This is a genomic window from Corynebacterium sp. UBA4397 (assembly GCF_002390965.1).
GTDB lineage: Bacteria > Actinomycetota > Actinomycetes > Mycobacteriales > Mycobacteriaceae > Corynebacterium > Corynebacterium flavescens.
This window is the reverse complement of record NZ_DGRD01000001.1, coordinates 57461-115007: the sequence shown is the minus strand read 5'-3', so window position 1 is coordinate 115007 and position 57547 is coordinate 57461. Positions and strand designations below refer to the sequence as shown.

General features: G+C 59.3%; 55 protein-coding genes and 1 tRNA gene (2 of these 56 cut by a window edge). 43 read left to right on the top strand and 13 right to left on the bottom strand.

What is annotated here, in order from left to right:
* From B2696_RS00540 to B2696_RS00520, 5 genes are all read left to right on the top strand, one after another.
* A protein-coding gene (locus tag B2696_RS00540) for a metallophosphoesterase family protein (RefSeq protein ID WP_286953236.1) crosses the window boundary here: on the top strand, nt 1–34 show its 3' end. The gene continues 1100 nt to the left of window position 1, outside the view; the window shows 34 of its 1134 coding nt (coding positions 1101–1134); its start codon lies off the left edge, out of view; it ends in the stop codon at nt 32–34.
* A complete protein-coding gene (locus B2696_RS00535) occupies nt 31–2607 on the top strand; it encodes an AAA family ATPase (RefSeq protein ID WP_286953233.1) in 2577 nt (858 codons plus the stop codon). Before B2696_RS00540 ends, B2696_RS00535 begins: the two co-directional genes overlap by 4 nt.
* A gap of 53 nt (nt 2608–2660) precedes the next feature.
* Nucleotides 2661–3167 (top strand): MarR family winged helix-turn-helix transcriptional regulator, encoded by a 507-nt coding sequence (locus B2696_RS00530; RefSeq protein ID WP_075729601.1) that lies wholly within the window; start codon nt 2661–2663, stop codon nt 3165–3167.
* Between the two features lie 35 nt (nt 3168–3202).
* Complete coding sequence (locus B2696_RS00525; protein ID WP_286953230.1) at nt 3203–3478, top strand: molecular chaperone GrpE; 276 nt, start codon at nt 3203–3205, stop codon at nt 3476–3478.
* A 118-nt stretch (nt 3479–3596) separates the two neighbouring features.
* Entirely contained in the window at nt 3597–3809 is a 213-nt protein-coding gene (locus tag B2696_RS00520) for a hypothetical protein (protein WP_286953227.1), read from the top strand.
* Nucleotides 3810–3978: 169 nt separating this feature from the next.
* Here B2696_RS00520 and B2696_RS00515 read toward each other — a convergent pair.
* From B2696_RS00515 to B2696_RS00495, 5 genes are all read right to left on the bottom strand, one after another.
* Nucleotides 3979–4052 (bottom strand) — tRNA-Arg (locus B2696_RS00515).
* A gap of 35 nt (nt 4053–4087) precedes the next feature.
* A complete protein-coding gene (locus B2696_RS00510) occupies nt 4088–5695 on the bottom strand; it encodes an alpha/beta fold hydrolase (protein ID WP_286953224.1) in 1608 nt (535 codons plus the stop codon).
* A gap of 56 nt (nt 5696–5751) precedes the next feature.
* On the bottom strand, nt 5752–6378 hold the full coding sequence (locus B2696_RS00505; RefSeq protein ID WP_075729604.1) for a LutC/YkgG family protein: 627 nt from the start codon (nt 6376–6378) through the stop codon (nt 5752–5754).
* On the bottom strand, nt 6375–7880 hold the full coding sequence (locus B2696_RS00500) for a lactate utilization protein B (protein ID WP_075729605.1): 1506 nt from the start codon (nt 7878–7880) through the stop codon (nt 6375–6377). Before B2696_RS00500 ends, B2696_RS00505 begins: the two co-directional genes overlap by 4 nt.
* A complete protein-coding gene (locus B2696_RS00495) occupies nt 7880–8665 on the bottom strand; it encodes a (Fe-S)-binding protein (RefSeq protein WP_276623467.1) in 786 nt (261 codons plus the stop codon). The genes B2696_RS00500 and B2696_RS00495 overlap by 1 nt, the downstream gene beginning before the upstream one ends.
* Nucleotides 8666–8900: 235 nt before the next feature.
* Between B2696_RS00495 and argS the strand changes: the two genes are divergently transcribed.
* The 5 genes from argS to B2696_RS00470 all read left to right on the top strand — a co-directional run bounded on the left by argS (nt 8901) and on the right by B2696_RS00470 (nt 14713).
* On the top strand, nt 8901–10553 hold the full coding sequence (argS, locus tag B2696_RS00490) for an arginine--tRNA ligase (protein ID WP_286953217.1): 1653 nt from the start codon (nt 8901–8903) through the stop codon (nt 10551–10553).
* Nucleotides 10554–11894, top strand: coding sequence for a diaminopimelate decarboxylase (gene lysA, locus B2696_RS00485; RefSeq protein WP_286953215.1), 1341 nt, complete (start codon nt 10554–10556; stop codon nt 11892–11894).
* A 137-nt stretch (nt 11895–12031) separates the two neighbouring features.
* A complete protein-coding gene (locus tag B2696_RS00480) occupies nt 12032–13366 on the top strand; it encodes a homoserine dehydrogenase (RefSeq protein WP_286953213.1) in 1335 nt (444 codons plus the stop codon).
* 23 nt (nt 13367–13389) lie between these two features.
* Entirely contained in the window at nt 13390–14319 is a 930-nt protein-coding gene (gene thrB, locus B2696_RS00475) for a homoserine kinase (RefSeq protein ID WP_276623463.1), read from the top strand.
* A 43-nt stretch (nt 14320–14362) separates the two neighbouring features.
* Nucleotides 14363–14713: a cupredoxin domain-containing protein gene (locus B2696_RS00470; protein ID WP_276623462.1), complete on the top strand. Its 351-nt coding sequence runs from the start codon at nt 14363–14365 to the stop codon at nt 14711–14713.
* Here B2696_RS00470 and B2696_RS00465 read toward each other — a convergent pair whose 3' ends face one another.
* Complete coding sequence (locus tag B2696_RS00465) at nt 14714–16489, bottom strand: long-chain fatty-acid--CoA ligase (protein WP_286953211.1); 1776 nt, start codon at nt 16487–16489, stop codon at nt 14714–14716.
* A 355-nt stretch (nt 16490–16844) separates the two neighbouring features.
* Between B2696_RS00465 and rho the strand changes: the two genes are divergently transcribed.
* From rho to B2696_RS00360, 21 genes are all read left to right on the top strand, one after another.
* The gene (rho, locus tag B2696_RS00460; protein WP_373862507.1) at nt 16845–18701 is read left to right on the top strand and encodes a transcription termination factor Rho; all 1857 of its coding nucleotides are present in this window, start codon (nt 16845–16847) and stop codon (nt 18699–18701) included.
* Nucleotides 18702–19778 (top strand): peptide chain release factor 1, encoded by a 1077-nt coding sequence (prfA, locus tag B2696_RS00455; protein ID WP_286953208.1) that lies wholly within the window; start codon nt 18702–18704, stop codon nt 19776–19778.
* A 12-nt stretch (nt 19779–19790) separates the two neighbouring features.
* Entirely contained in the window at nt 19791–20633 is an 843-nt protein-coding gene (gene prmC / locus B2696_RS00450; protein ID WP_286953206.1) for a peptide chain release factor N(5)-glutamine methyltransferase, read from the top strand.
* A 57-nt stretch (nt 20634–20690) separates the two neighbouring features.
* Nucleotides 20691–21359 carry an L-threonylcarbamoyladenylate synthase gene (locus tag B2696_RS00445; RefSeq protein ID WP_075729616.1) on the top strand — a complete coding sequence of 223 codons (669 nt, stop codon included), beginning with the start codon at nt 20691–20693 and terminating at the stop codon, nt 21357–21359.
* A 31-nt stretch (nt 21360–21390) separates the two neighbouring features.
* Nucleotides 21391–22566, top strand: a complete 1176-nt coding sequence (locus B2696_RS00440) for a glycosyltransferase family 4 protein (protein ID WP_075729617.1) — start codon at nt 21391–21393, stop codon at nt 22564–22566.
* A gap of 16 nt (nt 22567–22582) precedes the next feature.
* Entirely contained in the window at nt 22583–23029 is a 447-nt protein-coding gene (locus tag B2696_RS00435) for a hypothetical protein (RefSeq protein ID WP_075729618.1), read from the top strand.
* A 446-nt stretch (nt 23030–23475) separates the two neighbouring features.
* Nucleotides 23476–24276, top strand: a complete 801-nt coding sequence (gene atpB, locus B2696_RS00430) for a F0F1 ATP synthase subunit A (protein WP_286953201.1) — start codon at nt 23476–23478, stop codon at nt 24274–24276.
* Between the two features lie 102 nt (nt 24277–24378).
* On the top strand, nt 24379–24618 hold the full coding sequence (locus tag B2696_RS00425; RefSeq protein ID WP_276623458.1) for an ATP synthase F0 subunit C: 240 nt from the start codon (nt 24379–24381) through the stop codon (nt 24616–24618).
* A 45-nt stretch (nt 24619–24663) separates the two neighbouring features.
* Nucleotides 24664–25233 carry a F0F1 ATP synthase subunit B gene (locus tag B2696_RS00420; RefSeq protein ID WP_286953199.1) on the top strand — a complete coding sequence of 190 codons (570 nt, stop codon included), beginning with the start codon at nt 24664–24666 and terminating at the stop codon, nt 25231–25233.
* Between the two features lie 6 nt (nt 25234–25239).
* Nucleotides 25240–26055 (top strand): F0F1 ATP synthase subunit delta, encoded by an 816-nt coding sequence (locus B2696_RS00415; protein ID WP_286953197.1) that lies wholly within the window; start codon nt 25240–25242, stop codon nt 26053–26055.
* A gap of 62 nt (nt 26056–26117) precedes the next feature.
* On the top strand, nt 26118–27758 hold the full coding sequence (gene atpA, locus B2696_RS00410) for a F0F1 ATP synthase subunit alpha (RefSeq protein ID WP_075729623.1): 1641 nt from the start codon (nt 26118–26120) through the stop codon (nt 27756–27758).
* A gap of 59 nt (nt 27759–27817) precedes the next feature.
* A complete protein-coding gene (locus B2696_RS00405) occupies nt 27818–28819 on the top strand; it encodes a F0F1 ATP synthase subunit gamma (RefSeq protein ID WP_286953194.1) in 1002 nt (333 codons plus the stop codon).
* 3 nt (nt 28820–28822) lie between these two features.
* Nucleotides 28823–30268: a F0F1 ATP synthase subunit beta gene (gene atpD, locus B2696_RS00400; RefSeq protein WP_075729625.1), complete on the top strand. Its 1446-nt coding sequence runs from the start codon at nt 28823–28825 to the stop codon at nt 30266–30268.
* Between the two features lie 10 nt (nt 30269–30278).
* Entirely contained in the window at nt 30279–30647 is a 369-nt protein-coding gene (locus B2696_RS00395; RefSeq protein ID WP_075729626.1) for a F0F1 ATP synthase subunit epsilon, read from the top strand.
* A gap of 243 nt (nt 30648–30890) precedes the next feature.
* On the top strand, nt 30891–31364 hold the full coding sequence (locus B2696_RS00390) for a DUF2550 domain-containing protein (RefSeq protein ID WP_075729627.1): 474 nt from the start codon (nt 30891–30893) through the stop codon (nt 31362–31364).
* A gap of 24 nt (nt 31365–31388) precedes the next feature.
* Complete coding sequence (gene nucS, locus B2696_RS00385; RefSeq protein WP_286953189.1) at nt 31389–32081, top strand: endonuclease NucS; 693 nt, start codon at nt 31389–31391, stop codon at nt 32079–32081.
* Nucleotides 32081–32365, top strand: coding sequence for a hypothetical protein (locus B2696_RS00380; RefSeq protein WP_075729629.1), 285 nt, complete (start codon nt 32081–32083; stop codon nt 32363–32365). The genes nucS and B2696_RS00380 overlap by 1 nt, the downstream gene beginning before the upstream one ends.
* 10 nt (nt 32366–32375) lie before the next feature.
* Complete coding sequence (locus B2696_RS00375) at nt 32376–32684, top strand: thiamine-binding protein (RefSeq protein WP_286953188.1); 309 nt, start codon at nt 32376–32378, stop codon at nt 32682–32684.
* Complete coding sequence (locus tag B2696_RS00370; protein ID WP_286953186.1) at nt 32685–33587, top strand: tetratricopeptide repeat protein; 903 nt, start codon at nt 32685–32687, stop codon at nt 33585–33587. It begins immediately after the preceding gene.
* Between the two features lie 264 nt (nt 33588–33851).
* On the top strand, nt 33852–35273 hold the full coding sequence (locus B2696_RS00365; RefSeq protein WP_286953183.1) for a cation:dicarboxylate symporter family transporter: 1422 nt from the start codon (nt 33852–33854) through the stop codon (nt 35271–35273).
* A 35-nt stretch (nt 35274–35308) separates the two neighbouring features.
* Nucleotides 35309–36442, top strand: coding sequence for a peptide ABC transporter substrate-binding protein (locus B2696_RS00360; RefSeq protein ID WP_286953377.1), 1134 nt, complete (start codon nt 35309–35311; stop codon nt 36440–36442).
* A 23-nt stretch (nt 36443–36465) separates the two neighbouring features.
* Here B2696_RS00360 and glgB read toward each other — a convergent pair whose 3' ends face one another.
* Nucleotides 36466–38586 (bottom strand): 1,4-alpha-glucan branching protein GlgB, encoded by a 2121-nt coding sequence (glgB, locus tag B2696_RS00355; protein WP_286953180.1) that lies wholly within the window; start codon nt 38584–38586, stop codon nt 36466–36468.
* A gap of 75 nt (nt 38587–38661) precedes the next feature.
* Complete coding sequence (locus tag B2696_RS00350) at nt 38662–40671, bottom strand: maltotransferase domain-containing protein (protein ID WP_286953178.1); 2010 nt, start codon at nt 40669–40671, stop codon at nt 38662–38664.
* 58 nt (nt 40672–40729) lie between these two features.
* Here B2696_RS00350 and B2696_RS00345 point away from each other — a divergent pair, with 58 nt between their 5' ends.
* From B2696_RS00345 to B2696_RS00310, 8 genes are read left to right on the top strand one after another with little or no spacing between them, the layout of a single operon-like run.
* A complete protein-coding gene (locus tag B2696_RS00345; RefSeq protein ID WP_075729636.1) occupies nt 40730–41548 on the top strand; it encodes an ABC transporter ATP-binding protein in 819 nt (272 codons plus the stop codon).
* 24 nt (nt 41549–41572) lie between these two features.
* Nucleotides 41573–42400 carry an NUDIX hydrolase gene (locus B2696_RS00340; RefSeq protein WP_075729637.1) on the top strand — a complete coding sequence of 276 codons (828 nt, stop codon included), beginning with the start codon at nt 41573–41575 and terminating at the stop codon, nt 42398–42400.
* A gap of 8 nt (nt 42401–42408) precedes the next feature.
* On the top strand, nt 42409–43560 hold the full coding sequence (locus B2696_RS00335; RefSeq protein WP_286953175.1) for a THUMP-like domain-containing protein: 1152 nt from the start codon (nt 42409–42411) through the stop codon (nt 43558–43560).
* 24 nt (nt 43561–43584) lie between these two features.
* Complete coding sequence (locus B2696_RS00330; protein WP_286953172.1) at nt 43585–44367, top strand: electron transfer flavoprotein subunit beta/FixA family protein; 783 nt, start codon at nt 43585–43587, stop codon at nt 44365–44367.
* Nucleotides 44368–44375: 8 nt separating this feature from the next.
* Nucleotides 44376–45317, top strand: a complete 942-nt coding sequence (locus tag B2696_RS00325; RefSeq protein ID WP_075729640.1) for an electron transfer flavoprotein subunit alpha/FixB family protein — start codon at nt 44376–44378, stop codon at nt 45315–45317.
* The gene (locus B2696_RS00320) at nt 45317–46444 is read left to right on the top strand and encodes a cysteine desulfurase family protein (RefSeq protein ID WP_075729641.1); all 1128 of its coding nucleotides are present in this window, start codon (nt 45317–45319) and stop codon (nt 46442–46444) included. Before B2696_RS00325 ends, B2696_RS00320 begins: the two co-directional genes overlap by 1 nt.
* Nucleotides 46445–46492: 48 nt before the next feature.
* Nucleotides 46493–47704: an alpha/beta hydrolase gene (locus tag B2696_RS00315; protein WP_286953168.1), complete on the top strand. Its 1212-nt coding sequence runs from the start codon at nt 46493–46495 to the stop codon at nt 47702–47704.
* A complete protein-coding gene (locus B2696_RS00310; RefSeq protein WP_286953166.1) occupies nt 47691–50009 on the top strand; it encodes a bifunctional lysylphosphatidylglycerol flippase/synthetase MprF in 2319 nt (772 codons plus the stop codon). Before B2696_RS00315 ends, B2696_RS00310 begins: the two co-directional genes overlap by 14 nt.
* On the opposite strand, the gene B2696_RS00305 is transcribed toward B2696_RS00310, so the two are convergent.
* Nucleotides 50006–50446, bottom strand: a complete 441-nt coding sequence (locus tag B2696_RS00305) for an HNH endonuclease signature motif containing protein (protein ID WP_286953165.1) — start codon at nt 50444–50446, stop codon at nt 50006–50008. The genes B2696_RS00310 and B2696_RS00305 overlap by 4 nt on opposite strands.
* 12 nt (nt 50447–50458) lie before the next feature.
* Nucleotides 50459–50935 (bottom strand): hypothetical protein, encoded by a 477-nt coding sequence (locus B2696_RS00300; protein WP_286953163.1) that lies wholly within the window; start codon nt 50933–50935, stop codon nt 50459–50461.
* 235 nt (nt 50936–51170) lie between these two features.
* On the opposite strand from B2696_RS00300, the gene B2696_RS00295 reads away from it, so the two are divergent.
* Nucleotides 51171–52325, top strand: a complete 1155-nt coding sequence (locus tag B2696_RS00295; RefSeq protein WP_286953161.1) for a glycoside hydrolase family 25 protein — start codon at nt 51171–51173, stop codon at nt 52323–52325.
* On the opposite strand, the gene B2696_RS00290 is transcribed toward B2696_RS00295, so the two are convergent.
* Entirely contained in the window at nt 52297–53133 is an 837-nt protein-coding gene (locus B2696_RS00290) for a spermidine synthase (RefSeq protein ID WP_286953158.1), read from the bottom strand. The genes B2696_RS00295 and B2696_RS00290 overlap by 29 nt on opposite strands.
* A gap of 111 nt (nt 53134–53244) precedes the next feature.
* On the opposite strand from B2696_RS00290, the gene mnmA reads away from it, so the two are divergent.
* Complete coding sequence (mnmA, locus tag B2696_RS00285; protein ID WP_286953156.1) at nt 53245–54330, top strand: tRNA 2-thiouridine(34) synthase MnmA; 1086 nt, start codon at nt 53245–53247, stop codon at nt 54328–54330.
* 36 nt (nt 54331–54366) lie between these two features.
* Here mnmA and B2696_RS00280 read toward each other — a convergent pair whose 3' ends face one another.
* Nucleotides 54367–54735: a PH domain-containing protein gene (locus B2696_RS00280; RefSeq protein WP_286953154.1), complete on the bottom strand. Its 369-nt coding sequence runs from the start codon at nt 54733–54735 to the stop codon at nt 54367–54369.
* Between the two features lie 68 nt (nt 54736–54803).
* Here B2696_RS00280 and B2696_RS00275 point away from each other — a divergent pair, with 68 nt between their 5' ends.
* Complete coding sequence (locus B2696_RS00275) at nt 54804–55724, top strand: methionine synthase (RefSeq protein WP_286953152.1); 921 nt, start codon at nt 54804–54806, stop codon at nt 55722–55724.
* Here the strand turns inward: B2696_RS00275 and B2696_RS00270 are convergent.
* The gene (locus B2696_RS00270; RefSeq protein WP_286953150.1) at nt 55721–56392 is read right to left on the bottom strand and encodes a 3'-5' exonuclease; all 672 of its coding nucleotides are present in this window, start codon (nt 56390–56392) and stop codon (nt 55721–55723) included. The genes B2696_RS00275 and B2696_RS00270 overlap by 4 nt on opposite strands.
* A gap of 74 nt (nt 56393–56466) precedes the next feature.
* Between B2696_RS00270 and ligA the strand changes: the two genes are divergently transcribed.
* Nucleotides 56467–57547, top strand: the 5' portion of a protein-coding gene (ligA, locus tag B2696_RS00265) for an NAD-dependent DNA ligase LigA (protein WP_286953148.1). The gene runs 941 nt beyond the window's last position; only the first 1081 of its 2022 coding nucleotides appear in the window; it begins with the start codon at nt 56467–56469; its stop codon lies beyond the right edge, outside the window.

Sequence of the window (57547 nt, the reverse complement as noted above, 5' to 3'; positions counted from 1 at the left end):
CCGTCTGACGGCTACGGAGGAGAAGTCACGATGATGCGCATTCACTCCCTGGTCATTGATAACGTCCGTGGAATTGACCACCTCGAATTAAGCGGCCTGCCGGAGACCGGCGTGGTGGTTATTCACGGCGACAACGAGGTGGGAAAGTCCACCCTCGCTGAGGCCATAGATGTGGTGTTGAACGAAAAGCATGGGGGCCGTTCCCGCAAGATCCAGGCTTTGCAGCCCGTGGGCAAGGATGTTGCGCCACAGATTACGCTCGAGGCCACGGTTGGTCCTGTGCACTTTCGCATCACTAAACGCTGGTTGCGTAAGAAAGCCTCCGAATTGCAGGTGCTTGGGACGCACCCGGCGCAGTTCACGGGAGGACAGGCAGATGACGAACTCGAGCGCATCCTAGGTGCACACCTAGACAGGGCGCTGCTGCAGGCGCTCTTTCTCCGTCAAGACGATCTGGGTGAGGGAATCTCCGCGGTGGGTATTCCCTCCGTTACCACTGCGCTAGAGAAGTCGAGCGGCGTGGCCGAGGAAGTTGTAAACGCCGAGGACTCCGAGCTGATGACGAAGGTCGAAGCGGAGTTTCTCAAGTACTTTAGCGCCAGGCAAGCGCGTCCAGCTCATGCCTATAAAGAGGCGATTGATACCCTCGCGCGCGCCGAGGAGAAGGCCGAAGCTGCGCAGGAGAAACTCGCTTCACTCGAGGGGGTAGTAGAGAGCTATGAAAAGATCCTCGAGGACAAGAAGGCTGCAGAAGGCAGCCTGCCTTTGGCAAAGCAAGAACGCGCTGAGGCGGGCGTAGCCCTAGAAAAGGCACAGCAGGCTGCAGAGAAAGCCGCCGCGCAGCAGGAACGTGTTCATCTCGCCGCGGCCGAGGTCGAGCGCCTAAAGCTCCTGGAAGTGCAACGCGGCGAGCTTAAAGCTGGTGTAGAAGCGGCAGTAAAAGACCTTCAAAGAACGGCTAAAGAGCTCGACGCCGCGCGAGAAAAAGCTTCCTCAGAAGCCGTGGCAAAGGCAGAACTAGAGGAGCAACTAGAGTCGGCGCAGGCGGCGTGGAGTGCTGCTCGCGAACAACTCAAGCTGGCGCGCCGGCTCCAGGCCAAGCAGGAGTGCAGTGACCTCGAAGCACGTATCGCCAAACTCGAGGAACTTGATACATCTCTAAAGCGAGCGCGCGAGGCGCTCCGCGCGGCACGGGACATCAAGGAAGCAGACATCAAAGAGCTGCGCTCAGCGGCGCAGGAAGTGGCGGTGGCGCAGCGCGTGCATACGGCTACCGCACCGAAGTTGCTTTTGAGCGCTGCGCCCGTGACCGAAGTGCGCGTGGATGAGGATACGCTGGCGGTGGGGGAAGAGACCGTCGTCAAGCTTGCGGAGGGAACCCGCCTCGAGATTGGAGCGGTGACCGCCATCTTTGAGGCGGGGGCCGGATCGCAAGAGGATTCGGGCGCAGCCGTTGCGCGCGCCGGGCTGCGGTTGAAAGAAGCCCAAGACTTAATCGGCTGCGACACCGTGGAAGAAGCAGAGGCTCTGCGCGAGGACTACCGCGCACTGCGCGAGGAACTTGGTCGCGCGGAACGTGAGTGGCAATTGGAGCTGGGGGAAGACGAGCTAGCGGAGCTTAAAGAGCGCCACCGCCAGCTTGCGGAGGAGGTCGCGGAGCTACCTGCCGAGGACATCGATCTGCGCACGGCAGAGGAGGAAGAGGAGGCGGCTCGCGAACTCGTGGAAGCCAAGGAGAAAGCGTTGGCTCCTTATCGTGATTCCGCCACCGTGCAGGAGGTCATCCGGTGGGAGACGCTGCATGACACGGCTCGGGGCGAGGTTGAGCGCGCCCGAGCGAAGTTGGAGTCCGCGCGTGAGGCAACGGCAGATACGGATGTTAGGGCGTCCGTGCTGCAAGCCGAGGGCGTCCTCGAAAAGAGAACAGCAGAGCTTGCGCAGATGCAGGAAGTGGATCTGGATACGGCGCGTGCCCTTGTCGAGGGGGCGCAATCCCGGATGCAGGGCCTAGAGGATTCGGTGCGGGCAGCTGAATTGGATCTAAGTGAGCTCAGTAGTCACATTCAGGTGCAAACGGGTGCGGCGGAGGAAGCCGCGCAGGCTACTGCCCAGCTGGATAACGCCCGCGAGGCGCACGCGGCCATCGAGCGCAGGGCGAAGGCGGTGCGATACTTGCATGAGCTTTTGCTCAAGCACCGTGACGCCGCGCGTGAGCGCTATGCGCAGCCCTTTACGCAACAACTCTCCGAGTTTGCGCGCACGGTATTCGGGAAAGGCGTGAGCTTTGAACTCAATGAGGAGCTCCAGATCCAGGCACGTACCCGGGAGAATCAGACCGTTCCCGTTGAGAGTCTTTCTGGTGGCGCCAGGGAGCAATTGGCAATTCTCACTCGCTTCGCCATTGCAAAACTGGTTGATGCCGATGGGGTCCCCGTCATCGTTGATGATGCGCTGGGCTCGACCGATGTGCATCGGCTGCAGCTGATGTCCACCCTTTTTAGCAGCGTGGGACAGTACGCCCAAGTTTTAGTGCTGACGTGCGTTCCAGAGCGCTATTCGCGGGTGCCCGGACGCAAAGAATATAGATTTTCAGACTTGCGGGGTTAACGTCTGGGGAAACCTGCTATATTTGGCCTAGTTTCAGGTGTAATGTTGTTGACATGACTACAGAAATCCGGTGGCTCAACGATAGCGAGCAAGAACTATGGCGCCTGCTGCTCGCGGCTATTAGGAAAATCAACCGCGGCATGGAAGAAACACTCATGGCTGGCGGCGAGGTATCCGCCTCAGAGTTCTCCGTCCTGGTCTCCTTGAGCGAGGCTAAAGACAATCAGATGCGCTTGCGCGAATTATGCTCCTCCCTAGACTGGGATCGCTCGCGTACCTCGCACCAGGTCACGCGCATGGAGCGCCGCGGTCTGGTGTCAAAGAATAAAAGTTTGGGTGATGCCCGTGGTGTGGTAGTAACTATCACCGAAGAAGGCATGGCCCGCCTGCGTCGCGCCGCACCGGAACACGTTGAATCCGTGCGGCGTTTAGTATTTGACCACCTGCAAGAAGATGACGTGCCCTCACTTCTGCGCTTCTTCCAAGGTGTTATGGACGTTGATAACTTGCCAGGCTACAAAGGCTTCGTTCCCGACGAGCGGCTCCCGCGCCAACCCTAGAATTGTAGTGACAAGATTGTGAGAGGAATGAGAAGATGATGGGACAAGAGCTCTTCGAGCATCCCCACCGGCAATACCGCGAGTATGGAATAACCGCCCTCGCGGAGCTTTCCTCCCGCATCGGGGACCCGGAGGATCCCAACATGGACGCCATGGAGGAGGCCCTAGCCAACTCCCCGGAGGATGCCATTACCTTCGACGAGGACACGGATCTGTGGATTAGTGGCCCCGATGAGGCCATTGAGGCGATGTTTGATGACAGGGAGGCATTCGTTGCTGCCTTGCTTGAGGATGTCGACCCAGGGCTGTGACCCCATAAAGGGTGGGGAACCAAAAGGTGGAGGAGTACGCCCAGTACGGTTGGGCTGCTAAGGTAAGCACGTAGTGATTGCCATGAGATGGCATGGCGGATTGAAAGGACTTTGATTGATGAACGAGTATTTGGCTCAAGAGCTTCGTGAGGCACAGACGCGCGACAAGTCTGACGGTTGGGTTTCCGTCTTCGTCGCTTGGATTCCGAATATGATCATCGCCGTCGTCCTGCTTTCCCTAATGTTGTTCGGCATGTACTACGTCGAGCACGGCACCTTGGACATCACCAAGGACGTTGTTTACCAGCACTCCGTCACGACCAAGAGCTAGCGCCAGTAAGCTAAGAAGCCGACAGCAGGCCCCAAGGTGCAAAACAAGCTTCTTGGGGCCTGCTGCGTGCGTTGTGGGCTCGGAGTACCGAAATGCAAAAATCCGGCAGAAACCGTTTTAAGAAACAGTAACTGCCGGATTTCTCCGTTTGCACGGGCTGAGAAAAATGTGTCCCTGACAGGGATCGAACCTGCGACCTTCGGTACCGGAAACCGATGCTCTAATCCGCTGAGCTACAGAGACAGTGTGGAAACCTTAAATGTTTCAACGCTGTGATTCTATCCTATGGGGCTCGTTGCTACTAAATCGAGTCCGGGGAGGTCGCTGACGTCTGCCTCGCCGGTCCGCAGGTACTTGATGGCGGCCTCATCGACTCCACGGTTTCCTAGGGCAAAGTGCCCATGTCCTGGTCCGTGCACTGTGATGACGCGGGAGTTCATCCGCTGTGAGAGTCCGGTGTGGAACTGATAAGGCGTCTGCGGGTCACCCGTGCCTTGAATCTGTAGCGGGCGGACGGCTAAGCCGCTTCCGCTGACATTTATAGGTGCGGCAATGGCAGTTCGCCCAGAGCACGCCGCGCCCGAGGCATAGAGCGAATTGACCGCAGTGAAGGGATCCCCGGTGACGTAGTTGCTCCAGATGAAGGAGGGCAGCTGGGTGGGATTCGCCGCGACCTGATTCTCGTTGCAGACGAGGACATTTTGCATCGTCATGGCCTCTACAGCAGCTTCGTTGGCGGCCTTTAGTTCTTCCTCAGATGTGGAGCCCGCAGGAACCTCGATGGGCTCGATACCGGCGATATGCTTGGCCAGCGTATCCCAAACCTCAGGGCGGGGAGCCGCCTCGCGAGTCATGGCGAGGGTGGGGGAGGCAGCTTGCATGGACCCTGGCTTGGCGGCCATGTCCCGCAGGTTTTCCGCCTGCACGCGCAAGGGCCCAGTCGCGGTCATGATGTTGGCACCTGGTTGCCCGCTAAACTCCAGCCCCAGCGGTAAGTCACCGATCTGTGCATTCGGAGGCAGGACAGTGGGGCGAGCGCCAGCCTCGGCGGCTACCTTTTGAGACCACCGCTCATAGGCTTGAAGCGGGGTGCGTCCGAGGTGATAGGTGGCATCGTTCCTTGCTATGAAACCGAAGAAATCGTGCAAGGCGTTCTCGTATCCGGCTTGCTGAGAAGCGTAGATTCCATTCCATGCCAGCCCTGGATCCATGCCCGAATCAAGGAGCAGCTTGTCGGTGTGCTCGGGATAGAGAGTGGCATAGGCAGAACCCAGGAAAGTGCCATAAGACAATCCTGCGATGGAAATCTTATCCTCGCCGAGTGCGCTGCGGACCATCTCCCAGTCACGTGCGGTGTTCTCCGTAGTGAGGGAGTCGGTATAACCCGGGGTATTGGCCTCGCAGGCGTCACGTGTGACGCCACCTATCTGGGTAAAGCTCTCAACGCTGCTCGCCTGCGCGGAATCGCTGCTGCAATTAAGGGGAGTCGAGCCCTTCAAGCCACGGGGCTGAACACCAATGATGTTCCATTCCTGGAGGATTTCTGCGGGCCACTGGGCTGCGTTAGTGTTGCCCACCCAGCTATAGGCGCTGCCACCAGGACCGCCCGGGTTGGTGAATAGGGATCCCAGACGTGCGCTTGGGTTCTCTGCCCGCAGACGGACAAACCCGACGCTGATGGAACCTGCGTCGGGCTGCGAATAGTAGGTGGGAACGTCGATGCGGCCGCATTCGGCGCGCTCGTTGTTGACCTCTGGAGGGCACTGCTCCCAAGAAATTGCTGGAGCAGCATTAGCCGGAGCTACACCGAGGCCGCAGGCAAGCGCAGCGGTCAAAGCAAGCGCCCAGCCTTTGGAAACTGTGGGCTTAAGCGCAGAAAGAGTCACAAGTCTAGCTCCTGTAGTTAGAGGTGTTTAACTAGACTATATAGACCAATAGCGTGTTAGTCCACGATAACGACGATGAGGTTACGCGGTCCGTGGACGCCCTCGACACGAGATAGCTCGATGTCAGAGGTGGCTGAGGGGCCAGAAATCCACGTGGCGGGACGCTGAGGATCCATGCGAGAGACTACCTCGGGGATTCCGTAGACCACCGAATCGCGGTGCACGATGCAGATGTGGCGATCGGGTACCAAGGTAAGCGCGCGGCGCCCGCAGCGAGGGCCGGATTCCAAAACGATGGTTCCGGTTTGTGCGGAGGAGACCACGGACTCGGTGACCACGGCGTCGACCGAATCGAGCAGGCGAGGATCGGAATCCGGATCATCGGGGGTAGCAGAACCCTCAAAGTTCACGAAGATAGAGTCATCGAGACCTTCCGCGTAGCGGATGTCCTTGCAGTCCTTTTCCTCGAGAATACGGTTCAGCGTAGAGGGAAGCTCCGCCACGCTGGTGAGTTCGACCTCGGCCTTGTAATCCTCGAGCCTCTCCACAAACATGTCGAGCAACTCGGCGGCATTGAGAGTGCCCTCGCGCTGGTACTCGCGGGGGGCGACAACGTGATCTGGCAGACCCGCGGACTTTTGAGCGCTGCGGATGCGGCTCAGAATTTCTTCTTTGGCGTTCACTTGATGCCTTCCTCTCGGGCCTGGTTGAGCAGGTTCTTTGCTTCGTTGCTCTCGAACCACTGGCGGAATGATTTCTTCGGCGGTACGGCGGTATCGCGGCCTTCAGACCAGCCGGACATGAACAGCGGAAGCCGGTCGATGATGCCGTTACGGCCGCCCATGACGCGGGCAAGAGCGACCATGCGGGTGGCTTGGTTCCACACCTTCGGGTGTGCCCACACTGCCTCGACCATGCGGAAGAGCTTCGACTCTACCGGCGGGGTGGCGTGGGTGACCTTTTGATAGCGGTTCTCCAGAATCACGTCACTGAGGGGGATCTTCACTGGGCAGACCTCATCACAGCGCCCACAGAGGGAGCACGCATAAGGCAAGCTGGCGGAAGGATCGTGGTGATCCTTCATTCCGGTCAGCTGCGGCGTCAGGGAGATGCCGATGGGGCCGGGGTAGACCGATCCATAGGCGTGGCCACCGGCGCGCTCGTAAACAGGGCACACGTTAAGGCAGGCAGAACACCGGATGCACTTCAACGCCTGGCTGCCCACGGGGCTCGAGAGCGCCGCGGTACGACCATTGTCGAGCAGGATCAGGTGGAAGTTCTGCGGACCATCACCCTCAGTGACACCGGACCACATCGAGGTATAAGGGTTCATGCGCTCCGCGGTGGAAGAACGCGGCAGCAGCTGCAAGAAAACCTCGAGATCCTGGAACTTGGGCACGAGCTTTTCGATGCCCATTACAGTGATGAGGGTTTCCGGCAGGGTCACGCACATGCGTCCGTTGCCCTCAGACTCCACGACGTTGATAGTGCCGGTCTCGGCCACGCCGAAGTTAGCGCCCGAGATGGCAACCTTTGCCTTCATAAACTGTTCGCGCAGGAAGGAGCGGGAGGCCTCTGCGAGTACTGCGGGCTCGGCTTCGAGGGTGTCATCGGTATTCGGCATCTCTTTGACGAAGATGTCCCGGATCTCGGCGCGGTTACGGTGAATAGCAGGCACCAAGATGTGAGAGGGCTTATCGTTACCAAGCTGAACGATGAGCTCAGCGAGGTCGGTTTCACGAGCATGGATGCCTACCTCTTCGAGGTGCTCGTTGAGGCCGATTTCCTGGGTGGCCATGGACTTGACCTTAACGACCTCGGTCTCGCCGGTCTCTCGGATGAGATCCTCGACGATCTTATTGGCTTCCTTGGCGTCGCGCGCCCAGTGGACGATCCCGCCACGCTTGGTTACCTGCTCCTCGAACTGTGCGAGCAGTTCCGGCATGCGAGCGGCGACATCTTCCTTGAGTGCGGAACCTGCGTTGCGCAGCTGCTCCCAATCGGGTGCCTCCTTAACGGCGTGGGCACGCTTGTTGCGGATGGTCGTGGTGGCGTGGAGGAGGTTGCGACGCTGGGTGGCGTTGTTGAGGCCCTCATGAGCAGCTGGGACGAAGGACTTGTCTCCGCGCAGATTGCCGTAGTTCTCTGGTGCGCGCGGTGGAGTGGTATCGAGGAAGCTAGTCATTAGAGCATCTTCTCCTTAGAGTAGGCCGCGGTCTCAGGGGTCCACGGATGTTCCTTGGTGGAGGCCAAGATTTCGGCCATGTGCAGCGCGCGAATTCCGCTGCGTTGACGGGAAAGCGCGCCGCCAATATTCATGAGGCAGGAGGAGTCACCGCCGGTGACGTACTCGGCTCCGGTGTCTTTGACGTGGCGCGTCTTGTCAGTAACCATTGCCTGAGAAACCTCAGCGTTCTTCAGGGCGAAGGTCCCGCCGAATCCGCAGCATTCCTCGAAGTTTTCCAAGGGCACGAGATCGATGCCTTCGACCTCACGCAGCAGCTGGTAGGGGCGGTCACCGAGCTTGAGAAAGCGCAGGCCGTGGCAAGAGGAGTGATAGGTCACGCGGTGGGGGAAGAAGGCGCCCAAGTTGGTGCGCTGCTCAATGTCTACGAGGAACTCGGGAAGATCGAGAGTCTTATCGGCGGCCTTGTGGGCGCCGTCTACATCAGCAGCGGTACCGAAGCGCTCCGCAATGCGGGTGTGGCGCTCGCGCACGGCTCCAACACAGGAACCAGACGCCGAGACCACATAATCGATTGAAGGATCAGCGAAAGCGTCGGCATAAGTGCGGATCATGCCGAGCGTTTCTTTCTGGTAGCCGGTGTTGACGTGCATCTGCCCGCAGCAGGTCTGTTCTTCTGGGAAGACCACCTCGTGGCCGAGACGAGACAGGATCAGTGCGGTAGCTTTCTGCGCATCCGGGAACATGGCATCACCGATGCACGTAGAAAACAATGCTATTCGCATGCTTGCGCTCCTTGCTTTATCCAGCGGCGCATGTGGCAACTGTGCTCACGCCGATCTGGGAAAAATAGTATGGGGTATGCCACAAATCCTACAACGAAAGATCACAGAGGTCTAACGGCGATTCCCGCGCCCAGCTGCGGGTATTCCGCAACATTAGTATTGTCGAATTATTTGTCGCGTGTACCTTTTAACCTGATAGTGCTACACGGGAGTGGGGGCGTTAAACTCTTTCGATATGAATCCAGTAGATCTCTCTGCGCTCGTTCGGGATGCCGCCGTTGCGGTACTTGAGGAGCACGCCCTTGACACCTCCGTACTCCCTGCAACCGTAACGGTAGAGCGCCCGCGCAATCCCGATCACGGCGATTACGCCACCAACGTTGCCTTGCAGGTGGCTAAGAAGGCGGGTATCAATCCTCGCGAATTGGCTGGTTGGTTGGCACAGGCTTTGGCAGACAATGACGCCATTGCCTCCGCAGAGATTGCTGGCCCGGGATTCCTTAATATTCGTCTCGCTGCAGCCGCGCAGGGCGCAATTGTCTCGCAGATCCTTGCCGCTGGTGATTCCTATGGCGATAATGATGCCTACGCTGGAAAGCGCATCAACTTGGAGTTTGTCTCCGCTAATCCCACGGGGCCGATCCACCTGGGTGGTACCCGCTGGGCAGCTGTGGGTGATTCCCTCGGAAGAGTGCTAGAGGCCTCCGGTGCTGCAGTCACTCGTGAGTACTATTTCAACGACCACGGCGGGCAGATCGACCGTTTTGCTCGCTCGTTGGTCGCCGCAGCCAAGGGCGAGCCCACCCCTGAGGACGGCTACGGCGGAGCATATATTCAAGACATCGCGCAGGCGGTGCTGGAGCACAACCCCACCGCCTTGGAGGGCAGCCCGGAGCAGGTCCAAGAGGCTTTCCGTTCCGCAGGTGTGGACATGATGTTTGCGGTGATCAAGCAGTCGCTGCACGAGTTCGGCGTCGACTTCGATGTTTACTTCCACGAGAACTCCTTGTTTGAGTCCGGCGCCGTGACCAAGGCGCTCGACGAACTCAAGGCAAAGGGCGAGCTTTACGAAGCCGATAATGCCTGGTGGCTCAAGTCCACCGATTACGGTGACTCCAAGGACCGCGTTGTCATCAAGTCTGATGGAAATGCCGCATATATCGCCGGCGATATTGCCTACGTGGCAGACAAGTTCGAGCGCGGCCACGATCTCAATATCTATATGCTCGGCGCTGATCACCACGGCTACGTTCCCCGTCTGAAGGCTGCCGCGGCCGCTCTTGGCTATGACGCGGATGCCGTCGAGGTGCTCATTGGCCAGATGGTCAACCTCTTGCGCGAGGGTAAGCCCGTCAAGATGTCCAAGCGCGCGGGAACGGTCATCACCATTGAAGACCTCGTTACTGCTATTGGTGTCGATGCTTCGCGCTATTCCCTGGTTCGTTCCTCGGTAGACCAGACCATTGACATCGATTTGAGCCTGTGGGCGTCACAGTCGGCGGACAATCCCGTCTTTTACGTGCAGTACGGACATGCCCGGCTATGCTCAATTCTCCGCAAGGCTGCTGAGATCGGTGTCTCGGCCGAGGGTGCAGATCTCTCCCTGCTGAACAATGAGCTGGAAGGCGATCTCATCCGTACACTGGGAGAGTTTCCCGGTGTCGTCGCACAGGCCGCGACCTTGCGTGAGCCCCACCGAGTGGCACGCTACGCGGAGAATCTCGCGGCAGTGTTCCACCGCTTCTATGACCAGTGCCAGATACTGCCCAAGGCCGGGGAGTCGGCGGAGCCCATCCACTCTGCGCGCCTCGCACTCGCGCAGGCCACGCGCCAAGTCCTTGCCAACTCACTGTGCCTCGTCGGCGTTTCTGCACCGGAGAGAATGTAGATGAGCACCGATTTTAATGATTTGCCCGCCCACGTCTGGCCGCGCAACGCCAAACGCGAGGAGGACGGCGTAGTCACCATCGCCGGCGTTCCGCTCCCAGAGCTGGCGGAGGAGTTTGGCACGCCACTCTATGTTTTCGATGAAGATGATTTCCGTTCGCGGTGTCACGACATGGCCGATGCTTTCGGGGGCCCCGAGCATGTTCACTACGCTTCTAAGGCCTTCATATCCAAGAAGGTCGTGCAATGGGTCAACGAGGAAGGGCTTTTTCTCGACGTCGCCTCAATAAACGAACTTCGCATCGCCCTAGCCGCGGAGTTTCCGCCGCAGCGCATCACTGCCCACGGCAATAACAAGGGCGAGGACTATCTGCGGCTTTGTGTCGAGCAGGGCGTAGCCCACGTGGTTTTGGATAACGAGTCTGAACTGGAGAACCTCAACCGCATCGCTGGCGAGGCCGGGCGAGTCCAGCCCGTGATGATTCGCGTCAAGCCTGGGGTTGACGCTCATACCCACGAGTTCATCGCTACCGCGCATGAGGACCAGAAGTTTGGAATCTCGTTGGCCACCGGCGCGGCCTTTAACGCCGCTAAGCGTTGCCTCGGTGCGGAGTACCTCCAGCTAGTGGGGCTGCACTGCCACGTCGGTTCCCAGGTATTCAATGCTGAGGGATTCAAGCTCGCTGCTGAGCGCATCTTGGGCCTTTATGCGCAGATCCATACCGAGCTGGGTGTCAATCTTCCGGAGCTTGATCTCGGCGGAGGCTTCGGCATTCCTTATATGCCTTATGAGGAAGCGCTCGATATTGAAGGCGTCGCCCAAGACATGCTCGGAGCGGTCGATGATATGGCCCGCAAGCTGAGCATTCCGGCGCCCTTCCTCCTCGTCGAACCAGGGCGTTCCTTGGTGGCCGGTTCCGCAGTCACGGTTTACCGAGTAGGTACGGTCAAGGACGTTGAGACAGGTAAGGCGGAGCTTCCCGTGCGCCGCTACCTCGCGGTCGATGGAGGTATGTCGGATAATATTCGCCCGGCTCTCTATGGCAGCGAATACGATATGCGTGTGGTCAATCGCGAGACCGAGGGCTCGCTCGTGGACTCACGTGTGGTGGGCTTTCATTGTGAGTCGGGGGATATTCTCCTCGATGAGCCACAGCTTCCCGCCGATATCGTTCCGGGTGACCTCGTGGCATTCGCTGCGACAGGCGCGTATCAATACATGATGTCTTCGCGATATAACGGTGCAGTGCGTCCAGCGGTGGTCGCACTGCGCGCGGGCGTGACTAAGCCCATGTTGCGGAGGGAGACCATTGAGGATCTCCTCTCGCTTGAGGTGGAGTAGCAACAGCCGGGTGGGTGAGTAGACAGCTCGTTCTGTATAGTGTCGAGTAGCTCATTCCCCAGGGCGCAGGATAAAACTAGATAGCAAGACAGAAAAAGCAATCGAAGAGTACTAGCAGTCGAACGATGGGAACGGAAATGTCCACAGCTCCTCAGACCAGTATCCGCAGCGGCAAGGGCCCCGGCGAAGCAGTAGGAATTGCGCTCTTGGGCTTCGGCACCGTGGGCGCGGAGGTATTCCGCCTGCTCAACGAGAACGCCGATGCCTTTGCTCACCGCATCGGTGGTCCTGCGGAGGTTCGCGGCGTCGCGGTACATAACAAGAACAAACTCCGCCCGGGCGTTCCTGCGGAGCTGTTGACCGATGATGCCGAGGCCCTGGTCAGGCGCGATGATATTGACCTCGTGGTCGAGGTCATCGGCGGCATTGATTACCCACGCCACCTCCTGCTGACCGCGCTCAATGCTGGTAAGTCCGTGGTTACGGCCAACAAGGCGCTCGTAGCTGCGCATGCGGACGAGCTCGCTGAGTCGGCAGATCGTGCCGGAGTGGATCTCTACTTTGAGGCTGCGGTTGCCGCGGCCATTCCCGTCGTCGGCATGCTGCGCCGCTCCCTGGCCGGCGATCAAATCCGCCGCATCTCTGGCATCGTCAACGGCACCACTAACTTTATCCTCGACGCCATGGAAACCACGGGCGCCTCCTACGAGGACGCACTCGCCGAGGCCACGCGCCTAGGCTATGCAGAGGCAGATCCCACCGCAGACGTCGAAGGCCATGACGCAGCCTCCAAGGCCGCGATCCTGGCGTCGCTTGGCTTCTACACCCGAGTCACTTTTGATGATGTCCATTGCGAAGGCATCTCCCAGATCACCGCGGATGACATCAAGGCTGCGAACAAGGCCGGCTATTCCATCAAGCTCTTGGCCATCTGTGAGGTCTTGATCGATGAATCCGGGAAGAAATCCGTCAACGCGCGCGTGCACCCCACGCTCGTTCCCAAGGATCACCCGCTTGCCTCAGTGAGCAAGTCCTACAACGCCATCTTCGTCGAGGCAGAGGCTGCCGGATCCCTCATGTTCTATGGCAATGGTGCCGGCGGTAACCCCACGGCATCGGCAGTGTTGGGTGACGTCGTGGGCGCCTCCCGCAACATCGTGCACGGTGGCCGCGCCCCGGGAGAAAACACCTACGCGCACCTGCCCATCGCAGATTTCGGCGAGGTACTTACCTGCTACCACATCGACATGGAGGTCGCGGACCGCGCCGGTGTGCTGGCAGCCATCTCCGAGGTTTTTGCCCAGCGAGGTGTCTCTTTGCGTACCGTGCGCCAGGAAAATGGCGACGGTACCGCCCGTCTCATCGTGGTCACCCATTCGGCGCGTGAGGCGGCGTTGGAAGAGATCGTCGCCAAGCTCGGCGATCTGGACGAGGTCAAGGCCGTCCATTCCGTCATTCGTCTCCATAGTTAAACCGCAGGTCTAGGATCTAAACCATGAGCATCGAAGTAGAAGTTGGCACCAAGGCCATCGTTACCGTCCCCGCCTCCTCAGCCAACTTGGGCCCCGGCTATGACACGCTCGGCATAGCGCTGACGCTTTATGACACCGTCGAGGTCGAGGTGACCAAGTCTGGTCTCGAGGTGGAGATTTTCGGTGAAGGTGCCGATGAGTTGCCGCGCGATGGCTCCCACCTGGTGGTCAAGGCCATTCGCTCGGCACTAGCAGCAGCGGACGCAACCGTGCCTGGCCTGCGAGTGGTGTGCAATAACAACATCCCGCAATCGCGCGGACTTGGCTCCTCCGCCTCGGCGGCGGTGGCTGGGGTAGCCGCCGGAAACGGCCTGGCGGGTTCTCCGCTGACGCCGGCCCAGCTCGTGCAGCTTTCTTCGGCCTTTGAGGGGCACCCCGACAATGCCGCCGCATCTGTGTTGGGCAATGCCGTGGTCTCATGGACTACTGTCCCCGTTGATGGGCGCTCCTTGCCCGAGTACAAGGCGGTTGGGCTGCAGGTGCACGAAGATATCCGCGCCACAGCGTTGGTGCCGGACTTCCATGCCTCGACCCAGGCGGTGCGCCGCGTGCTGCCCTCGCACGTGACCCACTCGGATGCGGCATTCAACGTCTCCCGTGCCGCGGTCCAGGTCGCGGCGCTACAAAATCACCCGGAGCTGCTGTGGGAGGGAACTAGGGACAGGCTGCACCAGCCCTACCGCGCTGACGTGCTGCCGATTACTTCGGAGTGGGTCAATCGTCTGCGCAACCGCGGATATGCTGCATATCTCTCTGGCGCGGGCCCCACCGCGATGGTCTTGCACACAGAACCCGTTGATGAGTCAATCCTCGATGAGGCTCGCGCCGCAGGCCTGCGTGTCCTTGAGCTTGAAGTAGCTGGCCCCGTTTCTGTAGACGTCACGCAGGCCTAAGGTCGTGCGCACAAATAGGACTTCTACCGCCACATTCGTAGTTTTGGCTCTGCTTGCCGTGCTGGGTGTTGCAGGGGTCAATCTGCTCCATGAGCGCAGGGCACCCGCTCCGGCGGATCAGATCTTTGCCGTGGACGTGGACGTCGAAGGCATGCACTTTATCCCGGACTCCGTGGAGGTGCCCGCTGGGAAGTACCTCGTTATCGATCTACACAACGGGGACGACCAAGCCCATGACCTGAAAGTCGGGGACGTGGAGACGGGCCGCATTGAGCCAGGCAAGAGCGCGAAGCTCAACGTGGGAACCGTGACTAAACCCATCGCCGGTTATTGCACCATTGCGGGCCACAAGATGCGAGGCATGACTTTCGAAGTCGGCGTGGCCCAGGCTTAATTAGTCTTCCTTTCTCGGAATGACGTCCCCGTCGAGGCGTTGGGCCTCACCCGGCCCTTTGAGCCGAATGATGTTGTACTCGCCTTCGGCCAAGTGCGATCGCAGATCTTTCTTATCGAACTTGCCCACCGACGTTTTGTCGATGGACTTCACAAAAGTCCAGTATTCCGGGAGCATCCACGAGGGCAGCTCTTTGCGCATACTCTCCCGGATGCGTTCCGCCGTCTCGATGGTGGGTGAGACCTTCCCTCCTAGGACCGTCACCGCCAAGGGGCGTTCGACCCACTGCTTATCTGGGTAGCCAATGACTGCGGCTTCGACGACGAGGGGATTGGCCATAATCATGTTTTCTAGCTGGACCGAGTAGATCCACTCGCCACCGGAACGAATCACGTCGCGGGCACGGTCCTCCACGGTCAGGAAGCCATCCTCGGTGACCGAGCCGACGTCGCCAGTGCGCAGCCAGCCATCGGCGGTGAACTTCGTGTCTGCAGTCTCCACGGCCTTACCGCGGAACTCACTGGCGGAACCGCCATTGACCGCGGTGACCGAGTGAAAGTAGGAGCCGGTAACGAGGTTGCCTCGCACCTGAATCTCGCCGGCATTGCGGTCTGTCTTGGAGACCACCTGCCCGTCGTTGACCACGCGGTATTGGAGCGAGGCGGGAAAGCGGCCCTGCGAGATGCGATAAGCCCAGCGAGTATCTCCGGACGCACCCTGTGGGGGGCGTGCCACGGTGCCCACTGTCGAGGTCTCTACCATGCCCCAGACATGCACGATGTCCACGCCATAGCGTTCCTCCCACATCTTGATGAGCTGCGGGGGAACGGGGGATCCGCCCGCATAGATCTCACGCAGGGTCATCCGCTCTGGGTGATGCTTGAGGTAATGCACGAAGAGCTGAATCCAGATAGTGGGGACTCCGTGGGCCACTCGCGGCGAGGTAGCCGCGATAATGGTGGCGAGGGTCTTAGGCGAAACGTCGGAATCGGGCAGTACCAGTGGCGTACCGGTCATGAATGCGGCGAAGGGGACGCCCCAACTCAACACGTGATAGATGGGGATGCAGCACAGGAAGGTCTCTCCGTGGGTTACGCACAGAGAATCCGAGGCGCGCAGGTGCATTGCCTCGAGGTAGATGGAGCGATGGGAGTACAAGACACCCTTCGGCGCGCCAGTGGTGCCGGTGGAGTAGCACAGAGCCGCCGCGGTGTTTTCTGGCAGCGTGGGCCAGTGATAGACGGTGGGCCGACCGTCGAGCAGCTTCTCATAGGAATAGACTTTGACGCCCCGCGGAAAGGACGTGGCGTAGCGGGCGGGGCTCGCGGTGCCGATAAAGACCACGGATTTCACGCAGTTGGTTCCACTGAGAACCTTGGCCAATTGGTCTCCTAGGCGAAAGTCCGCGACAATGACCTTGATTTCCGCGTGGTTGATGATGTGCCGAATCTGATCATTCATCAGCTGCTTATTGATCGGGGTGAAAACGGCGCCCTTGCAGGAAGCAGCAAACATGACCTCAAGGTGCTCGGCGCAATTCCACATGAAGGTTCCCACGCGCTCGTCCCCGGTGACGCCGAGCTCGTCGTGCAAGACGTGGGCAAAAGCCGCCGCCCGAGCGCCGATGGTGGCGAAGGTAGTCTCCTCGGCGGGGCCAAAGTCCGAATCGGGGGAGTGCGAGTGCCAAGTAGTGACCTTGGTCTGTCCGTGCACGCTGGAACCATAATCGAGGATCCGGGCGACGGACAGAGGAATGTCTTGCATCGTGGAGAGCATGCGACCTACTTTAGCGGCCTTGCGCTAGGTGAGAAGCACAGTATGCGCTATACTGGCGCAAGACTGGTGGGGGAAAGCTAAATTTCTCACCTAGCCGGGCACTTTTCTGGATAAGTTAAGGATGCTCGCAGTCGCCTCTATTGATTTCTTCCCCCGCCACGGGAGCGCTGGCACCCCACGCAAACCGGGGAAGAGGCCTTTTATTTCTTACTGCCCACGGGTTCCTTCGTACCTGCTCGTGGCGGTGAGTTTGTCAATTACACAATGGCTTCCAGAGTACTTATTCGCCTTGCCACTTTTCCCGTCAGAGTCGGGAAAACGCAGGCCACAAACGCCATATGGAAGCGACGAAAGGATATCCGTGAGCGATACGGACAAGACCGCGGCACAGGATCTCGCGTCCCTGAAGCTGCCGGAGCTACGCAAGCTGGCCAATGAACGTGGCCTGCGCGGTACCTCTGGCCTTCGCAAGGGAGATCTCATTACTGCGCTGACTACCGGTCAGGTTCCCCGCAAGGCCGCTGCTGCGGTCAAGGAAGCTCCGCAACCACAGCAGGAGGCGCCGAAAGCAGCCCCCCAGGAGGCGGAGAGCAAAGGCAAGCAACAAGAACGCAGCGATGACAACGATGATCAGCGCTTTGAATCGCGCTCGCAGGCGCGCCGCGCACGGCGCAACCGGACCCGCCGCCAAGACCGCGATACTCACTCGGGACAATCTGAGTCCAATCCCGCGCAGGATGAGGGCCGCCCTTCTCAGGAAGAAAAGGCCAGCACCAATGCAGAGGGCTCCGATAACTCGGGGCACAGCAAGAAGGACAACCGGGATAACCGGGAGGGCCGCGAGAACCGAGAAGGCCGCGAGAACCGCGAGAATACAGACCGTCCTCGGAATCCGCGCCACAGCAATAACAACAACCGCCACAATAATGATGATGACGAAGGCAATGGCGGCCGGCGCAACCGGCGTAACCGCCGCAATCGCCGTAGCCGTGGTGGAAATGAGGGGGGCGGTAACGATCTGCAGGTCCGCGAGGGCGATGAGCTGCAGGCAGTAGGCGGCATCTTAGAGGTCGTTGACAACAACGTAGCCTTCTTGCGCACGACCGGATACCGCGTTGGTAGCTCAGACGTCTTTGTCAATAGCAACTTGGTGCGCCGACTGGGCCTGCGCTCGGGTGATGCCATCACCGGTCAGGTGAAGATCTCCGGACCAACCCACACCCATGGCAATGGTCGCAATCGCCGCAAGTACAACCAGCTCGTCCAGGTTGACTCCGTCAATGGCTTGGATCCGGAGTCGGCGAAGAACCGGCCCGAGTTCTCTAAACTCACCCCGCTTTATCCCAATCAGCGCCTGCGCCTAGAGACGGACCCGAAGATCCTCACCACCCGCGTCATCGATCTGGTTATGCCGATTGGCAAGGGCCAGCGTGCGCTGATCGTCTCGCCGCCCAAGGCCGGTAAGACCACGATCATGCAAAATATTGCGAACGCGATCGCCGTCAACAACCCTGAGTGCTATCTCATGGTGGTGCTCGTTGATGAGCGTCCTGAAGAAGTCACGGATATGCAGCGCTCGGTCAAGGGTGAGGTCATTGCCTCCACCTTCGACCGTCCGCCTTCAGAGCACACCTCCGTGGCGGAGCTCGCCATCGAGCGCGCAAAGCGCCTCGTGGAGCAGGGTAAGGATGTCGTAGTGCTCTTGGACTCTATTACTCGTCTGGGTCGCGCCTACAACAACTCTTCTCCTGCCTCGGGCCGTATTCTTTCCGGTGGTGTGGACTCCAACGCCCTCTACCCGCCCAAGCGCTTCCTCGGTGCCGCTCGCAACATTGAAAACGGCGGCTCTTTGACCATTATCGCCACCGCCATGGTGGAGACCGGTTCCACCGGTGACACGGTCATCTTCGAGGAGTTCAAGGGCACTGGTAACGCGGAGCTCAAGCTGGACCGTGGAATCTCCGAGCGCAGGGTATTCCCTGCGGTCGACGTCAACCCCTCCGGCACCCGCAAGGACGAGCTCTTGCTCGTTCCCGAGGAGGCGCGCATCATGACTAAGCTGCGCCGTATCCTCTCCGGGCTGGATTCCTATGCTGCTATTGACCTGTTAATCAAGCAGCTGAAGAAGACGAAGTCCAACGGCGAGTTCCTCATGCAGATCGCTAGTTCTGCTCCCATGGTGGCCAGCTTGGAAGAGGAGGAGTACTCCTAAATGGATAACCATGTATCTCTGGTGGACGATATCGTCTCCGAGTATCAGGGCATCGAAATGCAGATGGCGGACCCGGACGTGGCCGGTAATCAGGCTGCCTTCCGCAAGCTATCGAAGCGCTATGCTGAGCTGCGTCCCATAGTTAAACTCAACGGGGAGCTTGTGCAGGCGCGTGAGGATCTCGCGGATGCCAAGGAAATGGCCTATGAGGACCATGACTTTCAGGCTGAGGCCGAACGCCTTGAAAAGCTAGTCGTCGAGTTGGAAGAAAAACTGGCTGACCTGCTCGCCCCGCGCGACGAGCAGGACTCCGAGGACATCATCATGGAGATTAAGGCCGGCGCTGGTGGCGAGGAGGCTGCCCTTTTCGCGGGTGACCTCGCGCGCATGTACGAGCGTTACGCCGACAAAGCCGGCTTTAACTGGGAGGTGCTGGGCCTCAACGAGTCTGACCTGGGCGGAGTGAAGGACATGACCATCACTTTCAAGTCCAAGACTCCCTCGCGTGATGGAGCCTGGTCGGTATTCAAGTTTGAGGGCGGGGTACATCGCGTCCAGCGCGTTCCGGTCACGGAGTCGCAGGGCCGCATCCAGACCTCCGCTGCGGGCGTCTTGGTCTACCCGGAGCCTGATGAGGTTGAGTCCGTCAACATCGACGAGAAAGACATTCGCGTTGATGTCTACCGTTCCTCCGGTAAGGGCGGCCAAGGCGTTAACACCACTGACTCTGCCGTGCGCATCACCCACCTGCCTACTGGGCTGGTTGTGACCTGTCAGAAGGAACGCTCCCAGATCCAGAACAAGGCCCGTGCTTTGCAAGTGCTGCAGGCGCGCCTGGACCAGCTCGAGCGGGAGGCCCGCGACGCTGAGGCCGGCGAGCAGCGTGCTTCCCAGGTGCGCACGATGGACCGCTCTGAGCGTATCCGCACCTATAACTGGCCGGAAAACCGCATCACGGATCACCGTATCGGCTACAAGGCCAATAACTTGGATGCAGTGCTCAACGGTGACTTGCAGGATCTCATTGATGCCTTGCAGGCCCAAGAGCGCGCCGAGCGGCTCGAGTCCGAAGGTTAAGGGCTGTCCTCGGTGACTACCTATGCACAGGCGCTTCGCTTCGCGGCGGAGCGCCTTCGCCGTGCCGGCGTGGCCTCACCCGAGTGGGACGCGCGGATCTTGGCGTCCCATCTCATTCATTGCGGGCACATGGACATCCCGATGCACGAGAAGGCCATGCCGGGCTTCGACATCGCCTACGAGCAGTTGATTGCCCGCCGCGCCGCCCGGGAGCCGCTGCAACACATCCTCGGCGCGGCGTGGTTTGGTCCGCTGGAGCTGCGCGTGGGCCCCGGGGTTTTCATCCCGCGCCCGGAAACGGAAGTTCTGGCGGACTGGGCTGTACGTTCGCTGCAGGGGCTGGAAAGCCCCCGCGTTGTCGATCTGTGCACAGGTTCGGGCGCGCTGGCGCTCTATGTTTCCCACCTGCGCCCAGATGCGCGGGTGCTCGCCGTCGAGCTTGACGACGACGCCTTGGCATACACCACCACCAACACCCACGGCAGCGGGGTGGAGGTCATTCACGGCGATGCCACGGATCCCCGGGTGCTTGAAAGCATCGATGGGCAGGTGGATCTAGTAGTGAGCAACCCGCCCTATGTGCCCTTGAGCATGGAGCTAGACCCAGAGGTCTACCAAGACCCGGCACTCGCCGTTTTCGCGGGCGAGGATGGGATGAGTGTCATCCCCGGGATCGCCGACACCGCGGCCCGCCTGCTTAAAGTGGGAGGACGTTTCGGCATTGAGCACGATGATGAGACCTCTGCACAGGTGCAGGCCTTGGTGCGGGAAAACGGTGCATTTTGTGCCGTGGAGGTCTTGAGAGATCTCACCGGCACGGCACGCTTTGTCACGGCCGTGCGCGCCGAGGGGTAAGGTGAGAAAACCGAAAAGAATGTGTCCACGTTCCAGAAAGCTGATGTAGGGATTTTAATGCAGGGCAAGATTTATGATTGTTCCGATGAGGCCAGCCGAGAAGAGGGAATCTCTCTCGCTGTCAAGGCCGCCCAGTCCGGTCGCTTGGTTGTCATGCCCACCGATACGCTTTATGGTTTGGGCTGCGATGCCTTCAATAACGCGGCGGTGGCCAACCTTCTAGCCACCAAGCACCGTGGCCCGGATATGCCCGTGCCGGTTCTTATCGGGTCCTGGGATACCATTCGCGGGCTGGTGGCCAACTACACCGATACAGCGCGTACTTTGGTCGAGGCATTTTGGCCCGGCGGACTATCCATCGTGGTTCCGCAGGCGCCTTCTTTGCCGTGGAACTTGGGCGATACACGCGGGACGGTCATGCTGCGCATGCCTTTGCACCCCATCGCCATCGAGCTCTTACGCGAGGTGGGCCCAATGGCGGTATCTTCCGCCAATATCTCCGGACACCAGCCGCCTACCACGGCGATCGCGGCCAAGCAGCAATTGGGCAAGGCGGTGACGGTGTATCTGGACGGGGGAGAAACCGCCGTCGGCAAGCCCTCGACCATCATCGATCTTTCCGGCGCCCGTCCTTACCTCCTGCGCGAAGGTGCTATCTCCGCGGAAGACATTGCGGAGGTCATCGGCGTCAGTGCGGAGTCTCTGCGGACGCGCCCGCAGAATTAAGCAGAAGTAATAGGGAAGCGGAGGACTATCAGTGGGCGGAACCGGTGTCCCGCTACGCGAGTTGGCTCTAGTCATCCTCGTTGCGGCAGCATTCACATATCTGGCTACAGGTATCGTGCGCACCATTTTGGTGCGCAGTGGCCGGGTAGCGGAGATCCGCCTGCGCGATAGCCACTCCCAGCCCACTCCGCAGATGGGCGGCGTCGCCATGTTCATCGGTTTCGGTGCCGCGCTTTTTCTCGCCGAACAGCTCCCCGCCCTCACCCGCGGGTTCATGCCGGTTACCCCGGAGATGACTGCGGTGTTTTGGGGCGCGGCGGCGATAGTCGCGGTGGGTGTGATCGATGATCTCTATGAACTCAGCGCCATCGTCAAGCTCCTGGGGCAGCTTCTTGCCGCCGCAGTGATGAGTGGTCTCGGGCTGACCTGGACCCTGTTGTTCATCCCTTTCGGCGGTGGAACCACCGTATTGCTGGACCAAATCCAGGGCACACTCTTGACTACCTTCATTACCGTCTTGTTGGTTAATGCCTTCAACTTTGTTGATGGCCTCGACGGACTGGCCGCAGGCCTGGGCATGATCGCCGGGGGAGCCATCCTCATCTTCTCGTTGACTGTCCTCCACGACCAGGGTGGAGCCGTTTCGGCTTATCCTCCCGCCATCATTGCGGCCGCCTTGGTGGGAATCTGCGCCGGATTTTTGCCCCATAATTTTGAGCCCTCACGCATCTTCATGGGGGACAGCGGCTCGATGCTCATTGGCCTTTTGTTGGCCGCAGCATCGACCTCGGCTTCCGGAAAAATCAATATGTCGCTCTATGGCACGGTTGATATCATCGCGCTACTTTCGCCTTTCATCGTGGTGGCTGCTGCAGTGTCGATCCCAGTTGTTGACCTGGTCTGGGCAGTGATTCGGCGCCTGGCACAGGGGCGCTCGCCCTTTTCTGCCGACCGTGCCCATATTCACCACCGCCTGCTGTCTTTGGGGCACACGCACCGGCGCACCGTCTTAGTGCTCTACCTGTGGGTGTCAGCTGCGGCCTTCGGGGCGGTGGCTTTCTCGGTTGTTCCCCCGGCTTTAGCGTCTGCGCTGGCGGTCCTAGCCCTCGTGGTGGCTTTTGGGGCGACCCTCATTCCGCTGCGCCAAGGCAAGTTGGGAAGGCATGCCCGAGTGACAAGAGTGGTCAAAGAAACCGGACCGGCCTGAGGTAGGCTTTCTGCCTATGACTGAAAACGCTTCTTCCGATCCGGAAATCAACGACGTTGCAGACTTTGATGACCCGCGCCGCCCGCTCGAGCGAGCCCTGCGCTTCGGCTGGTGGGCGCTTGTGGCCATAACCATCGTTTCGCTGGCCGTGTGGGGCGGAGTCAAGGGGCTGCCCGGGATTTGGGGCGTCCTTATTGGTGCGAGCGTCGCCGGAGCCTTCGTCCTCTTTACCGCACTCTCAGTGCTTTTTACTTCGAACACCACTCCCACCACCACGCTCGCAGTCATTATGGGCAGCTGGTTGCTCAAGCTGGTGTTGCTTTTGGTCGTACTCTTTATCATCCGGGACCTAGAGTTCTATGATCGCATGGCCCTTTTCGTCACCGTGGTCTTGGCCCTCATTCTCACGCTCGGAACGGAGACATGGGGAATTATCACCTCTCGCGTCTCCTACGTCTCCTAAAAGGTCTTTCTCCCCGACTATCGGAACCGGCCCGTGCCAGTGGTGTTGGGTAAAGCGTCATTCCACCCCCACGGAGGTGTGATGATATTCCGCTGTGACTAAGGACACCCGCACTCTTTTGCCTAGTCACGGGCGATAATGAGGGGCTTGGGTGGGGTAGTGGGCCAGGCTTAAGACTTGGAAGGGCCCCGGGGACGGTGATTTGTTCTCTGACCTGATATTATTTCCTGCGGGTTACCGCGGATCCGGAACTCTCTATTCGCCGTGTGCGAAGTTACTGTGTTACGGCTCCCGCGCGGTCAATCCCTGTCACTACTTCGAAGATGTGCGACGGAGTCCGAGGTCGTGGCAGAGAGCTTGAGACGTCCATCGCACCGCTTGTGATTTTTATATGAATTGCAACGGCCCTAACACGGGAGAGAACGCTGAGCGTTACAACATTGGCCATGAAAGGGCAGTTTCACGCGCCCAATCTGGGTGAGGAATTCTTCCCGGGGCAAATTGATGCCAACCACCTGTTCTTCGGCGACTTCGCCGGCGGATGGTTCGCGCTTGATCGCCTAATGCTGGTGCGCATCTTGATGACGCTGGTATTGGTGGTTCTTTTTATGTTGGCCTTTAAGAACCCCAAGCTGGTTCCCAAGGGTCTGCAAAACGTCGGTGAAAATGCGGTCGACTTCGTTCGCATTTACATCGCCGAAGACATTTTGGGGAAGAAGGAGGCGAAGCGGTTTCTTCCGATTATCGCTGCCATCTTCTTCGCAGTTCTCTTTATGAATGTATCGACCATTATTCCGGGGCTAAACGTCTCCGCTAATGGTCGTATCGGTATGCCTATAGTACTTGCCGCGGTGGCATATATCGTCATGATTTATGCCGGTGCAAAGCGCTATGGGTTCGGCAAGTTCCTGAAGTCCTCGGTGGTTATTCCAAACCTCCCTCCGGCGCTTCACTTCTTGGTCATCCCGATTGAGTTCTTCTCAACCTTCATTTTGCGGCCTGTTACCCTTGCCATTCGTCTTATGGCGAACTTCCTGGCCGGACATATCATTCTGGTTCTGCTGTTTTCTGCCTCGAACTTCTTCTTCTGGCAGCTCAACGGCTGGACGGCTCTCTCAGGTGTCACCATCATCCTGGGCATTGCCTTCAGTTTGTTCGAAATCATCGTTATTTTCCTGCAGGCATACATTTTTGCCCTGCTGACTTCGGTGTACATCGAATTGTCCCTCCACGCGGATTCGCATTAGGACGAGGTCGACGAGCGCGACCGAGAATTCTAAACTTCACAAAACTACCTCCTCGGCCTTAGGGATTAAGGCCGGGAAACACGAAAGGGAACGACTTTCACCATGAACGAAATCATTTTGGCTCAAGACGCCGCCTCTAACATCACGGGCTTGGGCACCATCGGTTACGGCCTCGCCGCAATCGGCCCTGGTATCGGTATCGGCATCGTCGCCGGTAAGACCGTAGAGGCTATGGCTCGCCAGCCCGAGATGGCCGGCCAGCTGCGCACCACCATGTTCTTGGGTATTGCCTTCACCGAGGCACTTGCGCTTATCGGCCTCGTTGCAGGCTTCCTGTTCTAAAAAGTTCGCGTTTTCCTAAACCAACCTTTTAAGACTGGAGACCACATGAACAACGTCTTTTACCTCCTTGCGGAGGGGGAGGAGAGCTTGCCAGGTAATGGCAGCTTCTCCGTCCTCCTGCCCAAGAACTATGACATCTTCTGGTCTTTGATCTGTTTCGTTGCCATCTTGTTGTTGTTCTGGAAGTTTGTTCTTCCGGCGTACAACAAGTTGCTCCAGGAGCGCGAGGACCGGATCGAGGGCGGCATGAAGCGCGCTGAGGCCTCACAGGCTGAAGCCAAGGCTGCTCTTGAGAAGTACAACGCACAGCTTGCTGATGCACGAGCTGAGGCCGCTGAGATCCGTGAGCAGGCGCGCGAGCGCGGCAAGCAGATCGAGGCCGAGGCTAAGAGCCAGGCTGAGGAAGAGTCACGTCGCATCGTGGCCGCGGGTGAGAAGCAGCTAGAGGCTTCCCGCACGCAGGTTATCTCCGAGCTGCGTTCTGACATCGGACAGAACTCCATCAATCTGGCGGAGAAGCTGCTGGGCGGGGAACTTTCCTCCGCTACCAAGCAGTCCTCGACCATTGATAACTTCCTGTCCGAGCTCGACTCTGTGGCACCGGCCGGAAAGTAGGCAACTATGAAGGCAGCTAGCCGCGAAGCTCTCGCACACGTCGAAACCCGCCTGGATGAGATCCTAGCCGGCGACAACGCTGTTGCGACTGCTGCACAGGCAGGCCTCGACCTTTTTGAGGTCGTCGACGTTCTAGACGGCGAGCGCGAATTGCGCGTCGATCTTAATAACGTCGCCGCCTCGGCCGAGACCCGCAAGAAGCTGGCAATGGATCTATTTGGAGACAAGGTTTCTCCGGTCGCCGCACAGGTGATCGAGGCCGCAGTTTCTGAGCATTGGTCCACCGGTCGCGACTTGGTCAACGGCCTTGTCACCCTCGGACGTCGTGCTTTGTTGCGCGGAGCCGAGTCCCAAGGCCAGCTGGGCCAGGTCGAGGACGAGCTTTACCGTCTCGCCCAGATCCTGGACCGCGAGGCTGAGCTGACCCAGTTGCTTTCGGATTACACTGCTCCTTCCGCACACAAGCGCGGATTGCTGGCAAACGTGCTCTACGGGAAGGTCACGATGTTTACTGAGGCGCTCGCGCTTCAGGCAATCGGACGCCCCGAGCGCAACCCCATCGATGATGTCTCCGCTTTGTCTGACTCCGCAGCAGCGCTGCAGGGGCGCGAAATTGCGCGCGTGACATCTGCTGGAGAGCTGAACGAAGGCCAGCAGGCAGTGCTCGCCGAGAAGCTGGGCAAGATTTATGGTCGTGCGATGTCCATCCATGCTGAGGTTGACACCAGCCTCCTCGGTGGTGTGCGCATCCGCGTTGGTGACGAAGTTATTGACGGTTCGACGGCAGGCAAGATTGCCCGCCTGCGGGCCCAGATGGCATAGACCAAGACGACAGAAGTGAAAACAAGTAATTGCTGGAAGATACTACCGAGAGCAGGAAGAACATGGCGGAGCTGACGATCTCCTCCGATGAGATTCGTAGCGCGATTGCGAACTACACCTCGAGCTACTCCGCGGAGGCCTCCCGTGAGGAGGTCGGCGCGGTAATTTCGGCAGCTGACGGTATTGCGCAGGTTTCTGGCCTGCCATCCGTTATGGCGAATGAGCTGCTCGAGTTCCCAGGCGGCCTCATCGGCGTTGCTCAGAACCTGGACACCAACTCGATTGGCGTCGTGGTGCTGGGTAACTTCGAGTCCCTCAAGGAGGGCGACGAGGTCAAGAGGACCGGCGAGGTCCTTTCCATTCCCGTGGGCGAGGAATTCCTCGGCCGCGTAATCAACCCATTGGGCCAGCCGATTGACGGCTTGGGTCCCATCGCCGCTGAAGAGGAACGCGTCCTCGAGCTGCAGGCACCTTCCGTGTTGCAGCGTCAGCCGGTGGAAGAGCCGATGCAGACGGGTATCAAGGCTATCGACGCCATGACCCCGATCGGTCGCGGTCAGCGTCAGCTGATCATTGGTGACCGTAAGACCGGCAAGACCGCGGTCTGCATCGACACCATTTTGAACCAGAAGGCAAACTGGGAGTCTGGCGATAAGGACAAGCAGGTACGTTGTATCTACGTCGCTATCGGCCAGAAGGGCACCACCATCGCTGGTGTGCGCCACACCCTTGAGCAGCACGGTGCGCTGGAGTATACCACCATCGTTGCCGCTCCGGCCTCTGATTCCGCAGGCTTTAAGTGGCTCGCCCCCTTCTCGGGTGCGGCCCTGGGCCAGCACTGGATGTACCAGGGCGAGCACGTCCTGATTATTTATGATGATCTCACCAAGCAGGCCGAGGCCTACCGTGCGATCTCCCTTCTGCTTCGCCGTCCGCCAGGGCGCGAGGCTTACCCGGGTGACGTCTTCTACCTGCACTCTCGTTTGCTCGAGCGCGCAGCGAAGCTTTCCGATGACATGGGTGCCGGTTCCATGACCGCATTGCCGATCATCGAGACGAAGGCCAACGACGTTTCGGCCTTCATCCCGACCAACGTTATTTCCATTACTGACGGCCAGGTCTTCCTGGAGTCCGACCTGTTCAACCAGGGCGTCCGTCCGGCAATTAACGTCGGTGTCTCCGTGTCCCGCGTCGGTGGCGCTGCCCAGACCAAGGGCATGAAGAAGGTGGCAGGTAACCTGCGTCTGGATCTCGCGGCATACCGCGACCTGCAGGCCTTCGCCGCCTTCGCATCGGACCTGGATGCGGCCTCCAAGGCACAGCTCGAGCGCGGCGCTCGCCTCGTTGAGCTGCTCAAGCAGGCCGAGTCCTCCCCGCAGCCGGTCGAGTACCAGATGGTTTCCATCTTCCTCGCTGACCAGGGCATCTTCGACGTCGTTCCCGTTGAAGACGTTCGCCGCTTTGAGGTCGAGGTTCACGAGTACCTCAACCAGCACGCTCCGGAAGTATTCGCGCAGATTGCTGGCGGCAAAGCCTTGACCGACGAGTCCAAGGAAACCTTGGTCTCGGCAGCGAAGGACTTCACTCCTAGCTTCCGCACCACCGAGGGACACAACATCGGCACCGAGGCGCCGGTTGATCCCCTCAACGCGGATGAAGTGAAGAAGACCGAGCTCAGCGTCTCCCGTAAGACGGCCAACTAGGGCTCCGTCGAGCTCTCAGAGTAAACCGTCTAGATACCAAGAAGGGAGGAACGAACACTATGGCTAATCTTCGTGAACTGCGCGACCGCATCCGGTCCGTCAATTCCACCAAGAAGATCACCAAAGCACAGGAGCTCATCGCTACCTCGCGCATTACTAAGGCCCAGGCCCGTGTGGAGGCTTCACAGCCTTATGCACACGAGCTTGCTAACGTGCTCAACCGGCTCGCTGCCGTGAGCTCGCTGGATCACTCTATGCTGCGCGAGCGTGTTGACGGCAAGGTCGCTGCCATTCTCGTGGTCTCTTCTGACCGCGGAATGTGCGGTGGCTACAACAACAACGTCTTCAAGAAGGCGGCTGAGCTCGAGGCACTGCTCCGGCAGGAAGGATTCGACGTAGTCCGCTACGTTACTGGCAGCAAGGGCGTCGGCTTCTACAAGTTCCGCGAGGCCGAGGTGGCGGGAAGCTGGGAAGGCTTTTCGCAGAATCCCTCGTGGGAGTCCACCCACGATGTCCGTCGTCACATGATCGACGGCTTCGTTGCGGGTTCCCATGGGACCGCCAAGGCACGTCCGGGACTCAACACGGAGGCCAACGGAGGGGATTCGAACGCGGTTGTCCGCGGCTTCGATTCCGTTCACGTTGTCTACACCGAGTTTGAGAACATGTTGACTCAGACCGCGCGCGCCCAGCAGTTGTTGCCGGTTGTGCCCGTCATCGAGAACGGGGAATACCAACTTGGGGATTCCGCGCTTTCCGACGCCGAGTCGGCAGATCAGCTCACCCCTGATTACGACTTCGAACCGGACGCAGATACCCTGATGGAAGCGCTGCTTCCTCAGTATGTCTCCCGCCTGCTGTTTGAAATGTTCTTGGAGGCTTCGGCCGCCGAGTCCGCTGCACGCCGTACTGCTATGAAGTCTGCGACTGATAACGCGACGGAATTGGTCAAGGACCTTTCCCGCGTGGCCAACCAGGCACGTCAGGCACAGATTACCCAGGAAATTACAGAGATCGTCGGTGGCGCTGGTGCGCTCGCCGAAAGCGCAGAAAGTGACTAGATTATGACTTCAGCTCTGCAAGAGCAGAACACACAGTCGTCGGCTGTCGCCGGCCGTGTGGTGCGTGTCATCGGTCCGGTCGTCGACGTGGAATTCCCGCGCGGCGGACTGCCGGCACTGTATAACGCACTGACCGTCGAGATTTCTCTCGAGGCTGTTGCAAAGACCGTCACCCTTGAGGTTGCTCAGCACCTCGGTGACAACCTTGTCCGTACCATCTCCATGGCACCGACCGACGGACTCGTCCGCGGCGCCGCAGTGAGTGATACCGGCAAGCCGATTTCCGTCCCAGTCGGAGACGTAGTCAAGGGCCACGTCTTTAACGCCTTGGGCGATTGCCTCGACCAGCCCGGCTTGGGCCGTGACGGTGAGCAGTGGGGAATCCACCGCGAGCCCCCGGCTTTCGACGAGCTTGAGGGCAAGACCGAAATCCTCGAGACCGGCATCAAGGTCATCGACCTTCTGACCCCGTATGTCAAGGGCGGAAAGATTGGCCTCTTCGGCGGCGCCGGTGTGGGCAAGACGGTTCTCATCCAGGAGATGATTACCCGTATTGCTCGCGAGTTCTCCGGAACCTCCGTGTTCGCCGGCGTCGGCGAGCGTACCCGTGAGGGCACCGACCTCCACCTGGAAATGGAAGAGATGGGCGTGTTGCAAGACACCGCCTTGGTCTTCGGCCAGATGGATGAGCCGCCAGGAGTTCGTATGCGCGTGGCTCTGTCCGGTCTGACCATGGCGGAGTACTTCCGCGATGTTCAGCACCAGGACGTGCTGCTGTTCATCGACAACATCTTCCGTTTCACCCAGGCCGGCTCTGAGGTATCGACCCTTCTGGGCCGCATGCCTTCCGCCGTGGGCTACCAGCCCACCCTGGCTGATGAGATGGGCGTGCTGCAGGAGCGGATTACCTCCACCAAGGGTCGTTCCATTACCTCGCTGCAGGCCGTTTATGTGCCGGCCGATGACTACACCGACCCGGCACCTGCTACGACCTTCGCCCACCTCGATGCCACCACCGAGCTGGACCGCGCTATCGCCTCCAAGGGTATTTACCCCGCGGTGAACCCGCTGTCCTCGACCTCTCGTATCCTCGAGCCGTCAATCGTTGGCCAGCGTCACTACGATATCGCCCAGCGCGTTATCGGCATCCTGCAGAAGAACAAGGAATTGCAAGACATCATCGCAATTCTGGGCATGGATGAGCTCTCTGAGGAAGACAAGATCACCGTGCAGCGTGCACGTCGTCTGGAGCGTTTCTTGGGACAGAACTTCTTCGTTGCGGAGAAGTTCACCGGCCTGCCGGGTTCCTACGTTCCTTTGACCGATACGATCGAGGCTTTCGAGCGCATTTGCAACGGCGAGTTCGACCACTACCCAGAGCAGGCCTTCAACGGCCTGGGTGGCTTGGACGACGTCGAAGCAGCGTACAAGAAGCTGACCGAGAAGTAGGGAGTGCGACATGGCTGACATCACCGCTGAACTGGTTGCCGTCGAGCGCATGCTGTGGTCTGGACAGGCCACCATGGTCACGGCTGAGACCACCGAGGGTGAGATCGGCGTGCTTCCTGGACACGAGCCAGTTATCGGTCAGTTGATCGATAACGGCGTAGTGACCATTCGCCCCGTCGACGGTGACCGCTTGGTCGCCGCCGTACAGGGTGGCTTCCTCTCCGTATCCCAGAAGAAGATCACCGTGCTCGCAGACTGGGCAATCTGGTCTACCGAGATCGACGAGGCCCGTGCCACCGAAGATCTCAAGTCCGAGGACGAGGTGACCCGTTCCCGAGCCGAGGCCGCGTTGCGTGCCCTTCGGCGCGCGCAGGCTTAACCGAGCCCTAGGATAAGGGGAGTAGGGGCAGCAATGACCGCCCTTCCCGCTCTCAACCGCACCACCTTGCTTTGCGAGGTCGGTGCGGTTTCTTGTTTTCTTTGGGATTGCTTCCTGGCTTCTATGGGGCGTTGTCTCGTTAGTGCCGGAGGCTGGAATTGGGCAAATCACGGGGCAAGACGCTAGACTTCTCTTATTGTTTCAGCGACCCCGTGAGTTTGTGGCAAGAATGGAGATCCATCAGTGGATGCTTTGTTTACGGTCATTTTTTGGCTTCTCGTCATCGCCTGTGTGACGTTGGGTCTCCTCGCGGCCTTTCGCTTCTTCCGTCTGCGCTCGCGCGGCACTTCCGTACTTCTGCGGAAGATGCCAGCCAAGGATTCTCATTCTTGGCGCCACGGCATGCTGCGATATATCGGGGAGTCCGTAAAGTTTTATAAGCTTCGCTCCGTATGGCCCACCGCAGATCTCGTATTAGACCGCCTCGACGTCGAACTTCTTGGTAACCGCAAGTTGGATGACGACGAGGCTTCTTTTATGCCCGAGGCCACCGAGGTTCTGCACTTTCGTGCCGGGGAACGCGAGTACGAGTTCGCTTCAGATCAACACGGCATTCTTGCCTTGACCGCGTGGATCGAATCGGCGCCTTCGCGCAGGCAAGAGAAGCGTGACTTCGAGCGCCTGCGCAGCCGCGCTACCCGCTATCCCAAGCAATAGTTCGCAACCGCTAGGGTAGAGGGCATGCGTTTAGTAGTTGCCCGTTGTACTGTAGATTATGTCGGTCGTCTCGATGCTCACTTGCCCGTTGCGGATCGCCTCATCCTCATCAAGGCGGATGGTTCTGTGTCGATCCACGCCGATGACCGGGCGTATAAGCCGCTGAACTGGATGACCCCACCCTGCACGCTCGAGCAGAGCCCAATCACGGACATTGATGGTGAGGACACCGGGGACGAGCTGTGGTTAGTCGAAAGCCCCAAGGGCGAGCAGCTGCGCATCACGGTGTCGCAGATTCACCAGGACATTTCGGTCGAGTTGGGAGAGGACCCCGGCCTGGTCAAGGACGGGGTAGAAGCTCACCTGCAGGCATTGTTGGCAGAACACATCGACACCATTGGTAAGGGCTATACGTTGGTGCGTCGAGAGTATCCCACGGCCATCGGGCCCGTCGATATTATGGCTCGTGATGCCGATAAGAAGTTTGTTGCCATTGAGGTCAAGCGCCGTGGCGGCATCGATGGGGTAGAGCAGCTTACGCGCTACCTTGAGTTGCTCAATCGGGACGAGTTGCTCAAGCCGGTACAGGGGGTTTTCGCCGCCCAGGAGATTAAGCCCCAGGCGCGAACCTTGGCCGAAGATCGAGGGATTCGCTGCGTCATCTTGGACTATCAGGATCTGCGCGGCATTGAGTCCAATGAGCTGCGGTTGTTCTAATGCCGCGCCGCAATCGGAGGCAGAGGAGTCAGCCGCGCTATTTGCCGCCGGATGGAACATCTTTCTTCGGCTCCCAAAGCGTGGAAGGTCCAAGCTGGACTCACGGTGAGACCTATGTGGTGCGACAGATCGGCTCGGCACGGGCAACGAAGTTCTACGTCTGCCCCGGATGTAACCAAAATATTCCGCCCGGGGTGGCGCATGTAGTGGCCTGGCCACGCGATACCGGCCGGCAGGGTGAAGACCGGCGGCACTGGCACCGCCACTGTTGGGAGCGAAGGTAGGATAGGCCTCATGATTGTTGCATTTTCTGTTGCCCCCACGGTTGTTGATAATGACTCCGCAGAGATGTCTGCGGCTGTGGCCGAGGCTGTGCGCGTTGTCCGTGCCTCGGGTCTTCCCAATGAGACCAATGCCATGTTCACTCTCATCGAAGGAGAGTGGGATGAGGTATTCGGCGTGATTAAGAAGGCCACCGATGCTGTGCGCGCGGTTTCTCCGCGAACTTCCTTAGTTATTAAGGCAGATATTCGGGAGGGCGTGACCGGGCAGCTTACCCAGAAGGTCGAGGCCGTAAACCGCCGCTTGGGGGAGAACTCTTAGATGACGAATCCACGTTCCCCTTTCGTCAACGGTGCTCTTGATTTGGGGGCGCTGAAAGAGCGCGCGGAACACCGCGAAGATAGCGCTCCAGCGGTAGCTTCCTTTGTTGAGGTAACCCCGGAGAACTTCGAGGCAGAGGTCGTCCGGCGCTCGGCGCAGGTGCCCGTTGTCGTGCTTATTGGTTCCCCGCGCTCGCCAGCATCGGAGCAACTTAAAGCGGACTTCTCGGCGCTGGCTGCAAAAGGCAACCATTCCTTCATCGTGGCTTATGTTGACGCTGATGCTGTGCCCCAAGTTGCACAGGTATTTGGCGTGCGCAACCTTCCAACAACGGTCGCTCTCGCCGCAGGGCAGCCGGTCACCAACTTCGAGGGCGGTCAGCCGGTCGCGGCATTGGAGCAGTGGACTCAGGCTCTAGTAGCCAAACTCGGTCCTCAGTTAAAAGGCTTGCCGCAGGAGTCCTCGCAGGAAGAAGCCCCAGAAGAGGCCGATCCGCGCTTGGTGGCCGCCGAGGATGAGCTCAACCGTGGCGATTTCGGTGCGGCTATTGCCTCTTATGACAAGATCCTTGCCGCAGAACCCTCCAACGGCGAGGTTAAAAAGGCCCGCGCAATGGCAGTCGTGCTCAAGCGTTTGGCAGCGGGCAGCAACGGCGCAGATCCCATCGCCGCCGCAGATTCTGACCAGGCCGATACGGAAAAGCAGCTGCTCGCTGCCGATGCCGAGGTAGCTGCTGGCGTTGCAGAGAAGGCTTTCTCACGTCTCATCGGGGCTATTTCTCGCAGCGCCGGTGCTGAGAAACAGGCTTTGAAAGAACGGCTGCTGGAGCTTTTCACTCTTTTTGAGGGCTCGGACCCGCGTGTACTTCAGGCTCGTACAGATCTGGCTAGTGCCCTGTATTAAATACTTAATTCCCCAAAATGGAGGAGGAATGGTGGCTGCTGACCCATATATGCCCATTTAATTCCCTCCTTAAATTAACCCCGTGGCGTACCCCGGGGTTAATTTGGGTTTAGCCCCTGCGGCAATGAGATTTTTTCTATCAATGTGCAGTGGTATATTTTCCCCCTATACCCGGCCTGTGAGCCGCTTCACTTAGCAATCCTATTGTCCTGTGACCCGCGCCCGCCTGGTAGCCAGCTCACTTTTTGAAAAGGGGATTTCTCCATGTCCACTCTGTCTTCTGACGGGCCAAAGATCGCCCCGTCTAAGAAACCAAAGAAGGACCGCACGCACTGGCTCTATATCGCAGTCATCATCGCGGTTTTCTCCGGCATTGTATTCGGCCTGGTCGCACCTGACGTAGCAGCGGGTTTCAAGATCGTCGGAACCATGTTCGTCAGCCTGATCAAGATGATCATCGCCCCAGTCATCTTCTGTACCATCGTGCTGGGCATCGGCTCCGTTCGCGCCGCTGCCTCCGTTGGTCGCGCGGGCGGTATCGCCCTAACCTACTTCATTGTCATGTCGACCTTCGCCCTCGGCGTGGGTCTGCTGGTTGGCAACATTATTGAGCCGGGCACCGGCCTGAATATTCATGCCACTGCGGGCGAAGCTGACAAGTACGTCGCTCAGGCAGAAGAAGGGGCTCATGGCCTCTCCGGTTTCATCCAGGGCATCATCCCGGATACTTTCTTCTCCGCCTTTACCTCTGGTTCCGTCCTGCAGGTGCTCTTCGTGGCCCTGCTCTCCGGCTTCGCTGTGCAGGCACTGGGCAAGCACGGTGAGCCGATTCTCCGCGGCATCGCCCACTTCCAGCGTCTGACCTTCAAGATCCTGAGCATGATCCTGTGGATCGCTCCGATTGGTGCTTTCGGTGCCATTGCCGGCGTCGTCGGCGCCACCGGCTTCGGGGCTGTTAAGTCCCTAGCCGTGCTGATGCTCGCCTTCTACATCACCTGCTTCCTCTTCGTGTTCGTGGTGCTGGGTCTCATCGCTCGCTTCTTGGGTGGAATCAGCATGTGGAAACTGTGCAAGTACCTGGGCCGCGAGTTCCTGCTCATCGTCGCAACCTCCTCTTCCGAGTCGGCTTTGCCCAACTTGATGCGCAAGATGGAGCACCTCGGCGTCGACAAGCCGACCGTCGGCATCGTTGTCCCCACCGGCTATTCCTTCAACCTGGATGGTACGGCTATCTACCTGACCTTGTCCGCCATCTTCATCTCCGACGCGATGAACATGCCGATGTCCCTGCCGGAGCAGGTCTCCTTGCTCGTGTTCATGATCATCGCCTCCAAGGGTGCGGCAGGTGTCTCTGGCGCAGGCCTGGCCACGCTGGCGGCTGGTCTGCAATCGCACCGCCCCGAGCTTCTCGACGGCGTTGGTGTCATCGTCGGTATCGACCGCTTCATGTCTGAGGCACGTGCGCTTACCAACTTCGCGGGCAATGCCCTGGCCACCGTGCTCGTGGGTCGTTGGACCCACACCATCGACATGCCGCGTGTGCATTCCGTTCTTAACGGCGAGCTCCCTTACGTCGAGAGCGAGGCTGATAACACCGTTGAGATGTCTAATCCCACGGTCAAGAACCCAGCCACCGCCGAGCTGCAGCCCACCCCGCAGATTGACCTGGACAACTACCAAAAGTAGTCCGGGGGTAACCCAAGTCATAATTAAGTAAAGTCATTGATGATCGCACGTTTAGCATCGAGCTAACTCAGCCAGAGTCTGATTTCCCCACTCGGCTGGGATACAACGCTTACTTCCCCCTCCCGCCCGCAGCACTAGAGGACATGGACGGCTTTGGCGAGACTCCTGTGTCCAACGGTCCGTACAAGATCGTAAGCTGGGACCATAACCGCTCGCTCAAGATTGAGCCTAATCCGGAGTACGGCGGGGAGCGCGTGGCCCAAAATGAGGGCCTAGAATATGTCTTCTACTCTGATACAGATGCCGCCTACATGGATCTTCTGGCCAATAACCTTGATGTCTTAGAGGCAATTCCCTCGGCCTCCTTCGGCTCCTACCAGCAAGACCTCGGTACCCGCTCGGAAACCAAGCCGGCTGCCACGTACCTGGAGATGTCTATTCATGAGGAGACCCCGCACTTTAGCGGGGAAGAGGGCAAGATTCGCCGCAAGGCGCTGTCAATGGCCATTGATCGCCCGGCGATCGCGGAAACTATCTTCAACGGCACTCGCACTCCAGCGCGTGAGTTCACGTCTCCGGTGCTAGAAGGCTACGACCCCAACCTGCCCGGCTCCGAGAACCTCGACTTCAATCCGAGTGAGGCACAGCGCTTGTGGCAGGAAGCGGATGAGACCTACGGTGCTTTCGCGGGCGAGTTCCCAATAAACTACAACGTCGACGGGGACAACAAGGACTGGGCCGATGCAGTGGCCAATAACATCAGCAATACGCTGGGCATCCAGGCCATAGGAAATCCCTTCCCAGACTTCAAGTCCTTCCGCGACGCGTATCGAACCGAGCGCATGGACGGTGCGTATCGAACTGCATGGCTGGCGGACTATCCCTCGATGGGCAACTTCTTGGGCCCGAACTTCACCACCGGAGTCGCTTCGAATGACTCTAAGTACGCCAACCCCGAGTTCGACCGACTCATCGTGGAGGCCAATGGCGCGCAAGACGCCGCGCAGGCAGCCCGCCTCTATAACCAAGCTCAAGAGCTGCTCTTGCGTGACCTACCCGCCATCCCGCTCTTCTATCCCAACGTGGTGGGCGGCTGGTCTGAAAACGTCGACAACGTGGAGTTTAGTTGGAAGTCCCTGCCCGTCTACTACAACATCACCAAACAGTAGACGGACAGTAGTAGTAGCTCTTCCTATCCGCGGAAGAGGTACCACTGCACGGAGTTGGCGGGCAGGAAGATCTCGAGCGAGTTATTCGCCGAGAGCACCTGCCCGCTGATGTCATTTCCAGCGCCTTGGTAGGCAGCATCATCGGTGTTGATGACGAGGTCCCAAGCACCGTTGCGGGGGACCCACAGTTGGTAGTTGGAAATGGTCGAGCCAGAAAAATTACAGACGGCCAAGAGTGCAGAACCGTCCGAGCCGTAGCGAACGTATCCCAACATATTATTGCTGGAGTCATCCGCCTTGACCCACTGGAAGCCTTGGTCCTGGAAGTCTTGAGACCAGAGAGCAGGAGTAGAGCGGTAGACACGGTTGAGGTCACGCACCAGGCGCTTGATGCCGTGATGCCACTCGCTGCCCCAGCCCTCCAAGTTGGCCCAGTCCACCGAGTTGGCCTCAGACCACTCGGAGGTCTGGCCAAATTCCTGGCCCATAAACATCAGTTTCTTGCCCGGGTGCGTGAACATGTATCCATAGAGGGCGCGCAGTCCAGCGGCCTTGTTCCAATCATCTCCCGGCATGCGCGTCCATAGCGAGCCCTTCCCGTGCACAACCTCATCGTGGCTGAAGGGCAAGACATAGCGCTCGGAGTAGGCGTAGACCATGGAGAAAGTCAGCTCACCGTGGTGATAGGAGCGGTGAACCGGCTCATGGGCGAAGTACTCGAGTGTGTCATTCATCCACCCCATGTTCCATTTGAGGGAGAAACCCAGCCCACCATCGGCGGTGGAAGCGGTGACTCCCGGCCAGGAGGTGGACTCCTCCGCGATGGTTAATACACCGGGGTGCACGCGATTCATCGTGGCGTTGGTTTCTTGGAGGAATTGCACCGCTTCGAGGTTCTCGCGGCCGCCGTACTGGTTGGGCAGCCAGTCATCGCGTGAGTAGTCCAGGTAGAGCATTGAGGCCACGGCGTCCACCCGCAGCCCATCGACGTGGAAGCATTCCGCCCAGTACAAGGCGTTGGCGACGAGGAAGTTGCGGACCTCATTGCGCCCGAAGTCGAAGACATAGGTGCCCCAATCTGCTTGCTCACCGCGGCGCGGATCCGGGTGCTCATAAACCGCTTGGCCGTCGAAACGTCCGAGCGCAAACTCATCCTTGGGAAAGTGTGCGGGTACCCAGTCGACGATGACGCCAATTCCAGCTTGATGGAGTGCGTCAATCAGGGCGCGCAGATCATCGGGACTGCCCCAGCGGGCAGAGGGCGCGTAGTAGCCGGTAACTTGATAGCCCCAAGAACCGCCAAAAGGATGCTCAGCCACAGGCAGGAACTCGACATGGGTGTAGGCATGCTCCAGCAGGTAGGGGATGAGCTCCTGGCGCAGGCTGTCGTAGTCTGCTCCTATTTTCCACGACCCGACGTGAACTTCGTAGATGCTCATGGGCTTGTTTAGGTCGCTATCGCGTGCCTGCATCCAGGAATCATCACCCCAGTGATAAGAGCTCTCCTCGACAACAGAGGAGGTGGCGGGCGGGGAAAAAGTACGCTTGGCCAGGGGATCGGACTTATCGATCCGGCGCCCATCTTTGGTTTGGATAGCGAACTTGTACTCGCTGCCCGCCTCAAGCCCCGGAATGAAGACTTCCCAAATCCCGGTGGCACCGAGGCAACGCAAAGGATATTGCGTGGGATTCCAACCGCAGAACGGACCAATGACGGCTACACCCTCGGCGTTGGGAGCCCACACCGCGAAGGCGACACCGCTGACGGTGCCCATATCCGTCTCATAGGTCTTGAGGTTGGATCCGAGGACTTCCCACAACCTCTCGTGGCGCCCCTCGCCGATGAGGTAGAGATCGACGCTGCCCAGGGTGGGGAGAAAATGATAACCATCGGCGACATCGACGGGGGATTGGAAAGGATAAGTGATCCGCAGGCGGTAGTCACTTTCCACGGGAAGAGGCGCCTCCCATACGTCGTGGCCGACATTGCGCATGGGAATGACGGCGCCCTTGGTGACCAGATCGATGGCCTCGGCTCCAGGGCGACGGGTGGAGACGACTCCGTCATGCCAGCCATAGAATCCGTGAGGATTGTAATGGCGGCAATTGTCGAGGCGTTCGAGATCGGCGGTGGGAATGTGCATGACTTGAGACTACCTAACTGCGTTTATGCTGGTGGAGATAATACTGGCTGCGCTTGTGGGCTGCGGGGAAAAACTTTAAGGGCGGTAGTCCTCCACCTCGCGCCAGGCTAGGTGCGCGCTTTCGGCGGGATTTACATCGGGGAGGACAAAGATATGCGCGACATCCCTCAAAGGCTCCAGGCGTACGAAGTTGCGGTCCGCCCAGTGATAGACCGCGCCCGTAATCGCATCACTGACGGGATAAGTCGCGCCAGAATCGAGCCCGATAGCTGGAAGATCGACATAGACCGTGGCTTCCTGCGGGTTGCGGGGATCGAGGTTGACCACCACCAGCACGACATTGCCGGAGACCGTATCGACCTTGGAGTAGGCCATAATGTTGTTGTTATCGGTGTTGTGGAAGTGGAGGTTGCGCAGCTGCTGAAGGGCAGGATTCTCCCGCCGGATGTAGTTGAGCAGCCGGATATAGGCCTCAAGCGAGTCTCCGGACTTGACTGCGGACTGGAAATCACGCGGGCGTAGCTCGTACTTCTCCGAGTCGAGGTACTCCTCACTGCCAGGGGCTACGGCGCGATGCTCGTAGAGCTCGAATCCGGAATACACGCCCCAGGCTGGGGAGAGAGTGGCGGCCAAGGCAGCACGGATGGCGAACATGGCTCGGCCCCCGTTTTGCAGGGATGCGTGCAAAATATCCGGGGTATTGACAAAGAAGTTGGGGCGGCAGATATCGGCCTGCTCGACGTGCAGCTTGGCAAGCTCCGTGAGATCATGTTTCGAGGTTTGCCACGTGAAGTACGTATAAGACTGAGAGAAGCCAGACTTGGCAAGGCCAAAAAGCCGGGGCGCCCTAGTAAAAGCCTCTGCCAAGAAAATGATCTCCGGGTGAGTGGAGTGGACTTTGGCAATGAGCCAGGACCAGAATCCCGCAGGCTTAGTATGCGGATTATCTACCCGGAATACTGTCACGCCGGCCTCTACCCAGATCATGGTGATGCGGTAGATCTCCGCGTAGATGCCCGCGGGATCGTTATCGAAATTCAGGGGGTAGATGTCCTGGTACTTCTTAGGGGGGTTCTCCGCGTAAGCAATAGTGCCGTCGGGAAGCACTGTGAAGAACTCCGGGTGCGTCTGTGCCCAAGGATGATCGGGGGAGGCCTGTAGCGCGAGATCCAGCGCTACCTCTAGGCCCAGGGAGCGAGCGTGGGAGACCAGAGCACGGAACTCTTCCATCGTGCCCAGGCGCGGGTGCGTGGCGGAGTGGTCCTGGATGGCCCAAGGAGAGCCCACATCATCGGGCTGGGCCACAACGCTGTTGTTTTTACCCTTGCGGTGTACCTTGCCGATGGGATGGATGGGTGGGAAATAGACCGTATCGAAGCCCATGGCGGCAACTCTTTCCAAAGCCTGCGCGGTGGTGGCAAAGGTGCCGTGCACGGGGTTTCCTTCCTCATCCCACCCGCCAGTAGAGCGCGGGAAGAGCTCGTACCAGGAGTTATAAAGAGCCTCGCGGCGCTCAACCACGACCTCGTGGATGGCGCCGTCGACGATGAGCTCGCGCAAAGGATGCTCCGCCAAGATCTCCTCGACCTCGGCGGAAAGCGCCACCTGCACCCTATCTGCTAGGGCCAAATTATCATCCGCTAGGCAACGCGAAGCAACAAAGAGCGGCTCGGCATGATCGGTGGGGGTCTGCAAGGCAGCGCGCGAGAAGAACTCAGAACCGATAAGAAGATCATTCGACAGCTCGGCGGCCTGCTGGCCAGCAGCCATCTTCTTGGTCACGGCATTGCGCCACGTCGCAATAGGATCAGACCACGCATCGACGCGGAAGAACCAACGCCCCGGCGCCGAGGGGCCAAACAGCCCGTGCACCCGGTCGGGGTTGTCGGGGTCAAAAGACATGGTCGAGGAAGAAACCTCACCAGTAAGCGCAGGCCACACCGACAACGTGGCGGCGACGGCATCGTGTCCTTCGCGCCACACCAGGGCTGTAATGGGCACTACCTCTCCCACGACGGCCTTCGAAGGCAGCGTGCCGGAGCTGATGTGAGGGCGAACATCGTCGATAACAAGGCGGGAAGTCATAATCTTTAGACTAATGCAGGGGTGTCACTTTCGACGGACAAGTTCTTAATCGGCCACAATGGTGGATGTGAATGACGTAACTCCAACAGAGCAAGACTGGCTCATCGATTTCCGTGGCGTCGAATTGCGCCGCGGAGGCAAGACTCTCGTAGGGCCGGTGGACTGGCAAGTCGAGCTCGACGAGCGCTGGGTAATCATCGGGCCGAATGGGGCGGGAAAGACCTCCCTCGTGCGTATGGCCGCCGCTGAGGAATACCCCTCATCCGGGGAAGCATTCTTGATGGGCGAAAGAATAGGCAAGACCGACTTGCGTGATCTCCGCGCCCAGATTGGAATCTCCTCCGCGGCCGTCCAACACCGCATTCCGGATGACGAGAGGGTCGACGATCTTGTCATCTCCGCCGGCTACGCCGTGTTGGGGCGCTGGCGCGAAGAGTATCAAGACATGGACTTTTCCCGAGCCTTCGACATCCTCGAACAGGTAGGCGCTCGCCATCTTGCCAAGCGTTACTGGGGAACACTGTCGGAGGGCGAGAAGAAGCGCGTCATACTCGCGCGAGCCCTGATGTCTAACCCCGAGCTGCTCATCTTGGACGAGCCCTCCGCAGGCATGGACTTGGGCGGACGCGAGGACCTCGTGGGCTACCTAGGAGAGCTTGCATTGGACGCCGATGCTCCGGCGATAGTAATGATTACTCACCACGTCGAGGAGATTCCTTTCGGCTTTACCCATGCCATGCTCCTTGATGAGGGTAAGGTCGTGGCCAAAGGACTTATCAATTCGGTCCTTAATTCCAAGAACCTTACCGCGGCGTTTCATCAACCGATCCAGGTCGACCGGATCGGGGATAGATACTTCGCCCGCCGTCTTCGCTAGAGAGACCCTAAAAGCGAGCGTTTTATGATCGATCCCGGTTTTGACCCCTTAGATGCTGTTGACCCTCAAGACACCTCGGGGTTTAACGGGGGTCGGCTCGCGGTGACGGTGCTGTTGCTGCGTGATAGCGCCGAGGGACTTGAGGTGTGGGTCCAAGAGCGAGTCTCTACGATGAAAACCTATCCGGGGCATGCGGTGTTCCCCGGCGGTGGGGTTGATCCCCGTGACTTTCCTCCCCGCATGTGGGACTCCGGAGAGCAATGGGCAGGACGCTCTGTAGTCTCCATGGCCAGGCGGATGGGCGTGACTAAGTACAAGGCCCACGCCCTCGTGTTCGCCGCCGCGCGTGAACTCTTTGAAGAATCAGGCACCCTGCTTGCCATCCGCGACGACGGCATTATCTCCGATGCCAGCCGCTATCACCGCGAGCGGGAGCTGCTTGAAGCCCACGTCATCTCCTTTACCGAGTTCTTGGCCAACAATGGCATGCGCGTCGACGCGGACATGCTGCTGCCTTGGGCGCGTTGGGCTGGCGAGGACCGCGGTCAATGGTTTGACACATTCTTCTTCCTCGGAGTCTTGCCCGAAGGGCAGGAGCCGGATGGAAATACCATGGAGGCCGATGATGCCGGATGGTTTCGCCCCGGACTCATCATGGATGGCTGGCGCGCAGGGCTAGTAAGGCTCGCGTTGCCCACGTGGGCGCAGATTCGGCGCTTAGCTTCCTACTCCACCGTGGGCGAGGCGCTGCAGGATGCCTCCTATTCCGATCTCCGCCTCATCATCGGCGACCCAGTAGATGATCCGCAGTACCGTGAGTTCTTCACCGCCAACCCCATAGATAGAATCTGATCCTCACTATGAGTTTTGAGCTTTCTGACATCGATTATCTGCGCCAGCACGCAGCCGAGATCTCCGCGTTGGACCTTGAGATGAGCAAGAAGACCCAGCTGGAGGACGTCGCTAAGCTCCGTGCCCAATTTGGGGAGCACGGGCGCGTGGTGGCGGAGCTTCTCAAAGCACGCCGGAGCGCAAAGCTGCCCGGACGCTGGCTCATGGACGGCGAATCGGTGCAGCAGGCTACGGCGCTGCCTGTGGCGCGCTACCGTGCACGCCTTCTTGCTGAGTTCGGAGTCAGCCTCGTGCAGGACGTCACGTGTTCAATCGGAACTGAAGGCGCAGCGATGCACTCGGCGGGTATTTCCTACTTTGGCTCGGACTTAGACCGCGTGCGCCTGGAGATGGCGCGCTATAACGTGCCGGAGGGACACTTCTTTCAGGCCGACGCCCTGACGGTGACTTCGACGGCTGATGTCATCGTGGCCGATCCCGCGCGCCGGGCCGGGGGCAGGAGAATTACCCACCCTGACCAACTCCTGCCGCCCCTTCCGGATCTGGTGGATGCTCACCGTGGTGAGCTGGCGGTAAAGTGTGCGCCTGGCCTCGACTTCAACCAGTGGGAGGGCCTTGTTGTGGTCTCTAGCCTGGCTGGGGGAGTCAAGGAGGCGTGCCTTTATACTCCGGGGCTTGGAAGCGGACGCAGAGCGGTGATGATCTCCGCGACGGGGGAAGTCGACGTCCTCGATGGCCAAGACTTCCGCACTGAAGATCTGCCGGAGTCCGGAGAAATTGGGAGTTTTATCATCGACCCGGATGGTGCGGTGGTGCGCGCGGGATTGGTGCGCCACTACGGCGCTAGGCACGGTCTGCACCAGCTGGATCACCGCATTGCTTATCTGACGGGGGAGTCCATTCCGGCAGGTGCCTCGGGCTTTCCCTTCCTCGAAAAGGTGCCGCTCAAAAGCCTCAAGTCGGTGCTGCATGCCCGCGGTGCCGGCGCGGTGGAGATTCTGGTTCGGGGGCTAGATATCGACCCTGATCAACTGCGCAAGAAGCTCAAGCTGCGCGGGGATAAAGCGATGGCAGTGGTGCTCACGCGCATCGGAACGCAGGGAGTCGCCTTGGTATGCGGTCCCCGAGTAGTATCGGGCGAGGAGAATTTCGCAATATAAATCTATCGGAAAGGTAAATGCCCAATGCCAGCAATCGTGGCCCTGGTCAAACACGTGCCGGATACGTGGTCCACTAAGTCGCTCGAGGCGGACTACACCTTGGATCGCGTCAGTGTCGATAACGTCATCGACGAGATTAATGAGTACTCGGTCGAGCAAGCACTGCGCCTGCGTGACGATAACCCGGAGGCCGGTTTCCGCGTCATCGCGCTGACGATGGGCCCCGCCGCAGCTGCAGATGCGCTGCGCAAGGCGCTGGCCATGGGCGCGGATGACGCCGTGCATATCCTCGATGACTCGCTGGCCGGTTCCGATGCGCTTTCTACGGCCTGGACGCTCAACGCCGCGATCAACACCATCGAGGACGTCGCCATTATCACCATGGGCAATGCCGCCTCGGACTCTTATACTGGCCTGCTAGCCGGGCTTTTGTCCGAGTATCGGCAGATCCCCGCCATGACGGAGATGCAGTCGCTTACTTTGGAGGGGCAGACTCTGCGCGGCGTTCGGGTAGATTCCCGTGGACGCTTCGAATTGCAGGCCAACCTTCCCGCTATTGCTTCGGTCACGGATAAGGCCGATAAGCCCCGTTTCCCCAACTTCAAGGGACTCATGGCGGCAAAGAAGGCGGAGATCACCACTGTGGATCTTGCGTCTTTGGGCATTTCTGCCGTTGCCCCCACTACCACGGTGGTTGAGGCCTCACGTCGTCCCGAGCGCACCGCCGGCGAGCTCATCACGGACCCCAACCCGGCTGCTGCGGCTTCACAAATCGTAGACTTCCTCGCCGCTAAGAACCTGATTTAGGAGTACATATGTCTCACGTTTATGTCCTTGTCGAGCACGAGGCAGGCGCTCTGAATCCCGTCACCGCCGAATTGATTACCGCCGCGCGGGTACTGGGCACGGTCTCAGCAGTCGTCGTCGGCAAGCAGGCCGATGAGTTCGATGCCGAGCTCGGTGCCTTGGGCGCTGCGCAGGTGGTGCAGGCCACCGCCGCCGACTACGAGCAGCGGCTTATTCTTCCGGAGGTTGACGCGCTGCATGCCCTCGGTGCGGCTAATCCCGCGCCGATCATCATGGCCGCCACCCCGACCAATAACGAAATCGCCGGGCGTCTTTCTGCTCGCCTGGCCTCCGGCGCCTTGGCAAACGTCGATGCCATCAATGCCAATGGCAGCGCACACTTGCGCATCTTCGGCGGATCCTATGAGGCAACAGCAACCGCGTCGGGTCCTGCGCCCATCTACACCTTGCGCGCGGGTGCAGTGGCGGCTCAACCACAGCCGGCAGCTGCAGCCGCCGCTCCGATGCCACTGCCTGCCGCAACATCCAAAGATGTCCAGGTGACTTCCTTTGAGCCTGCTCCCAAGTCGGCGCGCCCAGAGTTAAGCGCGGCCAAGGTAGTGGTTGCCGGCGGGCGCGGTGTGGGCGATGAGTTCGCGGCCATCGTCGAGCCGCTTGCCGACGTCCTTGGCGGCGCCATCGGTGCCACCCGTGACGCGGTGGATGAGGGCTTCTACGAGGCCTCGAGTCAGGTGGGGCAGACCGGTGTTACTGTTTCCCCGGATCTCTACATTGGCCTGGGTATTTCCGGAGCGATTCAGCATACTTCAGGCATGCAGACCTCCGGGACGATCGTGGTTATCAACCAAGACCAAGACGAGCCCTTCTTCAAGATCGCGGATCTTGGCGTTGTCGGGGACCTCCATGAGATTGTCCCTGCCCTGGTAGAACAGCTGGAATCGCGCAAGTAATGTCGCATTATTTTGACTACGCGGCGACTCAGCCCATGCGTCAGTGCGCCATCGACGCCTGGGTTTCTGCCGCCGCTAGTCTCAACCCCGGTGCGCAATACGCTTCGGGGCGCCGTGCGCGATCTGTACTCGACGAGGCCAGAGAGACCGTGGCCCGGCTCTTGGGCTGCGAGCCCATCGAGGTGATTTTCACCTCCTCAGGCACCGAGTCCGATAACATCGCGGTGCAGGGTCTGTACCGCGCGGGGAGCCACAAGCGCGTGGTGTCTACTCCTATCGAACACCCTGCGATTAAGGAGACCGTGAGCTACTTGGCCGCTCAAGGTGCCCAAGTAGATCTGCTAGACGTCGGGCGCGATGGGCGTATCCATGATCTCAGCGCCCTCGATTCACCGGCCGACGTCGCCACGTGCATGTGGGCCAACAACGAAACCGGCGTCATACAGCCTATCGATGAGTTCATTGCGCGGGCCAGCGCGGTCGACACCCCAGTCCACATCGATGCGGTGCAAGTAACGGGAAAGCTTGACTTTGACTTTGACTCCCTCGGCGCGGCTACCCTGGCGGCGAGCGCCCACAAGTTCGGTGGCCCTCGCGGCATAGGTCTCTTGCTGGCGCGACGCGCGCCTGCGCCCCAACCCATTGCCTTCGGTGGCGGGCAGGAGCGCGGTATCCGGCCTGGAACCGTAGATGTGGCGAGTGCGGCGGGACTGGCTGCTGCCTTGGACGAGTCTTTGCGTGAGTCTGCCGCAGAGTCCGTGCGCGTGGGAAAGCTGCGCGACAGACTGCGCGAAGGAATTCTGGCCTCGATCGACAACGTCCTGCTCAACTCCGTGGAGCCCTGTCTGCCCTCGCATCTGCACGTGTCTTTTCCCGGTACTGACGGTGACAGCCTTATCCTACTTTTGGATCAGCTAGGCATTGAGGCATCGACCGGTTCTGCCTGCCATGCGGGGGTAAACCGCATGTCTCACGTGCTTGAGGCGATGGGCATAACTGAGCACGATGGCCTGGGCTCTCTGCGCTTCAGCTTGGGGCGAGGTACCACCGAAGATGACATCGATTTCGTGCTTGCCCGTCTGCCTGAAGTCATCGACCGTGCTCGAAGTGTTTCGGCACTGGGGTAACAGCTTATTCTCAGGCGGAATTGATTAATAAGAGCCTATCCTTGATGAGTGAATTTCCTTTTTAACCTTCCGCTGGCTGATCCCGTCGACGGCGTTATCTTCTTCGCAATCCTCGGAATCATCGCGTTGGTTGTGGCTTGGCGTCAGAAAATCTGGCCCTTTGCGGTGGCCCTCCTCGTAGTTCTCATCACGTGGTTTTTCATGCGTACGTGGCAGGTGCCGCTCTACCTCTTCGCTGCCGGAATTGTTCCCGTTGCTGCTTTTTTGAGTAAGCCGCGGCGCATCATGATCAGCTTGGGCCTCGTGGCAGCGCTCGCGACAGCGGGTCTGGCAAATATGGAGTATCAAACCTATCCCAACATAGGTTCCCTTGATCCGCGTGAAGTGGCCAAGGATATGGACTACAAGGAGTTCTCCTCCTTCAAGTCCTCCGATCAAGCAGCGCTTGTACACGTGGATATTCCCGGCAAGAAGTCCGGCTTCCAAGCACGGCAGGCCATAGCCTACGTTCCCCCCGCTTATTGGAAGGGTGCAAAACTACCGGTTATGGTGCTTCTGCACGGAAACCCCGGAGGGCCAGACCAGTGGTTTGGCTCCGGCGAGGCCGCCGAGACTGCTGATCAGTTTCAGGCCACGAATGACGGCATGAGCCCCATCGTTATTGCGGTAGATGCCACTGGCTCCGAGACGGCAAACCCCATCTGTGCGGATTCGGACGTGGCAAAGGTGATGACCTATCTGGCCGAAGACGTGCCGGCGGGGATTAAGTCGAGTTTTCGAGTAGACAAGGACCAGAGCCACTGGACGGTCGCGGGGCTTTCCTACGGTGGTACGTGTGCCATGCAGATTGCCACCAACCATCCGGATGCCTTCGGCTCGGTCATCAATATCTCTGGCGAGGCCCAGCCGACCATCGGAGACCACGCAGCGACAGTTCAAAAGTTTTTCGGAGGAGATGAGACTCGCTACAACGCCCAAGACCCGGTCCATCTGCTTCAGAAGAACAAGTATCCTAACCTCGAGGCGGTTTTTATCGCCGGCGTTGATGATTCGGCATCGGTTGCAGCTCTAAAGAACCAGAGCGAACTCGCGGCCAAGGCCGGAATTAAAAACTACTATGGAACGCGGCCTGGTGGGCACTCTTTCCAAGTGTGGCGCCCAGGCCTGCGGGAGGCCTTTGCCTGGGCGGCAGGGCGAGGCGGGATCGAAGTTAAAGTAGATCCTTTCGACGGAATTGAGGAGAAGGATGTCCGTTCTTAGAAGAACACCGGCGACGGCAATACTGATCGTCGCCATGTGGTTGTTCTTCTTCCTTGGCGGCGAATTGTTCTCAAAGTTTGGGCTCAGCGCTCCTTCAGTGGGCGGGCTTGTGGTCCTGACTCTCATGGCGCTGGGTCTTAGCGCACCCGCCGAGTATGTACTGCGCACCAAGAAATACGTCGTCGTGGGGCTGGCTTTTCAGATAATCTGTGCGCCCCTAGCACTCGTTACTGCCCGCGGAATTGAGATTTCCGGCCTGAACCAGTGGGGAGACGATCTTCTCCACAGCAACAATCTCACTCCCATGGGCTGGATTGCGGGTACTGCGGGATTTGCTTCTGCCTCCATGTCCCGGCTGTGGCGCCGCCGATTTAGGGTGACTTTGCTGGCCTTAACCCTGACGTCGATGCTCTACTCGGGCTCGCTTTCCGACGTCCTCGGTGTCGTCGCCGCAGTAACCTCCATCGTCGCTGGCGTTCTTGTTCACTCGGAGCAGCGCACCAAGCCCTCAGTCAAAGAGCGGCGCACCCTCGTGGCCATCGTGGCTGGTGCGGTCGCACTGGGGCCGTTTCTCGTCGCCATCAACCCCTCGGCCGAAGGCCCGTTTTCTCAGATCACACAACTGATTTGGGCGCCGACGCTCTCCAACCTCGAGGTGGGAATGGCCTGCGGCCTTGATTCTGCTTCGGCCGCCTGCCTTGCCGCATCCGATCTGGCACGTATGCAGGGCATCGGCCCCGCTGTGGCAAACCTTATGCCGCTGGTTATTCAGCTGGTCCTGTGCTTTGGTCTTATCCGCGGCCGCCGCCTCGCATGGTGGTTGGCCAGCGCGCTGCAGATTTTCACAATGGCTCTGCTGGTTATTCAAGTCTGGGACTTTGACCGAGAGAATTTCTTCATCTACGGACTCAACCTCGTCGCGGTCCTGACTCCGTGGGCGTTTACTCTAGTAGTCCTGATTCTTACTCGCAGGCTTTTTAGCGTGAACGAGAATCGCGTAGTGCTGCGCAAGTACCTCGGTATCGCAGCCATCACTGGATTTGTTTGCGCTGCCGTGTGGTTCCTCGGTGCGGTGATTTTTCCTGACAGTTTCGTCGGGGGGACTTCGCCAAGCGCAGCGTTGCAAGAGCTTCCCTTGCGGTTTATGCCCACCGTCGTCGCTTTGATGCTGCCGCATGCGGTCCTTCCCAGCAGCTGGCTGAGCTGGCTCCTCTACGAATGGGTGGGCAACGTCTTTTGGACAGTGTGTGCTGTTTTGCTTTATCGTGCCTTTACCCGCCCTGCGGACCCAGTCCAGGAAGCCGATCGGCGGCGCGCGCGAGAGATCCTCGAGGCTACCTCGGGGGATCACCTCTCCTTCATGACCATTTGGCAGGGTAACCGTTACTTCTTCCATGATGATTCTTATGTTGCATACCGGGTAGCCAATGGCATTGCGCTTACCTTGGGCGCTCCGGTTGGAAAAGACATTTCTCTGCAGTTCGAGGAATTTGCCCGTGAGCAGGGTTGGACCCCTGCGTGGTACTCGGTTTCTGCGGAATACGCGGATGCCCACCCGCAGCTCAAGCGCTTGGAAGTCGCGGAAGAGGCCGTCCTTAGCTGCGAGAACACCGAGTTCAAAGGCAAGAAGTTCCAAAACATTCGTACTGCTCGCAACAAGGCGAAGAAAGAAGGAATCGAGACCCACTGGACTGAGTGGGACGACCTCACCCGTTCGGTGGCCAGCAAGATTGAGGCCTTGTCAGAGGATTGGGTCTCCGAGAAAGCTCTCCCTGAGATGGGCTTTACCTTGGGCGGACTGACCGAGATGCAGGAACCTGGCACCAAGATTCTCTACGCCATCGATGAGCAGGGAAAGCTGCACGGTGTAACAAGCTGGATGCCCGTGCGTCGCTCCGGTGAGATCGTTGGATACACCCTCGATGTCATGCGCCGCGAAGATGACGCATTTAAGGGCGTGATGGAGTTTCTCCTCTCCGAGGCATTGCTCATTGCCGCGTCCGAGGGAAAGCAATGGATCTCCCTTTCCGGTGCTCCCTTGGCAGGGGAGCACGAAGACCCCAAGCTTCTCGACGCAGCTTTGACTCGCGTGGGCTCAGAAATCGAGCCTCTCTATGGCTTCCGTTCCTTGGCCGCCAGCAAGCGCAAGTTCCAGCCAGAGGAGGTCCCTTGGTACTTGTGCTATGAGGATGAATTATCACTGCCTGCCATCGGTTTGTCGGTCCTGCATGCTTATCTGCCTACCTTGCGCGCAAGCGATGCCCTGTCTGTGGTCAGGACGTGGAGTGAGTCTCGCAAGAGCTAGTCTTTCTTAGCATCGTCGTGCGCGTTGTCGCGGCGCCGAGTTATGGCCTGCCCGACGCTTTGGACCCAGTTCTTGGCTTTCGGTGCTAAAGGGCCGGTTGCTTCGTCGTACTCCCAGCGCCCGTTCTCAAAAAGCCACACGATGTCACCCGTGAAGGGGTCCATAATATAGAACGCGCGCCCATCAGTCTTGATGTTGTGGTGATGCTGGCACAAACTAGCCAGATTGCTTGCGGCGGTGGGGCCACCTGCGGCGAAGTCGATGCGATGGTCTTTTTGGCATTGGTGCGCCTGGCGGCTGCATCCTGGCCAGCGGCAGGTTCCGTCGCGGCCCTCGACGAAAGCTCCGATGTGCGCCGGGGTGGAGTAGCTCTTGCTGGTGGCTGTGGCCGCAGCGTCTATATCCCGGGTGGACGTGGCACAGTACTGATCTGCCACATCTGGGTGAATCTAGCCAGCAGCCTTGACAAAGGCAGGCGCGTTATGCACGTCCGAGGCTCGGTAGACGTGGAGCTTCACGTTCGCCGCGCCTGCTGCTTCTCCTTTGATAAGGCGCGCCAGGGCCTCAGCAGGGGAAACGTCTAGATTTTCTGCAGTCTGCCTGATGTGCTCGTCAAGGATAAGGGCGGTGGCGGAATCGTACTCGGCGCTGAGGCAAGAGCGCGTGCTAGAGAGTGCGAATACGTGATAAGTGTCCTCTGGCTCAGTGGAATCCTGGGTGCTTAGGCTTTCATCTTCTTGGGCGATGAGGGCGTTGATTTTATTGCGAATGGCTCGTGCGGAAGGAAGGTGCTGGCAAGGCCTACTGGCCGTCAGGTAACGGGCTCTTTCAGCATCGATCCGCTCGAGGGCTTCTGTGGCGTCATTTCCAAGCTTGCACAAGGTGGCAGCGATGGCTGCCGAATTGGTAGCCGTCGTTGACGGCATAGTAGTTAAACAAGTTTTCTCCCCCGAGAATGCTGACCGTGGAACATGGGCCATATATAGAACACATGTTTGAGAAGCGCTATCCCCACCTTAACCCCCGGGTTCTCGCTGCGCAAGGGAAGGATTTGGGATTGGGGTGGCGTCGTAAAGCGAAGGGTCGGGAGATGAAGGAATTAACTCCAGATGCGCGTGTTGCCAATGTGACTCGAGTTATTTGAGTGTTACACTCTCGCGCATGAGTTCAAGTAGGGCACTTAAATCTGTCATCATCGCGTTCATGACCGCGGTTGCGATTGTTTGCGGCAACATGAGCGTTGCGCAGGCGATCGAGCCTTCGTCACCACGAGGAATCGACGTGGCAAGTCACCAGCACCCAGGCGGAGCTCCCATCAACTGGGGCAACGCCAAGGGGGACGGCCAATCCTTTGCCTTCGTCAAGGCCACTGAAGGCACTGACTATGTCAACGATTACTTCGTGCAAGACACCCTAGGGGCCGCAGCAGCGGGGCTGAAGGTCGGCGCCTATCACTACGCCCGTCCAAAGATGTCTGCTAAAACGCAGGCTGCACATTTTGCATCCCAGCTGGCCCTAGTCCCAGGGCAGACTCTTCCTCCAGTGCTCGACATCGAGGTCGCGGAAGGAAAGAGCGCTGCCCAGCTCGAGAGCTGGATCCAGGAGTTCACCAGCGAACTCAAGCGCCTTAGTGGCCGCACCCCGATGATCTATACCTATAAGTTCTTCTGGCAGGGTGAGATGAACAACTCCCAGAAGTTCTCGGACATGCCGCTGTGGCTCGCCGCCTACCAGGCGCAAGCCCCGGGCCCTGTGGGTGCCTGGGATCAGCTTTCCTTCTGGCAGCGCACCGGAAGCGGGCGCGTCAACGGCGTCGCCGGGGACGTGGACCTCAACCTCTTCAACGGCACTCAGGCCCAGCTGAACTCCTTCAGTGGCGGCAACAACGTCAACTTGGGCGCCGTCCTCACCGAGCTTGTCGACGCCGACCTGCCGGACCTTAGCTCCGATAGCACCCCGTTGATCGCGGCCATCCTGGCCTTGGCAGCAGGCATCATTGCTGGGCCGCAGCTCATCGAAGCCGCAAAGGACTCCGGCCTGCCTGCTGACTCCGCGCAGAAGTTCGCGGCCTTCATCGAAGCGCTGCAGAATGCTGGTGCCCTGCCGACCTCGGAGCTCACGGACATGGCCGCAGGAGACTATACGGTGGGTGACCTCACTATCCTGCTTGATAACGCGGCACACATCAGTGACATTGGCCCCAAGGAAATCGACGCAGCCGCTAATGCAGCGCGCGGCACGGGCGTAGAAGTGCCCGAGTTCGACGCCAATGCGGTAGCCGGAATCCTTAATCGTGTAATGCGGGAGAACCAGTAGAAAGCTTAAGTGCCCAAGCTTCATCTCGGTATTGGGCAGGTACCGCCCCGCCCAGCAGAACCTTTGCCAGTTGCGCAGCTCCCACGGAGCCCGCAGCTGGCATTGTGCTATCTGTGCCCACGAGGATGATATTTCCGTAACGCCTGCCCTTAAACATCGCCGGATCTGCAATGGCTGCGACGTGAGAGAATACTTCCCGCATTCCGGCAAGCTCCGCCTTGGCAACGCTGAGGTCAGGATGGTCGCCGCAGTTGGCAACGTACAACCCACCAGGCGCAAGTGAGCGATGCGCCGCCTGAAAGAACTCCACCGTGGTCAGCGGGCGCGGAGTCGTGGCACCTGCGAAGACATCTCGGATGATGACATCTCTGCTCGACGGCGGGAAACCTTCAGTTGCGGCGCGGGCCTCGGCAGCGCGAATCTTCAAGGCTGGTGCGCGGGGGAGATCAAAAAGGGTGCGTACTAGCTCGGCGAGTTTGGCATCCAACTCGATCACCGTCTGCCGGGACTGCGGCCACTCGGAGGCGAAGTAGCGCGCGAGGGTGCATCCCGCGCCACCCAGGTGAGTCATGCGCAGCGATTGCGGCGCCACGGGAAGCAGCGCCTCGACGGCAGCTGCAATCCAGCGCATGTACTCAAACTCGAGCTCGCGCGGTTCATCCATGACGATGTGGCTGCTGGGAACCCCATTGACGTTGAGGATATAGGAATTGTCGCGGTACTCGTCCGCGATAACTTCGGCTGTCCCCGTCGAAATCTCATACGTGCCGATGCGAGGGTCGTCCTGTGAATTGCGCTTTCTTCCCATGCGCACAACTCTAGGGAATGGTAGTGGCGCTTTCGGCGTTGGGGCTTAGGAGTAAGACTCATGGGCACATAGAGGGTAGACTCATGCGCCGAGAAAGAAGAGGTGGAGTAAATGCGAGTACTGGTCGCTATGAGCGGTGGCGTCGATTCCTCAGTGGCCGCAGCCCGGGCGGTCGAGGCCGGGCACGAGGTCATCGGGGTTCACTTGGCTCTGCACAAGGATGCGCAGCAAACGCGGGAGAAGGCTCGTGGTTGTTGTTCGCTCGAGGACTCTGCGGATGCCCGCCGCATTTGCGACAAGCTCGGTATCCCTTTCTATGTGTGGGACTTTTCTGAGCAGTTCAAGGAGGCCGTCATCGGGGACTTCGTCGATTCTTATGCTCGTGGCGAGACTCCCAACCCGTGCCTGCGCTGCAACGAGAAGATCAAGTTCCGCGCACTGCTGCAGAAGGGAATGGCGCTTGGCTTTGATGCCGTTGCCACCGGCCACTACGCCACCATTGATTCCGAAGGCTACATGCGCCGTTCCCTCGACGAGAACAAGGATCAGTCCTATGTCTTGGGCGTCATTAGCGCCGAGGAACTGCGCCATTGCTTCTTTCCCATCGGGGATACCCCGAAGCCGCAAATCCGGGAGGAGGCTGCCCGCCATGGATTCTCCACGGCTAAGAAGCCTGACTCTTATGACATCTGCTTTATCCCAGACGGCAACACCCAGGCTTTCTTGGGCTCACGCATTGGGCTGCGTCCCGGAATGATCGTTGATCAAGACGGCCACGAGCTCAAGGAGCACGATGGCGCGTGGAACTACACCATTGGCCAGCGCAAGGGACTCGATATCAAGGCCCCAGCCAGCGATGGCCGTCCGCGCTACGTCACCGATATCGACGCCGCTAGCGGCACAGTCACCGTCGGGGCGCGCGAAGATCTCGCGGTGACCTTCATCGAAGCCGACCGCCTCAAGTTCTTGCACCCAGCAATGGACGGTGAGTTTAGCTGCGAGGTGCAGGTACGCGCGCACGGGTCGGTGGTGGCCTGCCGCGCCCGCGTCGACCGCGACAATGACACTATGTCCTTGGAGCTGGAAAGCCCCCTGTCCGGTGTTGCCCGTGGCCAGGCCGCGGTGCTGTATCTGCCCAGCGACGATGCGCTTGGCGACGTCGTCTTAGGCTCAGGCACCATTTGCGCTACGCGCTAGGCGGTGCGTCCGTCCTTTCTCCTCAACTAGGGAGCACTATTGAAATACGCAATTGGAGATCAGCTGGTCTAGGGCTCGAATGTCAATCTTCGGGCCGATGTTGATCTTGAAATGCCCGGCCCGCGTCCACAGCTCGAGTTCGGCGTTGATGTCGAGCATCTTTCCGGCATTCTCCGTGGACCACATGTTTATTGAGGAGTAGGGGATCGAGTACATTTCGACCTTTTTACCGGTGAGGCCCTGGGAGTCGCGGATGATCAGCCTGTAATTGGTGAAAACGGCGGCATCACGAACAGTTTTGAAAGCGCACGAAGGCTGTTCGTTGACCGCCAACACGCTCTGGATATCATCTGGGATGGGGCAAGGTTGGTAGAAGGTCCAGCCTTCGAACTTTTCGAGTGCCATAGGATCAGCTTTCTATAAGAGGGGGAGTAGAGTACCTCCGAGGATCTTAGTTCTAAAGGGGTGGAGACATGACTGGTTTTGGACTGGGAGTTTTGCCAGGGACCTCGATGCAGGAGGCAGCTGAGATAGTCATGGGGGAGTCCGGAGTATTGCCGTGCCTCCCGCAGCTTCCGCAGCGTGGATTGGGCTCAGATGCGGTGGGCAGGACTGCTGGGATGCTCAAGGCCGTCAATGTGGACCGCGGGCCACGGTCGTGGCAGTTGACCCCACGGCCGCAGCTGTTGACAAGGCGCACGTGGGACCGGATGGAACGCGATCTTGATGAGATCCAAGAATCTTGGGGAGAGAGTGTTCCCCGGGTGAAGACCCAGATAGTTGGTCCGTTTTCTTTAGCTGCGGCGGTGGAGCTTCCCAATGGGCACCGCGTCTTAACTGACCCAGGAGCATTTCGAGACCTCAATGAGGCGCTGCACCTTGGGCTGGAAGAACACGTTGCTGAGCTCAAGCGGCGTTTTCATGGCGAGGTCAAGGTGCAATTGGACGAGCCGCTGTTGGGGAGAGTTCTCTTTGGCCGGCTAAGGGGGACTACTGACTTTGAGACAATCCGCGCGGTCCCGCGAGAGGTCACTTTCGAAATTCTTGCCGCCTATAAAGCGGATTTCCTGCGTCTGGAGACACCGCTATGGGAGATAGCCACAGCCGCTGCAACCGTGTTGGTGGACTTTGCCGGGTTAGGGAGCAACGAGAACTTAGAAGGACTGGGCACGCACCTTGAGGCGGGCAGGAGGGTCGGGCTGGGGCTTACTCCCGGGGATCCCCGCGCCAGCGCCATCGAGATAGCGCGTCACCTGGACCATCTGGGGCTCTCACGTGACTATCTCACCACTGACGTCGATGTATTTCCCACTCAGGTGCGTGATGCGCCGCGCGACCTAGCCTTTGCTACCCGCTTGGCGGAGATACTCGAGAGGGATGCGGGAGATCTCTAGCCGAGCATTGGCCACGCGGTAGAGACATCGGAGGCATCGCGGCCTTTGCCTTCGAGATACTTCTTAAAACTCACGCGGTCCTTGTACCATTCGACTGCCTGGAACTCCATGAGGGCATCGGTGTCCATCTGTGCGAGCTGCGGGAAACGCTGGCGCACCTGCTTCCACGCAACGCGGGCAGCGGCGAGCGCATCCGCCGTGGCCTCGTGCGCGTTTTCCAGCTCTACGCCATAATACTTGGATACCTCGGTCAGGGTGCGCTTGCCGCGACGCGTTTTATCCATGACGCGATCGATGACGAAGGGATCAAAGACGGGCCCGGTGACCGTGAAGTCTCCCGTCAGCGCTCGCAGCACCGAGAGATCATAGGCGGCGTTGTAGACGATGAGCGTCAGGCCATCTTTCCAGCCTTGCTTGATGGCTTGGACGGTATCCGCCAGAACTTCCGCATGGGGGCGTCCCTGCGCTCGTGCCTGCTCGGTGCTGATGCCGTGAATCTTGGAGGCTGCCTCGGGGATCTCAATCCCTGGGTCCGCGAGCATCTCCCGCTTGTCTACCTCGTGGCCGTCAATGCGCACGAGCGCCGAGGTGACGATGTGGGCTTCGCGCGGATTGACGGAGGTGGTTTCGAGGTCGAAGGAGAGCATGCGGGAGGCGTCAAAGATCATGGCACTTACCTTAGTCTGCCCGGCAGACACGGGTGAGAACGCATGTGTCAGCGAAACGATTAAGATGGGCAGCCGTGACTAATCCAGTAGATCTGCAACGCCAATGGTCCGAGCTAGCCCAGGAGGTTCGCCGCCACCGCGAGCTGTACTACAAGGGCGAGCCTTCGATTCCGGACGCCGACTTTGATGAGCTCTATCAGCGCCTAGTGCGCCTAGAAGCCGAGCACCCCGAGCTGGCCGTGCCTGATTCTCCCACCCAGGAGGTCGGAGCGGCATCTCCCTTTGCGGATGTGCAGCACTTGGAGCGGATGACCAGTCTAGATAACGTCTTTAGTGCGGGAGAGATGCAGGATTGGCTGGATAGAACCCCGGCTTCGACGTACCTGACCGAGCTGAAGATAGACGGGCTTTCCATCGACTTGGTCTATCGCAACGGGCGCCTGACATCTGCGGCCACGCGTGGAGACGGACGAGTGGGGGAAGACATCACGAATAATGCGCGCGTCATCCCTGATATTCCACATTCGCTCAGCACAAATGAGGAGTTTCCCCTTCCCGGGCTCGTAGAGATTCGCGGGGAGGTCTACATGCGCCCTAGTGATTTCGAGGAGATTAACCAACAGCGCCTAGCGGATGGCAAGCCGGCCTTTGCTAATCCTCGCAACGCGGCTGCGGGCGGATTACGTATGAAGGATCCCGCGGAGGTCAAGAAGCGTCGACTGCAGATGGTCTGCCACGGCATCGGCGCACGCGAAGGCTTTAGCCCAGCCACGCAGCACGAGGCTTATCGCGCTATGGCTGCGTGGGGGCTACCCGTCTCGCCTTATACCAAGCAGGTGCATTCCTCCCGCGAGGTCCAAGAGCAGGTGTCGTATTGGGCCGACCACCGCCATGATGCAATTTTCGAGATGGATGGCCTCGTGGTCAAGGTTGACGATATTCGCGAGCAACGCGCCCTAGGAACGACCTCCCGCGCGCCGCGCTGGGCCATTGCCTATAAGTATCCGCCGGAGGAAGTCACCACCACGTTGCTCAACATTGAGGTGGGGGTTGGACGTACTGGCCGGGTGACTCCTTTTGCGATCATGGAACCGGTTTTCGTCTCCGGCTCTACTGTCTCGCTGGCTACATTGCACAATCAGGCAGAGGTTAAAC

Coding starts and splice junctions, on each gene's coding strand:
- B2696_RS00535 (WP_286953233.1), top strand. CDS start 31: ATGATGCGCATTCACTCCCTGGTCATTGATAACGTCCGTGGAATTGAC.
- B2696_RS00530 (WP_075729601.1), top strand. CDS start 2,661: ATGACTACAGAAATCCGGTGGCTCAACGATAGCGAGCAAGAACTATGG.
- B2696_RS00525 (WP_286953230.1), top strand. CDS start 3,203: ATGATGGGACAAGAGCTCTTCGAGCATCCCCACCGGCAATACCGCGAG.
- B2696_RS00520 (WP_286953227.1), top strand. CDS start 3,597: ATGAACGAGTATTTGGCTCAAGAGCTTCGTGAGGCACAGACGCGCGAC.
- B2696_RS00500 (WP_075729605.1), bottom strand. CDS start 7,880: ATGACTAGCTTCCTCGATACCACTCCACCGCGCGCACCAGAGAACTAC.
- B2696_RS00495 (WP_276623467.1), bottom strand. CDS start 8,665: ATGCGAATAGCATTGTTTTCTACGTGCATCGGTGATGCCATGTTCCCG.
- argS (WP_286953217.1), top strand. CDS start 8,901: ATGAATCCAGTAGATCTCTCTGCGCTCGTTCGGGATGCCGCCGTTGCG.
- lysA (WP_286953215.1), top strand. CDS start 10,554: ATGAGCACCGATTTTAATGATTTGCCCGCCCACGTCTGGCCGCGCAAC.
- B2696_RS00480 (WP_286953213.1), top strand. CDS start 12,032: ATGTCCACAGCTCCTCAGACCAGTATCCGCAGCGGCAAGGGCCCCGGC.
- thrB (WP_276623463.1), top strand. CDS start 13,390: ATGAGCATCGAAGTAGAAGTTGGCACCAAGGCCATCGTTACCGTCCCC.
- B2696_RS00465 (WP_286953211.1), bottom strand. CDS start 16,489: ATGCTCTCCACGATGCAAGACATTCCTCTGTCCGTCGCCCGGATCCTC.
- prfA (WP_286953208.1), top strand. CDS start 18,702: ATGGATAACCATGTATCTCTGGTGGACGATATCGTCTCCGAGTATCAG.
- B2696_RS00445 (WP_075729616.1), top strand. CDS start 20,691: ATGCAGGGCAAGATTTATGATTGTTCCGATGAGGCCAGCCGAGAAGAG.
- B2696_RS00435 (WP_075729618.1), top strand. CDS start 22,583: ATGACTGAAAACGCTTCTTCCGATCCGGAAATCAACGACGTTGCAGAC.
- atpB (WP_286953201.1), top strand. CDS start 23,476: ATGAAAGGGCAGTTTCACGCGCCCAATCTGGGTGAGGAATTCTTCCCG.
- B2696_RS00425 (WP_276623458.1), top strand. CDS start 24,379: ATGAACGAAATCATTTTGGCTCAAGACGCCGCCTCTAACATCACGGGC.
- B2696_RS00420 (WP_286953199.1), top strand. CDS start 24,664: ATGAACAACGTCTTTTACCTCCTTGCGGAGGGGGAGGAGAGCTTGCCA.
- B2696_RS00415 (WP_286953197.1), top strand. CDS start 25,240: ATGAAGGCAGCTAGCCGCGAAGCTCTCGCACACGTCGAAACCCGCCTG.
- atpA (WP_075729623.1), top strand. CDS start 26,118: ATGGCGGAGCTGACGATCTCCTCCGATGAGATTCGTAGCGCGATTGCG.
- B2696_RS00405 (WP_286953194.1), top strand. CDS start 27,818: ATGGCTAATCTTCGTGAACTGCGCGACCGCATCCGGTCCGTCAATTCC.
- atpD (WP_075729625.1), top strand. CDS start 28,823: ATGACTTCAGCTCTGCAAGAGCAGAACACACAGTCGTCGGCTGTCGCC.
- B2696_RS00395 (WP_075729626.1), top strand. CDS start 30,279: ATGGCTGACATCACCGCTGAACTGGTTGCCGTCGAGCGCATGCTGTGG.
- nucS (WP_286953189.1), top strand. CDS start 31,389: ATGCGTTTAGTAGTTGCCCGTTGTACTGTAGATTATGTCGGTCGTCTC.
- B2696_RS00380 (WP_075729629.1), top strand. CDS start 32,081: ATGCCGCGCCGCAATCGGAGGCAGAGGAGTCAGCCGCGCTATTTGCCG.
- B2696_RS00375 (WP_286953188.1), top strand. CDS start 32,376: ATGATTGTTGCATTTTCTGTTGCCCCCACGGTTGTTGATAATGACTCC.
- B2696_RS00370 (WP_286953186.1), top strand. CDS start 32,685: ATGACGAATCCACGTTCCCCTTTCGTCAACGGTGCTCTTGATTTGGGG.
- B2696_RS00365 (WP_286953183.1), top strand. CDS start 33,852: ATGTCCACTCTGTCTTCTGACGGGCCAAAGATCGCCCCGTCTAAGAAA.
- glgB (WP_286953180.1), bottom strand. CDS start 38,586: ATGCACATTCCCACCGCCGATCTCGAACGCCTCGACAATTGCCGCCAT.
- B2696_RS00350 (WP_286953178.1), bottom strand. CDS start 40,671: ATGACTTCCCGCCTTGTTATCGACGATGTTCGCCCTCACATCAGCTCC.
- B2696_RS00345 (WP_075729636.1), top strand. CDS start 40,730: ATGGTGGATGTGAATGACGTAACTCCAACAGAGCAAGACTGGCTCATC.
- B2696_RS00340 (WP_075729637.1), top strand. CDS start 41,573: ATGATCGATCCCGGTTTTGACCCCTTAGATGCTGTTGACCCTCAAGAC.
- B2696_RS00335 (WP_286953175.1), top strand. CDS start 42,409: ATGAGTTTTGAGCTTTCTGACATCGATTATCTGCGCCAGCACGCAGCC.
- B2696_RS00330 (WP_286953172.1), top strand. CDS start 43,585: ATGCCAGCAATCGTGGCCCTGGTCAAACACGTGCCGGATACGTGGTCC.
- B2696_RS00325 (WP_075729640.1), top strand. CDS start 44,376: ATGTCTCACGTTTATGTCCTTGTCGAGCACGAGGCAGGCGCTCTGAAT.
- B2696_RS00320 (WP_075729641.1), top strand. CDS start 45,317: ATGTCGCATTATTTTGACTACGCGGCGACTCAGCCCATGCGTCAGTGC.
- B2696_RS00310 (WP_286953166.1), top strand. CDS start 47,691: ATGTCCGTTCTTAGAAGAACACCGGCGACGGCAATACTGATCGTCGCC.
- B2696_RS00300 (WP_286953163.1), bottom strand. CDS start 50,935: ATGCCGTCAACGACGGCTACCAATTCGGCAGCCATCGCTGCCACCTTG.
- B2696_RS00295 (WP_286953161.1), top strand. CDS start 51,171: ATGAGTTCAAGTAGGGCACTTAAATCTGTCATCATCGCGTTCATGACC.
- B2696_RS00290 (WP_286953158.1), bottom strand. CDS start 53,133: ATGGGAAGAAAGCGCAATTCACAGGACGACCCTCGCATCGGCACGTAT.
- mnmA (WP_286953156.1), top strand. CDS start 53,245: ATGCGAGTACTGGTCGCTATGAGCGGTGGCGTCGATTCCTCAGTGGCC.
- B2696_RS00280 (WP_286953154.1), bottom strand. CDS start 54,735: ATGGCACTCGAAAAGTTCGAAGGCTGGACCTTCTACCAACCTTGCCCC.
- B2696_RS00275 (WP_286953152.1), top strand. CDS start 54,804: ATGACTGGTTTTGGACTGGGAGTTTTGCCAGGGACCTCGATGCAGGAG.
- B2696_RS00270 (WP_286953150.1), bottom strand. CDS start 56,392: ATGATCTTTGACGCCTCCCGCATGCTCTCCTTCGACCTCGAAACCACC.